This is a genomic window from Serratia sp. PL7 (genome assembly GCF_945957435.1).
In genome coordinates this window covers 110,757-168,427 of record NZ_CAMFLB010000019.1, presented here as the reverse complement: position 1 = coordinate 168,427, position 57,671 = coordinate 110,757, and the positions used below count along the sequence as shown (strand labels likewise).

The following is a 57,671-nucleotide window of genomic DNA, read 5'->3' as shown; positions in this document are numbered from 1 at the left end:
TATGTGTTTGTCATAACCAATACGATCAATGTTATAAACGTGGAGCCCGGATTGCCTTGCGCAGGAGGAGGATGTCAAATAAGGCTCTATTCCATTAAGGACGACCTAATCCTTGCCAAACTTCCTGCTAGTGCTACCTTGGATGAAGTGCGAAATGCGCTCAGAGTGCAGGGCCAAACCATGCTTGAGACTGGCCCTAGTCTTTGCCTAACCATCATTACTCAGAAATACCTGCAAGACTACCCCAGAGGCTGCAACCAAAACCCTGATGCTGGTTTACCGCCAGAGGAGCCAGATCCGCCGGTTACACCACCATTAACCTGCTATATCGGTAGCGGTACCATAAATCATCTAGTGGCCAGTACTAAGGTCAACCTAGATAGAGCCGAGACAGAGGTCTCTGTTAACTGTACCGGATCTACCAACGTGCGGGTACAAGCTTTAAATTACTACCCCAATAATGGTGGTGTGACACTTAAAGGCCCTGACACGCTTAAGTCGCTTATTTCTATTGACGGAATATCTGCTGAACAGGGGGTCTTGAAGCGTGTGGACACCTACAGAATATTTACCGTTCGCTCTGAATTACGGAGCGCAGCTAAGGAAATTGTTGGGGGGGAATATAGTGGCTCGCTGATTATTGCTGTAACTACGGAATGATGGTGTGTTTATTGATTTATGTTATTAACAATGGTCATGAAAAGTCAGGGCATTATTTAACAGAGTGTTGAGGCAGCTTCATAAATTGTATAAATGTTACCAGGGTAAACACCGCAGATATTAGTGAGATATAGGGGCGTGCAAGCAGAATAATTCCGACAGGGAGCCATACCCCTGATCTGGGTAGATGCTAATTTTCAGCAAAACACCATGCCGAAATACCCAATATTATGTCTCAAATTATAAGGAAATAAAATGAAGCCACGTATTGTTATCGCTATTCAGGATAGCAACCGTTATTTTGCACAGGGTATCCAGCATATTTTGCAGGACTATTTTCTGGCGAAAGGCTATACGTGGCGTTTTGTACCGGTGACGCCAGGGATAGCGATCGACCTGATGGTCTGTGCCAAACCCTTTGGCGGGGCGGCGAGGCTCAATGCTTGCAGGGAAAACCCGGGGGAGCGGCTAATCGGGACGATTTTTATCCTGGATACGGCGGCTGAGAATGTAAGAAACCAGCCTCAAGACGCGGTATTAAGCCGCCAGGCAAGGCCTGATGCCGTGCTGCGCTTGGTCGAGGAAATGTTTGAACAGGCAAGTCAGTCGTCTTTGATCGCCAATTCGAAAAGAGCATGTCGCAGTTTGCACCTGACCCCACGCGAGCGTGAGGTTCTGCAAGGGATCTCATGGGAATTAACCCCTGAGAAGATCGCCAACAAACTCTCACTTAGCGTCAAAACCGTCAGCACCCATAAACTCACGGCGATGCGCAAGCTGGGTTTCAGGCGCAACAGTGAATTGTATGACTGGCTACGCAATGGCGGCCTGGAATTTAACCCGCGGACTCTCTTTTGACGATAACTCAAACCGGCAACAGTGGCGTCTGGAGGGGGAAAACCTGGTGGCAAACCCCCTACGCACCGCCCCCTCAACCCAGCTCCCCCTTTCGGTGAGTGCTCCAGCATTTCCTCCTGTCTTTTACCGGGATCACAAAGATAACCGCTCAGATATTCATCATTCAGCAATAATCTTTTTTGGTTTTTTATTGGAGGTTAATGCTGGATTGGTCATGAACATTGGTTCATGACGCCAAGATTTAACCCGTAGCACAAGTTTTAATGCTGTAAATGTTGCTGAAAGGTTTTTTTTATGTTTGCTTGCTGTTTCTCACAGTCTAGGTAAATCCCTACTGGTTATATTGACGGCACCCCAAACAGTTGGCAATTTGGTACCCTCAGGGATAAGAGTGAGAGGTGTATGAGTGAAATTCACTCGCTCAAACGCCCTGCCGTGATGCGTTCCATCCGGCATTCTCGCGCTTTTTATTCCTCCTGCCTTCGGGCACTGACCGCACAGGCCGCGTAACAAAAAATATTAGGCTCTGGCGGTAATACACACACCACATCACATACGGAGCACTAGCGATGACAAGTTCCTTGGGTAAATCAGGGATTCTGAAATTCGGTATCGGCCTGATTGCGCTGACCGTTGCGGCCAGCGTGCAGGCAAAGACGCTGGTTTACTGTTCTGAGGGTTCTCCTGAAGGGTTCAACCCGCAGTTGTTCACCTCCGGCACCACCTATGATGCCAGCTCAGTGCCAATCTATAACCGTCTGGTTGAGTTCAAACTGGGCACCACCGAACTGGAACCCGGCCTGGCAGAGAAGTGGGACGTCAGCGAAGACGGTAAAACCTATACCTTCCACCTGCGCAAAGGCGTGAAGTGGCAGGACAGCAAAGATTTCAAACCTACCCGTGAACTGAATGCCGACGACGTGGTGTTCTCCTTCATGCGTCAGCTTGATCCAAACCACCCTTACCACAAGGTTTCTGGCGGCAGTTATGAATACTTCCAGGGTATGGGCATGCAGGATCTGATCAGCAAAGTCGAGAAAGTAGACGACAACACCGTTCGCTTTACGCTGACCCGTCCAGAAGCGCCATTCCTGGCTGACCTGGGCATGGACTTCGCTTCCATCCTGTCTGCTGAATATGCCGACAAGATGATGAAAGCCGGTACGCCAGAGAAAGTGGACCTGAACCCAGTGGGTACCGGGCCGTTCCAACTGCTGCAGTACCAGAAAGACTCCAAAATCCTCTACAAGGCCTTTGACGGTTTCTGGGGCACCAAGCCGAAGATCGATCGCCTGGTGTTCTCCATCACGCCAGATGCCTCTGTGCGTTACGCCAAGCTGCAGAAAAACGAGTGCCAGGTCATGCCGTACCCGAACCCGGCAGACATCGCTCGCATGAAGCAGGACAAAACCATCAACCTGATGGAACAGCCTGGCCTGAACGTCGGCTACCTGTCGTTCAACACCGAGAAGAAGCCGCTGGATAACGTGAAGGTGCGTCAGGCACTGACCATGGCGGTGAACAAGCAGGCCATCGTGGATGCGGTGTATCAGGGGGCGGGTCAACCTGCCAAGAACCTGATCCCACCAACCATGTGGGGCTATAACGACGAGGTCAAAGACTACGCTTACGATCCGGTCAAGGCCAAAGAGCTGCTGAAAGAAGCAGGCATGCCAGATGGCTTCTCCATCGATCTGTGGGCGATGCCGGTACAACGTCCGTATAACCCGAACGCACGTCGTATGGCTGAGATGATCCAGTCCGACTGGGCGAAGATTGGCGTCAATGCCAAGATCGTCACCTACGAGTGGGGCGAATACCTCAAGCGTGCCAAAGACGGTGAGCATCAGACCGTGATGATGGGCTGGACCGGTGACAATGGGGATCCAGACAACTTCTTCGCCACGCTGTTCAGCTGTGCGGCCGCCAAAGATGGTTCCAACTATTCCCGTTGGTGCTACAAGCCGTTTGAGGATCTGATCCAACCGGCCCGTGCCGAAGCGGACCACGACAAACGCGTCGCACTCTACAAGCAGGCTCAGGTAGTCATGCACGATCAGGCTCCGGCGCTGATTGTTGCCCACTCCACCGTTTACGAGCCAGTGCGTAAAGAAGTGAAGGGCTATGTGGTCGACCCGCTTGGTAAACATCACTTTGAGAACGTTTCTCTGGACTAAGCCTACCAAGGCGGGTTGAAGGACTGGGATACTTAATCTGCAGGGGCGCAATACGTTGCGCCCCTGCATTCCCGTCCCCAGAAGAATGTCGTGAAGCGTGTGAGTTTTAATAAGCCTGGCGGACGATGAGCTGCCGGGCACTTTATACAGAGAGTTCGGGATATGTTGCAGTTCATACTCCGACGTTTGGGGTTAGTTATCCCAACGTTTATCGGCATAACGTTGCTGACTTTTGCATTCGTCCATATGATCCCCGGCGATCCGGTGACCATTATGGCCGGGGAACGCGGGATCTCCGCAGAGCGCCATGCACAACTCATGGCAGAGATGGGGCTGGATAAACCGCTCTATCAACAATACTTCCATTACGTCACCAACGTGCTGCATGGCGATTTGGGGACGTCCCTCAAAAGCCGCATCTCCGTGTGGGAAGAGTTTGTGCCGCGCTTTAAGGCCACCCTGGAACTGGGCCTGTGCGCGATGCTCTTCGCGGTGATTGTCGGTATCCCGGTGGGGGTGCTGGCGGCCGTCAGGCGAGGTTCGGTGTTTGATCATACCGCCGTGGGTATCTCCCTGACCGGTTATTCAATGCCGATCTTCTGGTGGGGCATGATGCTGATCATGCTGGTTTCGGTACAGCTCAACCTCACGCCCGTATCGGGGCGAATAAGCGATACGGTCTTCCTCGATGACAGCCTGCCGCTAACCGGCTTTATGCTGATCGACACCCTCATCTGGGGTGAGCCGGGTGATTTCATCGACGCCGTGATGCATATGATCCTGCCCGCCATCGTATTGGGCACCATCCCGCTGGCGGTTATCGTGCGTATGACCCGCTCCTCCATGCTGGAAGTGCTGGGTGAAGATTATATCCGTACCGCGCGCGCCAAGGGTGTGAGCCGTATGCGGGTGATCGTGGTGCATGCGTTGCGTAACGCCTTGCTGCCGGTGGTGACGGTGATCGGCCTACAGGTCGGTACTCTGCTGGCCGGGGCGATCCTGACCGAAACCATCTTCTCCTGGCCGGGGCTTGGCCGCTGGCTGATGGATGCGTTGCAACGCCGTGATTACCCGGTTGTTCAGGGCGGCGTATTGCTGGTCGCCTGTATGATTATTCTGGTTAACCTGCTGGTAGACGTGCTCTACGGCGTGGTCAACCCGCGTATTCGCCACAAGAAATAAGGGGCGCTCTGATGTCTCAAATTACCGAGTCTGTAGTGAAAGGTGCGCCGAAGCCAATGACCCCGTTCCAGGAGTTTTGGCACTATTTCAAGCGCAACAAAGGGGCCGTGGTTGGCCTGGCTTATATCGTTATCATGCTGGTGGTTGCCGTGGGGGCCGGGTTCCTGGCTCCACATGCGCCTGCCGAACAGTTCCGTGATGCCCTGCTTAGGCCCCCGGTCTGGGAGACAGGCGGAAGCTGGAAGTTTATTCTGGGTACCGACGATGTCGGCCGTGATGTGTTGTCGCGCCTGATGTACGGTGCCAGGCTCTCGCTGTTGGTAGGCTGCCTGGTGGTGGTGCTTTCGCTGGTGATGGGCGTGGTATTCGGCCTGTTGGCCGGTTATTTCGGCGGCGTAGTCGATGCCATCATCATGCGCGTGGTCGATATCATGCTGGCACTGCCAAGCCTGCTGTTGGCGTTGGTGCTGGTGGCGGTGTTTGGGCCCTCGATCGTTAACGCCTCGCTGGCGCTGACCTTTGTTGCTTTGCCGCACTATGTTCGCTTGACTCGTGCTGCGGTGCTGGTGGAAGTGAACCGCGATTACGTGACGGCTTCCCGCGTGGCGGGGGCTGGGGCGGCGCGTCAGATGTTCGTCAATATCCTGCCAAACTGCCTGGCACCGCTGATCGTGCAGGCTTCTCTCGGTTTCTCGAACGCCATTCTGGATATGGCCGCTCTCGGCTTCCTGGGTATGGGTGCGCAACCGCCAACGCCGGAGTGGGGCACCATGCTCTCTGACGTACTGCAGTTCGCGCAAAGTGCCTGGTGGGTTGTGACCTTCCCAGGGGTGGCAATTCTGCTGACGGTTTTGGCCTTTAACCTGATGGGGGACGGCTTGCGTGATGCTCTCGACCCCAAACTCAAGCAGTAACAGAGGAAGAGAGAATGGCGTTATTAAATGTAGACAAGCTTTCGGTACACTTCGGTGACGAAGGTGCGCCGTTCCGCGCGGTAGACCGAATCAGCTACAGCGTAGAACAGGGGCAGGTGGTTGGCATCGTCGGCGAATCCGGCTCCGGTAAATCCGTCAGTTCGCTGGCGATCATGGGGTTGATCGATTTCCCTGGCAAGGTGATGGCTGACAAGCTGGAGTTCAACGGCCAGGACCTGCGGAAAATCTCGGAGAAAGAGCGCCGCCAGCTGGTGGGCTCCGAAGTAGCGATGATCTTCCAGGATCCGATGACCAGCCTGAACCCGTGCTATACCGTCGGTTTCCAGATTATGGAAGCGCTGAAGGTGCATCAGGGCGGTAACCGCCGCACCCGTCGCCAACGCGCTATCGATCTGCTCAATCAGGTAGGCATTCCCGATCCGGCCTCGCGGCTGGACGTTTACCCTCATCAGCTTTCCGGCGGGATGAGCCAGCGTGTGATGATCGCCATGGCGATCGCCTGCCGGCCCAAGCTGCTGATTGCGGATGAACCGACGACCGCGCTCGACGTGACCATCCAGGCCCAGATCATTGAGCTGCTGCTCGAGCTGCAACAGCGCGAAAATATGGCGCTGCTGCTGATCACCCACGATCTGGCGCTGGTGGCGGAAGCGGCACACCACATCATCGTGATGTATGCCGGGCAGGTAGTGGAATCCGGCAAGGCGGTAGAAATTTTCCGTTCGCCGCGCCACCCGTACACCCAGGCGCTGCTGCGCGCATTGCCAGAGTTTGCTACCGACAAGGCGCGTTTAGCTTCGTTGCCTGGCGTGGTGCCGGGCAAGTACGATCGGCCACAAGGCTGCTTGCTGAACCCGCGTTGCCCGTATGCAACCCAACACTGTCGCGAAGAAGAGCCGGAACTGCGCAGCATTCCCGGCCGTCAGGTTAAATGTCACACACCGCTGGATGATGCGGGGAGGCCGACCGTATGAGCCAGAACCACCCTTTATTGCAGGCCATTGACCTGAAAAAACACTACCCGGTCAAGAAGGGGCTGTTTGCCCCGGAACGGCTGGTAAAAGCGCTGGACGGGGTTTCCTTTACCCTTGAACGCGGTAAAACCCTGGCGGTGGTTGGGGAGTCTGGCTGTGGCAAGTCCACGCTGGGCCGCCTGCTCACCATGATCGAAATCCCTACCGGTGGTGAGCTGTACTATCAGGGGCAAGATCTGCTTAAGCCGGATGTGACGGCAGAGAAGCTGCGTCGCCAGAAGATCCAGATCGTGTTCCAGAATCCTTATGGATCGCTCAATCCCCGTAAGAAGGTGGGGCAGATCCTTGAGGAGCCGCTGTTGATCAACACCTCGTTAAGCAGCGCAGAACGGCGTGAAAAAGCGCTGGAGATGATGGCGAAAGTCGGCCTGAAAACCGAACATTATGACCGTTACCCGCATATGTTTTCCGGTGGCCAGCGGCAGCGTATCGCCATTGCGCGTGGGCTGATGCTCAACCCGGACGTGGTGATTGCCGATGAGCCTGTCTCTGCGCTGGACGTGTCCGTGCGTGCGCAGGTGCTGAACCTGATGATGGACCTGCAACAGGATCTGGGGCTGTCTTACGTGTTCATCTCCCACGATCTGTCGGTGGTGGAGCACATCGCTGATGAAGTGATGGTGATGTACCTCGGCCGCTGCGTGGAGAAGGGCAGTAAAGACGCCATCTTCAATAACCCGCGCCATCCGTACACTCAGGCACTGCTTTCTGCTACGCCGCGCCTGAACCCGGATATGCGCCGGGAGCGCATCAAGTTGACCGGTGAACTGCCAAGCCCAATGAACCCACCACCGGGCTGTGCATTCAACGCCCGTTGCCGCCGTGCCTTTGGCACCTGCACCCAGCTGCAACCGCAGCTCAAGCAGTATGGCGATCAGATGGTGGCCTGCTTTGCCGTTGACCAGGATGAAGCCGCAGGGTCTTGATATTTCCTCACCGGGCTCGCAACGTAGACACTCTGCATGCTGCGCCCGGTTACCTCTGCGACATTGCCACTCTATCTTCAATCAGACGCCGGTAGCGATACCGGCGTTTTTTATGAGTGCGGTGCAGAAACTTACTAGCCGCCAAACGCCCCTCACCGCTTACTGGGGATAAGGCACCCAATCCCCGCCATTAAGGCGAATATACGCCTTGCCCTGATACTGCATCACGATGGCATTGTCATTCTCAGAGATCACCGCCGTTTGCGGCAGGTTCTGCGTCAGTACTTGCCAGTCGACGCTTGGCGCAGTAAACACCTTGCCGTCCACCAACCGCGAGACCAACTCGGACAGCGCCAGATAGCTGCTCGGCGTTTTAATCTCCACCGGGTTGCCCTGATGCGGGGCCTGCATACCAACCAGTTTGATACCAACCGGCGTATGGGTAATGTTCAGGCTTGGGATATCACGCAGGCCGGACATCTGCATTTTGTCGCCCGTCAGCGCTGCACCGTGCTCCGGCACGATCACCACCATCACCTTGCGCCCGGATTTCTGTAGCTCATCAAGGAAAGTGTTCAACTGATCGAAGAGTTGCTGCGCTCGGGGCTGGTAATCGGCGGTCTGTTTACCCCCAATAAAGCGGTTACCATCATGCAATGGGATCAGGTTGAAGAAGGTGGCGGTGCGAGCATCGCCCCCCTTTTTCTGCTGATCGAGCCAGCGGTTGAGCAGTTGCAGATCGTTATAGATCGGTTCGCCGTCGAACGACGCCAACTCATTGCCGATCCCGGCTTGTGACATCAGCGGAGCCTGCATATCACCTTGCTCACGCAATTCTTTCAGGAAGTTACCGAACACGCCGGAGTGATCCAGCATCAGCTGTTGTTTAAAGCCCAGCTTGGCCAGGTTATCAAACAGGTAGCACTGCTGATTGGCGGGCTGATACAAATCGTGATGCGAAGGCTGGCCGCAGCTGGCGCGTAACAGGCGGATAGCGGCTGGGCCGCTGTACGCGGTGGCCGAGTTGAAGTTGGTGAACATAATATCCATCTTGGCCCACAGCGGGTGGTTGCGCAGATTGACGGCGTCCAGATCGGCCCAGGCCAGCGAACAGATGTTGATAATCAGCACGTCAAACGGCTGGGCATCGGCAGGCAAGGCGGCCGGGAAGGTGGTCGCTCGGGCTTTTTCCTGCTGGTAGAACTGCTCCAGGTAGGCCGTAAGGTTGGCATCGGTCGGTGGGCCGTTGGCCGCAGGCAGATTGCCACCTGGCGCCGTCGCCGTGGCCGGTGTCGACGGGGTATTCGTCACCGTTGCGGTGTTGGTGGCAGGCAGCAAGGACACCGCCGGACCTGCAATATTGACCACGTTCAACCATACCAATGCCGCCACGGTAAACACCGTGATGCGTATCCATTGGGCCAGGAACAGGTAGGCAATCAGCAGTACGAAGGCGGCGCCAATCATCTGCCAGTTGATAAAGCGGTTGGCCAGCTCCAGCAGGTAATCCACGCTGAAACCGGTGAGCTGCGAGCCTTGGCTAAGGATGCTGTTAATCCCCGGCAGCCAGGTGTCGTGGTAGAACAAACCGATACCGATAGGAATGGCGATCAGGTGACGCCAGCGGTGCAAACGTGGCGACGGGATCGGCATCAGTAAAAAGGCCATAAACACCAGGTTGGGCAGCGCATGGAAGTTCAGATAACCGAACCACAACAGGCCGAACTTGGCCAGGAAATAGAAGTTCCAGCCGCCAAGGCCGCGCCAGTATCGCCATAAGGTATTGTCAGGTTGCGTTATTTTATCGTCACTCATGGTTATTTTTTACGCTTGATTTGAGAGGTGGAACCTGTGCGCACCCATAGCCCTGCCGACTTTAAATAGCGCGGTGATAACAACAAATTCTGCCAAGATTGGTGCCAGTTGGGGAAACGGCGATGCAGCAGGTATCCCATAGGGATAAACACTATTGCGCACAGGATCACCAGTTGCACGATATCGTCAAGTGCGTTCATGGCTGTTCCTCCTGCCCGAGGCTCATCAGGGTGAAGGGAATGGGTTCCCGGCGTTCGGTCTGGTGTTCCGTTTCTACGGCGCGGGTTGTTGTGGCAGCGGCCGATTGCAGCTTGCTGGCGGGGAGCGAAAACTCGATATGCTGCCGCAACAGCCTGATTTTATCGGTAATATCCACATCCAGATGCCACACTACCCGATTACTGAACGCCTCACTCACTGGCAGGCGGAAGACGAATTTCAGTGCGGTATCCAGATCGTTAATCCGGCAGGTGGAAAGGAACAGGAACAGCCGATTCTGCGCCACGGTCATGATGTCGCCAAAACGCCGCAAATGGCACAGCGTCATCGACTGGCGAGCGCTCAACCCCGGTGCTGGGCGTAGGGCGACCATCACCCCTTTTCCATCTTCCGGCAACAGGGTATTTTCCATCAGTGATGTCACCGCCCGGTTGAATTCTTCTAGCGGCAGGTAGCCTTTCAGTTTCATTGGGCGCAGCCCGGCGAGCAGCTTGTCAATATCCGCCGGAATATGGCGCGACAGGCGTTGCCCCTGAATACCTTCCAACATGGTCAAAAAACTGGAAAGCGGTGCCACGTGGGGCACGATCAGATTGGCACCGCAGGCCAGCAGCAGGCGTTCGTCGCTGTAGCGCAGGCTGGCGCTCATCTCGCGCACGACAATCTTCAGCCCGTCGCCCCTGCTGCGGCGCAGGCTATGGATCTGATGGGCCAACTCGTCAATTTCGTCACTTTGATACAGGGCGAAGATCAGCGTGGCGGCGATGGTCAACATGCCACGCTGCATCAACTTGGTATTGCTCTCAAACAGTTGCCAACTGGCCGATAGCGGCGGGGCGCCCTCGAGAATGCGTTGTTCCGCCAGGCACAGACTCTCGTCATTGCGTTCCGGGGTAGGAGAGGGCTGGTTGCTGTCGTCCGCGCCTTCCCAGCCTTCCGGGCCTTCGGTCAGAGTGAACAGTTGGTTGGCATTGATGCCGTTTGCCGTGCTCCACCAGTGCACCAGATACTGGGCACTGCCTTGCAGCCCCTGCAGGCTGGCCAGGCCGTTGAGAATGCGGTGTTCGGCGGCTAGCTGGCCTTTGAGTTTACTCACGCCGCTACCGTGGCTGAGTATCACCAGTGTGCACTGCTGCTGGTGTAACCATTGGCCGAGTTGAGCGGCCCATTTGCGCAATTCATCGTTGGTAAAGGTTTGCCACAGGCTGGCGTGGGCCAACAGGATCAGTAAGCGGTTGCTGGGTTTTAGCTCACGCATCAGATCGTCGGCCAAATGCAACAGCGCCGCTTTTTTTTCTGGCAGGCTATATAAAGGGAGTTTTTTTATCGCAGAGGAAAGAGGCGTTGCCAATAAGGTGTCCGCCTGATTGCCGCTACAAATCAGTGCCAACGGGCTATTTTCTTCCTGGGCGGCGATGATCTGCCGGCAAAACAGGTTGGCATCGCTCTGGCGATCGATATTCACCCAGTAAAAGCCTGGGGATTGCATAGCCGACAATTCTTGCCAAATCCGTCGGATACCTAATGAAAAAGAGTGCGCCATAGATTTATTCTACTTTCGTTGAAAGTGGCGTAGACCAAACCCGAGCTGGTCACATTAAAAGCGTAATGTCTGAGTTAGCATAGCAAATCTAGCCATAATAGGGATATTATCCGTTAAGATTCATCTTATTGGCCCAATTTTTTCCGAACGTTGCTATAGTCATTTAACATTAGCCTATTTTATGAGGCGGCAAGATGAATAATGATGCGTTAAGAAGGCTTCGGGAGAAAGCACCAGTAGAACTTCAGGACGATTTGCAGGCCTTGAGCCGTGCCTTTTCGTTGCCCAAGTTAAACTACATCGATATTTCACGCCAGGAACGGCTAGCACAAATGATGGTCCGCTGGCCGCTGCTGGCGGAGCTGGCCAACAAGACGGGGAGTGCTTGATCCATGCCGGTCATTGCACTGCAAGGGATTCGGGGCGGTATTGGCACCACGTCAATCACTGCGGCGTTAGCTTGGGCGTTACAGCAACTGGGCGAGTCGGTACTGGCGATTGACCTGTCACCGGACAACCTGCTGCGATTACACTTTAATATGCCCTTCGAACTGAACCGGGGCTGGGCTCGTGCAGAGCTGGATGGCAGCGGTTGGCAGCAAGGGGCAATGCGTTACGGCAAAAAACTCGATTTTCTGCCGTTTGGCCGCTTAAGCGCAGCCGAACGGGTAAAAGTACTGCAGCAACAGAGTGATACCCCACAACGTTGGCATGATTTTCTGACTCAGCTGCGTGCTTCAGGGCTGTATCGCTGGATCCTGCTGGATATTCCGGCGGGTGACGGTCCCCAGATTGAACAGCAGTTGGCGCTGGCCGACCAGGTTTTCCTGTTGCTCGGCCCCGATGCCAACTGCCATGCGCGCCTGCATCAGCAACCTTTGCCTACGGGGTGCCACCTGCTGATTAATCACTACTCCTCGGCCAGCCCGTTGCAGCAAGATCTGCATCAGCTGTGGTTACAAACGCTGGCAGGTCTGTTGCCACTGGTGATCCATCGAGATGAAGCGCTGGCGGAAGCGATGGCGGTCAAGCAGCCGCTCGGAGAGTATCGACCGGAAAGCCTGGCGGCCGACGAAGTGCTGACGCTGGCCAACTGGTGTCTGCTCAACCTGCAGGACGCCGAGGTATGAGCAGGGTATTGAGCCTGCTGCTGGTGCCTCCCGTTCACCGGGCGGTGCAACAACGCTATCGTGCTTATCGCCACGCGGGGGCCCCGGCATTTACCGCTGGCCTCACGACCCTGATAGTGGCCATCGGCTGGCTGTTGCTGCGGTTTGAGTCCCCTGGCTGGCAAAAGGTGCAGGCAGGCCAAAGCTATTGGTTCCCCCATATTTCCCCCCATCGTCCACGCCCGGCAGATGCGCTGCGTTATTTGTTGCAGGGGTTTTGGCTGCTGGTGACCCACAGTGTCCCGGCCCCGATGGGGCGCTCCTACTTTGCCGGTTGGCACCGTTTGCAACTGCGTTACGCCAACTGGTTGCAAAGCTTGCCGCAGCGCTTGCAGGGGGCTGGTATGGAGGAGCGTACGGTAGAGCGCCTTAACCGGATGAATCACCGGGTGCGCCGGGTGCTGTTTATCATTGCTGGCCTATTGGCCGGGTTGCTGGCTCTGCTGTGTATTTCCCAGCCCTTTGAACTGCCCGCCCAGTTTATTTTTGTGCTGCTGCTGTGGTGTATCGCCATGGTGGTGCGGCGTATTCCTGGCCGGTTACCCGGCCTGATGCTGATTGTGCTGTCGCTGACCGTTTCCTGCCGTTATTTATGGTGGCGCTATACCTCAACGCTGAACTGGGACGATCCGCTCAGCCTGATCTGCGGCCTGCTGTTGCTGGCGGCGGAAACCTATGCCTGGGTAGTGCTGGTGCTGGGCTACTTCCAAACCGTGTGGCCGTTGAATCGCCAGCCGGTGCCGATGCCTGCCGACAGCAACGCCTGGCCGACCGTCGATCTGCTGGTGCCGACCTACAACGAAGATCTGGGCGTGGTGAAGCCCACCGTCTATGCGGCCCTGGGGATTGACTGGCCGAAAGATAAAATCAACATCTATATTCTCGACGACGGTAACCGGCCAGAGTTCAAAGCCTTTGCCGCAGAGGTCGGAGTGAAATACATCGCCCGGCCGACCCATGAGCACGCCAAAGCGGGCAATATCAACAATGCGCTCAAGTATGCTAGCGGTGATTTTGTTGCCATCTTCGACTGCGATCACGTCCCCACGCGTTCTTTCCTGCAACTGACCATGGGCTGGTTCTTTAAAGACAAGAAGCTGGCGATGTTGCAAACGCCGCACCATTTCTTCTCGCCCGATCCGTTTGAGCGCAACCTGGGGCGTTTTCGCCAGACGCCAAATGAAGGCACCCTGTTCTACGGGCTGGTACAGGACGGTAATGATATGTGGGATGCCACCTTCTTCTGCGGCTCCTGCGCCATCTTGCGCCGTACGGCATTAGATGAGATCGGCGGTATCGCGGTGGAAACGGTGACTGAAGATGCCCATACTTCGCTGCGTCTGCACCGCCTTGGCCACACCTCGGCCTATATCCGCATTCCGCAGGCTGCCGGGCTGGCAACGGAAAGCCTGTCTGCCCATATCGGCCAGCGTATTCGTTGGGCGCGCGGCATGGTGCAGATCTTCCGGTTGGATAACCCGTTACTGGGCAAAGGGCTGAAGTTTGCCCAGCGCCTGTGCTATGCCAACGCCATGCTGCACTTCCTGTCCGGTATTCCGCGCCTGATCTTCCTGACCGCGCCGCTGGCGTTTTTGTTGATGCATGCTTACATCATCTTCGCGCCAGCCTTGGCGATTGCGCTGTATGTGCTGCCCCACATGATCCACGCCAGCCTGACCAACTCACGTATTCAAGGCAAATACCGCCATTCCTTCTGGAGTGAAATCTACGAAACCGTGCTGGCCTGGTATATCGCCAGGCCAACGACCGTGGCCTTGTTCAATCCGCATAAAGGCAAGTTCAACGTCACCGCCAAAGGCGGGCTGGTTACGCAAGAGCACGTCGATTGGGTGATCACCCGGCCTTACCTGCTGTTGGTGACACTCAATCTGGCAGGCCTGGGTTTTGGCGTGTGGCGCTTTTTCTACGGCCCGCCGGACGAGATGATGACGGTGGTTATCAGCCTGATTTGGGTGATCTACAACATGACCATCCTCGGTGGAGCGGTGGCCGTGGCGGTGGAGGCCAGGCAGGTACGGCAGTCGCATCGCGTGGAGATCGCCATGCCTGCGGCGGTAGCCCGGGCCGACGGACATCTGTTCCCCTGTACGTTGCGTGATTACTCCGACGGTGGTGTAGGTATCGAAATGCGCGTGCCGGATCAGTTGCAAGAGCATGACCAGATTGCGCTGCTGCTTAAACGTGGCCAGCAGGAGTTCAGCTTCCCTTGCGTGGTGACGCGCTCCCATGGCCGCTCGGTGGGGGTCCGCTTGGTCGAACTCTCAACACGCCAACATATCGAATTTATTCAATGCACTTTTGCCCGGGCCGATACCTGGGCACTGTGGCAAGACGCATTCCCGGAAGACCGGCCGGTGGACAGCCTGCGGGACGTACTGATGCTAGGTTTTCACGGCTACCGGCGCATGGCGGACTATGCGCCGCCAACGATGCGCAAGATCCTGGTCGGCCTGACCTCGCTGGCCACCTGGATCCTGTCATTTATTCCGCATGGCGTAGGCAGAGACCGTGCTCCTACGGCCCCAGAGACTGTGGCATAGGCTGTGTATCGTAACTGCCCGTTCGCAAGCCCGGCGAACCGGCCCCAACATTGATGATGATACGATGACGAGAAAAATAAACTGGTTTACCGCGCTGGCCTTAGGCATCAGTAGCTTATCTCAGGCGGAAACGGCCCCCACACCAGCGGCCGGCGTGACTCCGCCTGCGAGCACTGTGGCAGAAGCTCCGGCCGCCGTACCTATGGGAATGGTAGCGCCGCAAGCACCCGATGCACCGGTGCGAGATGTAAAACTGCCGTTTACCGAGGTGGCACCGCCGCCCGGCACCTTTATCTTGCGTGGCACCCGCCCAGAAGGCCAGATTGAGTTTGGCGTGCGCAGTGACGAAGTGGTTTCGCAGGCGATGCTGGACCTGGAGTTTACCCCATCACCGTCGCTGATCCCGGTGGAGTCGCACGTCAAGATCTACCTCAACGATGAGCTGATGGGTGTCATCACCATCGCCAAAGAGCAGTTGGGTAAGCCCAATCGTGTCCAGTTGCCGATCGATCCACGCTATATCACCGATTTTAACCGCATTCGCCTGGTGTTTGTCGGCCACTATCAGAACATTTGTGAGAACCCGGCCAACAGCACGCTGTGGCTGGACGTCAGCAAATCCAGTTCGCTGAGCCTGCGTTACCAGACGCTGCCGGTGAAAAATGAGCTTTCCCACTTCCCGGAACCCTTCTTTGACAGCCGAGACGATCGGCGATTAACGCTGCCGATGGTGTTTGCCGGCCAACCCGATCTTGAACAGCAGCGTGCGGCGGGGATCTTGGCCTCGTGGTTCGGCACCCAGGCGCAGTGGCGCGGTCAGTCCTTCCCGACGCTGTTTAACCGCTTGCCAAGCCAGCACGCCATCGTGTTTGCCACCAATAAACAGCGCCCGGATTTCCTGAAGGATTATCCGGCGGTCAACGGGCCGACGGTGGAAATGATCAGCCACCCGGATAACCCCTATGTGAAGCTGTTGTTAGTACAGGGCCGTGATGATAAGGACCTGATCACGGCGGTGAAGGGCATCGCGCAGGGTAATATCCTGTTCCGTGGCCAGACTCTGAGTGTGGATAAGGTTGAGCAGTTGGCCGTTCGCCAGCCGTACGATGCGCCAAACTGGGTGCGTACCGATCGGGCAATGAAGTTCAGTGAATTGCAGCAATATGCCGAGCAGTTGCAGACCAACGGCGTCGAACCTGGGCCGATCTCTCTGTCGATGAACCTGCCGCCGGATCTGTTCCTGATCCACAGCACCGGCATCGATATGCAGCTGAAATACCGCTATACCTCGCCGCGTATTGAGGATGGTTCACGCTTGAGCATCAGCCTGAACAATCAGTTTGTGCAGTCCTATGCCCTGGTGCCGGAAAATGAGAAGGGCGCGCAGCTGTTGCGTTTGCCGCTGGCTCAGGGGTTGCTCGATTCCGACAAGGCGGTCAATATTCCGGCGCTGAAGTTAGGGGCGACCAACCAACTGCGCTTTGACTTCGATTACACCACGCTGTTGGCCAGCGGTGCCGAAGGGCGTTGCGAAACCTATTCCTTGGTGCCGAACCATGCGGTGATCGACGGCAACTCCACCATCGATTTCTCCGGCTATCGTCACTTTATCACCATGCCCGACCTACGTTCCTTTGCCAACGCCGGTTTCCCTTTCAGCCGTCTGGCGGATCTGTCGCAAACGCTGGTGCTGGTGAACAAACAGCCGCAGCCTGCCCAAGTGAGCGCCTTGCTCAACGCCATGGGTAACATGGGGGCGCAAACCGGTTATCCGGCGCTGGCTTTCTCGCTGTCCGATGACTGGTCACAGGCCAAGGATAAGGACGTCGATATCCTGCTGATCGGCACCATTCCTCCGGAGCTGCGTGATGACAAGAAAATCAACCTGCTGGTAGAGGCGACGCTGAGCTGGGTGAAAATGCCGATGCGCCAACTGCCGCTGCCGAGTATGGAGGTGCAGCAGGATGACGCTAAGCCAGACAGCAAAACTACCATCAGCTCGGAAGGGGCGATGGCGGCGGTGGTTGGCATGCAGTCCCCGTTCTACGATCAGCGCAGCATTGTAGCCCTGCTGGCAGACAGCCCGAGGGGTTATGAATTGTTGAATAATGCGCAGCTAGACAGCGGCAAGCGTGCGGCGATGTTTGGTTCGGTGGCCGTGATCCGTGAGTCCGGCGTCGATAGCCTGCGCGTGGGGGATGTTTACTACGTTGGTCATCTGCCGTGGTGGGAACGTATCTGGTATGCGTTGTCGACACATCCGCTGCTGCTGGGTGCGATAGCCGCGCTGGTGGTGGTGATGGTGGCCTTGTTGCTGCGGCGTGGTCTGAAGGCCTTTAGCCGTCGTCGTCTGTCACCGGAAGATCGGGATTAATTGCCATGATGGAGATCTGTCTGCGCCGTCTGCTGCCTGGCCTGATGCTGCTGTGTGCGTTCAGCACGGCAGCAAGCTGTGATTGGCCAGCCTGGCAGCAGTACCAACAGTTTTATCTCAGCGATGAAGGGCGGGTGATCGATCCCAGCAGCCCGAAGCGCATTACCACGTCCGAAGGGCAGAGCTATGGGATGTTCTTCGCGCTGGTGGCCAACGATCGGCCTGCCTTCGATAAACTGTTGGCGTGGACGGAGAACAATCTCGCCTCTGGTGACCTGAGCGCACATCTGCCCGCCTGGCTGTGGGGGCAGGACGATGCCAAGGCCTGGAAGGTGTTGGACAGCAACTCGGCTGCCGATGCGGATCTATGGATCGCTTACAATCTGCTGGAGGCGGGGCGGCTGTGGCAAAGCCGCCGCTATCAAACATTGGGCACGCTGTTGTTGCAACGGATTGGTCGCGAAGAGGTGGCGAATATCCCCGGTTTGGGGCTGATGCTGCTGCCGGGCAAGGTGGGTTTTGTGGCCGAGGATCGTTGGCGCTTGAACCCTAGCTATTTACCACCACAGTTGTTGGCCCGCTTTGCCCAATTGAACGGGCCGTGGCGAGCGATGCAGAAAACCAGCCAGCGGTTGCTGCTGGAAACGGCTCCGCAAGGATTTTCACCCGACTGGGCCGAGTGGCAATCCGGCAAAGGCTGGCAGCCCGATCCCGTCAAACCCAATATCGGCAGCTATGACGCCATCCGCGTCTATCTCTGGGCTGGGATGTTGGCGGACGACGATCCCCATAAAGCGGCGCTGGTGAAGCAGTTCCAACCGATGGTACGCCTCACCGCTCAGTCTGGTGCAGTGCCAGAGAAGGTCGATACCGCCAGCGGGAAAACCAACGGTACGGGCCCGGTAGGCTTCTCCGCTGCGCTGTTGCCGCTGCTGGCCGCACAACCCGATGCCCTGGCGGTGCAACGCCAGCGTATTCAGGATAACCCTTTGGGTAATGACGCCTATTTCAGCGCCTCATTGCTGCTGTTTGGCCAGGGATGGGATCAGCAACGTTATCGTTTCAATCGTCAGGGTGAACTTCAACCCGCCTGGGGTAGCCAATGCGCAACTTCACACTAGGCTGGCTAAGCCTGTTTCCTTTAAGCCTGGCTCTGTTGCCGCAGGCGCAGAGTGCCCAGAGCGTTGCCCCGGAGCAATGGCTGCTGGAGCAGGTGCGCATCGGCGAAGCCAGCAACAAAGATGAGCTGGTGCGTCAATCGCTGTATCGCCTTGAGCTGATGGACCCGAATAACCCCGACGTGATAGCGGCGCGTATGCGCCTGGCTCTGCGGCAGGGTAATCAGGTCTTGGCGCAACAACAGTTGGATAAGCTGAAGGGAGTGGCACCGCAATCGCCGGTGTTTCGCCAGGCAGAAATGAATATGCTGCTGACCCAGCCGGAAACTCGCCAGAAGCTGCAACAGGCGCGCCTGATGGCGACAGCAGGGCGTTTGCCGGAGGCCAAAGCTCAGTACGATGCGCTGTTCCACGGTAATCTGCCAACGCTCGATCTGGCGGTGGAGTATTGGCGTCTGGTGGCCAGATTACCCGGCCAGGAGCAGGCAGCGATACAGCAACTACAGGCGCTGGATCGGCAATATCCCGGTAACATCACGCTGCGCATGGCGCTGGCGCGGATGCTGTTCAGCCAGGATCGCGACGCTCAGGCCTATGAGCTGTTACAGCAAGTGGCTACCGATCCCGCAGGCCGCGGTTCTGCGGCGGATTTGTGGTTGGAACAGGTCAAAGCGTTGCCGGTCAGCCCGCAGAGCGTGGCGGCGTTGAACCGTTTCCTCGGCGTATTTGAAAGCGGTGAACAGGCGCTTGGCGCACAACAGGAACTTGCCCGCCAGCGAACGCTGTTGGCCGACCCTGCCTATCGCGCGCGCATGACCGGGCTGGCGCAGGTGAATAAAGGCGGCAGCCGTGCGGCAATCCCGGAACTGAAAAAAGCGCTATCGAGTGCGCCTAATGATGCCGAAGTGCTTGGTGCGCTTGGCCTGGCCTATTCTCGCGCCGGTAACCGGCAGCAGGCACTTAGCCTGTTCCAACAGGCGCAGAAGGCGGACAAGGATAACTATGATAGCGGCAAATGGCAGAGCCTGATCAAAACCACCCGCTACTGGCTGGCGATCGATGCGGGCGACAAGGCGTTAAAGGCCAATAACCTGCCGTTGGCTCAGCAAAAATACCAGCAGGCGCGGCAGATTGATAACGGCGACAGCGATGCTTTGGTCGGCCTGGGCGATGTTGCCGTAGCCCGTAAAGATGATGCTGCAGCTGAGCGCTACTATCAGCAGGCTCTGCGCCTGGATCCGGGCAGTGGCAGCGCGGTGCGGGGTTTGGTGAATATCTACCAGCGGCAGTCGCCACAAAAAGCGCTGGCCTATCTCAATAGCCTGCCTCGTGGGCAGCAGAACAAACTGCACAGCACCCTCAACGGGCTGCAACTGGACATGCTCAAACAGCAGGCTGACGAACTGGCCCAGCGCCAGCAGTGGCCAGAAGCGGCGGAAAAGTACCGGCAGGCGCACCAGAAGGATCCTGATGACGTCTGGCTGACCTATCACTATGCGCAAACGCTGCGTCAGGCCGGGCAACCGCAGCAGGCTGACGTGCTGATGCATCAACTGGCCGCGAAAAAGTCAGGCGATCCGCAGCAGGTTTACGCCTATGCGCTGTACCTGGCTGGTAGCGATCGTGACAACCAGGCGTTGGCCCAGTTGAATACATTGCCCAAAGCGCAGTGGAACGACGGGATGCGTGATATGGCCCAGCGCTTGCAGATGCAGGCCACGCTCGATCATGCCGAACGGCTCCGAACTGCCGGTGATGAACCCGCAGCAATCGCCTATCTGCGCCAGCAGCCCCCGGCAACGCGCATCGACCTGACCTTGGCAGATTGGGCGCTGGAGCGGGGAGAGTATGACGAGGCGCTGGCGGATTATCAGCGGGTACGTGCACGTGAACCGAATAATCCGGATGCGCGTTTGGGGGAGATTGAAGCCTATGTGGCACAAGGTCAGCTAAGCGAGGCCCGCCAACGGCTGCAAACGGCACCAGCGCAACCGGACGAGTCGATCAATGGCCAGCGCCGTGTTGCCAATGCCTGGACGGCAGTGGGCGAACCGCAGAAAGCGACCGATATCTTCAAGCAGCTAAAAGTGGCCGCCCAGAAAGAGCCGCCGGGGCAGGCTAAAGCCTTGGTGTATCGGGATGCTGCGAGGCTCGAGCAAAAGCAGTTGCAACCGCAACCGGCGCAGCAGGATTATCGTCAGGCGATGGTGGCCAGCGGCATTGCGCCAACGGTGCCCGAGGATGAGGATAATGACGGTTATACCCGTCTGACCCGCAATAACGCGACGGATGATTGGCTAAAACGCGGCATCCGCTCCGATGCCGCCGATCTTTATCGCCAACAGGACGTCAGGGTCACGCTCGATCACGACTACTGGCGTTCGAGCGGCACCGGTGGCATCTCGGACTATCAGGCGCATGACACCATGTTGCAGGTGGATATGCCGCTGTATGATGGCCGGGCGTTCCTGCGTACCGACACCGTCCAACTGAACGCGGGCAGTTTCTCGACCGATAATAACGGCAAGTACTTCGAAACCTTTGGCACCTGTAACACGCAGGGGTGCCGCGGTGACGAACGGCAAAAAACCACCGGCACCAGCGTGGCGGCCGGTTGGGCTAACGACCATTGGCAAACCGATATCGGCACTACCCCGATGGGATTTGAAGTGGTGGACTGGGCCGGCGGCGTGGCCTATAGCGGTGACTGGAACCATATCGGTTGGACGCTGGGTGCCTCGCGACGGCCTATTACCAGCTCGCTGTTGGCCTTCGGCGGGACGCGAGATCCGAACACCGGCACTACCTGGGGCGGCGTGCGTGCCACCGGTATCAATCTGAGCGCCAGCTACGATCGCGGTGAAGCCAACGGCGTGTGGGCCGATCTCAGTGCTCATCAGCTTACCGGCCAGAATGTCGAGGATAACCAGCGCCAGCGCTTGATGGCCGGTTATTACTATAAGGTGATAAACGAAGATAACCGCCGCGCCACCGTTGGGTTGAGCACCATGCTCTGGCACTATCAGAAAGACTTGAGCGGTTACTCCCTTGGGCAGGGGGGTTATTACAGCCCGCAGCAATATGTTTCACTGGCGGTGCCGGTGAACTATCGCCAGCGCACGGAAAACTGGTCGTGGGAAGTGGGGGGCTCGGTGTCGATCTCGCACTCGAAAACCAACGATGAAAAACGCTATCCCCTGCAAGGGCTGATCCCAGATTCCCTGCCAGACAGAGACGCGGTGGAAAGCGGTGGTTCCTCCTCCGGCGTGGGCTATACGCTGCGAGCCCTGATCGAACGCCGCCTCAGTTCCCATTGGACGCTTGGGGCCGGCATCGATATTCAACAGGCTAAAGACTATACCCCGAGCCATGCGTTGATTTATCTGCGTTACTCGCTCGCCGGTTGGCAGGGCGATCTCGATCTGCCACCACAGCCGCTAACGCCATACGCCGACTTCAAGTAACGTGATATTGGTCGATTCGTGGTGTCGCCCACAGGGTAGTTTTGTTACCCTGTGGCTATTCCGGCTAGGATAATACCGAAACCCGCGCTTTTCCTGCTGCTACCAGGCGGTTGGTAAGGTAAACAGGTGGGGCAATCGAGTATACTCAAGCCGCTTATCCAGCAAGCAATATTTCCCCTTACCCAGGCCCTCCTTGCAGGAACTGATACGGAGCTGCGGTCAGGCACAAGAGTTAGGTTTTAGCACATTCAACCCCTTCTCCCTTTAGGAGAGGGATAGGGTGAGGGGCGTCATTGATTAATCTAGGAGTGCAGGTTTTTGCGGGTCAGGCGTTCATTAACGATTAAGCAGATGGCGGCGGTGTCTGGTGTGGCACTGGTGACGATCTGTATCTTCATCGTGATCCAGCTATTCCACTTTGTGCAGCAGCGCAGAGATGACTATGCCCAGCAGTTGGAGAATATGGCCCAGGCCGTGCGTCAGCCTCTGGCAGAAGCCGTGCTGCGCATGGATGTGCCGGAAACCAAACGTGTGCTCAACGCTCTGCAGCCTGTGGGGATCCTCACCCGAGCGGATATCGTCCTGCCGAACGAGTTTCAGGCTTTGCATGCCAATTTCCCGCCGGAACGCCCGGTCCCTGCGCTAGTAGCGCGTATCTTTGAGCTGCCGGTACAGATTTCGGTGCCGCTCTATTCGCTTGAACGGGTGCCTGCCAATCCTCAGCCGCTGGCCTATCTGGTGTTGCAGGCCGATTCGTACCGCATGTATCAGTTTATCCTCAGCACGCTATCGACCATGCTGTCGACCTATCTGCTGTTGGCGTTGATCCTGTCGATCGCCGTTAGCTGGTGCATGAACCGGCTGCTGGTTTATCCGTTGCGAGCCATGGCGCGTGAACTGGAAAATATCCCTCAGGAAGATCTCCCTTATCACCAACTGATGTTGCCTGCCCAGCATCAGGACGATGAATTAGGTTTGCTGGTGCGCAATTACAACCGCAACCAGCAAGCGCTGGCCAAGGCGCATACCGCCATGAACCGCCTGAGCACCCATAACGCGATAACCGAATTACCCAATCCGGTGTTGTTTGCCGCGCTGCTTGAACAGCATATTACTGCCAGTATGCGGCCACCGCGCTTTAATCTGCTGGTGGTGGGGATCGAAACCCTGCATGAAGCCTCCGGCGTGCTGAACCCGTCAATGCGTGAAGCGCTGTTGCTGACGCTGGCAAAAAAACTGCGGCAGGTTATCGGTGTGGACTGCGTGCTGGCGCAGCTGAGCAATGCCGAGTTTGCCATCCTGGCGAAAAATATCGAGCAGCCCATTCACGCCATGCAGTTGGCCAGAAGAGTGATGGCGGCCATCAATGCGCCGCTGAACCTGCAACAGAAGATGCCGCTGCGGCCAAGCGCCAGTATCGGTATTGCCCATTATCCCAATCCTGGGGAAAGTGCGGAGCAACTGCTGCGTAGCGCCACCTCGGCCATGATGTCGGCGCATCGTGAGGGTAAAAATCAAATTCTGTTCTTCGAGCCTTGCCTGACCGAAAAAACCCAAAAGCGTCTGACGCAGGAAAGTGAGATCCTGCTGGCCATTGAACAACGTCAGTTTGCACTGTTCCTGCAACCGCAGTGGGATATGCAAACCAATCAGGTGACCGGCGCAGAAGCCCTGCTGCGCTGGCAACTGCCCGACGGCCAGATTATCCTCCCGGCGGATGTGATCCCGCTGGCGGAGGAGTTGGGCGTGATAGTACCCCTAGGGAACTGGGTGCTGGAAGAGTCATGCCGTATTCTGGCCGCGTGGCAATCCCAGGGCATCACGTTGCCGTTGGCGGTAAATATTTCGCCGATCCAGCTGCAGCATAAAGACTTTGTGCCTCAGCTGAAACGGTTGCTGGACGAGCACCAGCTCGACCCGCATAAACTGCTGCTGGAAATCACCGAGACGGTGCGTATCCACGACCTTGATGGGGCGCTGGAATTGCTACGGGAATTGCATGATTTAGGCGTATCGATCGCCTTGGATGACTTTGGTATGGGCTATGCCAGCCTGAATTACCTCAATCGTCTCAAATCCCTGCCGATCGATCTGATTAAAATCGATAAAAGCTTTATTGATGGCCTGCCGGAGGACGATGCGATGGTGCGGATTGTCAGCTCGATTTCCGAGGTGCTTCATTTGCCGGTGATGGCGGAAGGGGTGGAAACGGCGGTGCAGCGAGACTGGTTGTTACAGCACGGCATTCGAACTGGCCAGGGTTTCCTGTTTGCCAAGCCCGTGCCCCGCAAAGAGTTTGAAGCGCAGTTTGCCTCTGTTGCCAAGGCGTGAGCTGGTTTACCTGACGCTGAGTTTTTATCCCCCGCCTGGTACTTTTCGGGCGGGAGTGTCCGCCTAATTTCCCAGTCAAAAAACCGTTTCAAGCGCTACCTATTCTGAGTTAATGCAAAGAAAAGCTTACGTAACGCAGGAACTTGCACACTGACTGACGCGTTTCAGCTCTTAAATTCACACCAATATGCCTGTACAACAGCAACAATTTATTTCCATGTTGTTATGGGGGTGTTATTTTCCGCGCAAGCGATAAACAGGACGGACGATTGATTGCCCGCCTGCCGCGTTGTCTCCCCCCAAAGGATGTGCTAATGAAAACAACTATATTTAAGAGCCTCTATTTTCAGGTGTTAACAGCGATTACGCTGGGGATCCTGCTTGGCCATTTCTACCCTGACCTTGGTGCCCAGATGAAACCCCTGGGTGATGGATTTGTTAAATTAATCAAAATGATTATCGCTCCGGTGATCTTCTGTACCGTGGTGACCGGCATCGCGGGCATGGAGAGCATGAAGGCCGTGGGCCGTACCGGGGCGATTGCCCTGCTGTACTTTGAAATCGTCAGTACCATTGCGTTGCTGATCGGCCTGGTGATCGTTAACGTGGTGCAACCCGGTGCCGGGATGAACGTCGATGCGGGAACGCTGGATGCCAAAGCGGTGGCAGTCTATGCCGAGCAGGCTTCGCAGCAGGGCATCGTGCCTTTCCTGTTGGATATTATCCCGGGTAGCGTGGTCGGAGCCTTTGCCAGCGGCAACATCTTGCAGGTGCTGCTGTTTGCGGTGCTGTTTGGTTTTGCCCTGCATCGCCTGGGTGAGAAAGGCCAGGTGATCTTTAACGTCATTGACAGCTTCTCCCGCGTCATTTTTGGCATCATCAATATGATCATGCGCCTGGCGCCGCTGGGTGCCTTTGGTGCCATGGCGTTCACTATCGGCAAATACGGTGTGGGTACGCTGTTGCAACTGGGCCAGCTGATTGTCTGCTTCTATATCACCTGCGTGCTGTTTGTGGTGGTAGTACTGGGTTCGATTGCCCGTTACAACGGTTTCAACATCTTCAAATTTATTCGCTATATCAAAGAAGAACTGCTGATCGTACTGGGTACTTCGTCTTCCGAATCGGTGCTGCCACGCATGCTCGATAAAATGGAAAATCTGGGGTGCAAGAAATCGGTGGTTGGTCTGGTGATCCCGACGGGCTACTCGTTCAACCTTGACGGTACCTCTATCTATCTGACGATGGCGGCGGTATTTATCGCCCAGGCAACCAACACCCATATGGACATCATGCATCAGGTGACCCTGTTGGTGGTGCTGTTGCTCTCCTCGAAAGGGGCGGCAGGGGTGACCGGCAGTGGCTTTATCGTACTGGCAGCAACCATTTCGGCAGTAGGGCATTTACCACTGGCCGGTCTGGCGTTGATCCTCGGTATCGACCGCTTCATGTCCGAAGCCCGCGCCTTGACCAACCTGGTCGGTAACGGTGTGGCGACGGTAGTGGTGGCCAAATGGTGTAACCAACTGGACGAGAAGCAGCTGCAAGACGTGCTGAATAACAGAACAGATAAGGTTGTTACTGACAAAAAGCTGCCTTCTGCCTAAGTTTTTTCCTGCTTTCTACATCGGCTGCCATCGCAGCCGATGTCATTTTCCCTTGCTTCTTGTTCATTTTTTCTCCATAACACCCTACAGCTATTATTTTTCACTGTGATGAGTGACATCCGCCAAGGCGCGCGGTCTAACAGAATGGTACACTTTGTGCTTTCCGCCCTACGGTGAAACTCAGGGTGTGATCGTTGCTGTGCCACGCACAGTTCAGGCCGTACTCGTCAACATCGCGGCGGGACGATGCCTTATATTCCAATGAACGGAATATCCGTATTTGCATAAAAAATTGGCTAGTCATTAAGTAGGGGTTCACATGCAGGGCACCAGAATTCGTCTTTTAGTGGGTGGGCTGCTGTTGGTTGCGGCCAACGGCAGCGTGCACGCTGAAGCGCTACAACCTGATCCTGCCTGGCAGCAGGGGCAGCTGAATAACGGTTTTTCTTGGCAGATCCTTGATACACCACAGCGCCCGAGCGATCGCGTTGAGTTAAGGTTGATGGTCAATACCGGATCGCTGGTGGAGTCTGCCCAACAGATCGGTTTTGCCCATCTGCTGCCGCGTATTGCGATTACGCGCAGCGAGAGTTTTACCCAGCCGCAGCTACAGTCGCTGTGGCAACAGAGCGTGGACAGTGAACGGCCATTGCCGCCAGCCATCAGCTCTTATGATTTCACTATCTACAACCTGAGCCTGCCCAATAACCGCCCCGATCTGTTGAAAGAAGCGCTGGCCTGGCTGGCGGATACCACGGGTAAACTGGCTATTGATGAGCCAACGGTAGACGCGGTGATGAACGCCAAGATGGATCCTATCGGTATCTTCCCGCCGGATCCCAAAGACAGCTGGTGGCGTTATCGCCTGAAAGGCTCAACGTTGCTGGCACACGATCCGGGCCAACCGGTCAAACGGCCGGTCAATATCGAGCAACTGCAGAAATTTTACCAGCAGTGGTATACCCCGGACGCCATGACGTTGTACGTCGTGGGTAAAGTTGATAGCCGTAGCCTGAGTGAACAGATCAACAAGGCATTCTCGCCTCTCCAAGGCAAGCGTGAAGCGCCGGCAACCATGCCAACCCTGACTCCGCTACCGCCGCAGCCTGTCAGTCTGATCAGCGATCAGGTGAAGCAGGATACGCTGTCGATCATGTGGGATACGCCATGGCATCCGATTCGCGATTCGCAAAGCCTGAGCCGTTACTGGCGCAGTGATATGGCCCGTGAAGCCCTGTTCTGGCACATTCAGCAGGTGCTGCAAAAGAGCGAGCAGAAAAACATCAAGCTGGGCTTTGACTGCCGGGTGCAGTATCAACGCGCCCAGTGTGCGATCCATCTGAATTCACCGAATGATAATCTGAACAGCGGCCTGGCCTTTATTGCTCGCGAATTGGCTAATGTGCGTAACAACGGCCTGTCTCAGGATGAGTTCAATGCCTTGCTGGCACAGAAAACCGATCAGTTGAGCAAACTGTTTGCTACCTATGCCCGCACCGACACCGACGTGCTGATGAGCCAGCGTCTGCGTTCACAACAAAGTGGCGTGGTAGATATCGCTCCGGAGCAATACCAGAAGCTGCGTCAGGCTTTCTTGTCGTCGCTGACGCTGGAATCGCTGAATCAGGAACTGAAGCTGCAACTGTCGCAGGATGCCACCTTGGTGCTGTTACAGCCGAAGGGGGAGCCGGAGATGAATATGAAGCAGCTACAGGAAACCTATAACGGCATCATGGCACCAGCACCAGCCGTGGTGAGCGAAGAGCCAAAACCGGCGGACGCGGCTACCGCAGCACCGGAAACCAGCACTCAGTAATCATTGCCCCTCACCCCAAACCTCTCCCACAGGGAGAGGGAGCTGGTCCGGTGCTGTGGTCATGTACTGTGATAGATCTGTTCCCGACACAAAGGGGAGCTGATTTGGTGTTGTGGTCATGTACTGTGATAGATCTGTGCCCCACATAAAAGGGATCTGATTTGGTGCTGTAGTCAGGTAATTTTCTTTAGCTGATAGCTAGCTCGATCGGTCCCCTCTCCCTGTGGGAGAGGGTTAGGGTGAGGGGCCTAGTTGCGATACAGTACCTTGATGATGTGATAGCCGAACTGGGTTTTCACCGGGCCATAGGGCTTGAGCAACGGGATGCTGAACACCGCCTTATCGAAGGCTGCGACCATAGTCCCCTTGTTGAACTCACCCAGGGAGCCGCCGTTGCGCTTGGACGGGCAGCTCGAGTATTTGCGCGCCAGCGTATCAAAGCTGACGCCGCGCTTGAGTTTGGCCAACAGCTCGTTGGCCAGTGTTTCGTTATCCACCAGAATGTGCAGGGCACTAGCGGTCTTTGCCATCTTGATTTCCAATTAGTCGTGTAGAATTTGCCGCCATTATACCTGTTAAATCTGAGCGGCGCTTTCTGCTACAATCCTTCTCCCCCGCACACCAATATTGAGCAATAAAGCGCCATGCGATTAAACCCCAGCCAACAACAAGCCGTCGAATTCGTTACCGGGCCTTGCCTGGTGCTGGCCGGTGCCGGTTCCGGCAAAACGCGTGTGATCACCAATAAAATTGCCCACCTGATCCACCAATGTGGCTATCAGGCCCGGCATATTGCCGCCGTAACCTTCACCAACAAAGCGGCGCGTGAGATGAAAGAGCGTGTGGCGCAAACCATGGGGCGCAAAGAGTCACGTGGCCTGATGATCTCCACCTTCCATACGCTGGGGCTGGAAGTGATCAAACGCGAATATGCCGCGTTGGGGATGAAGTCCAACTTCTCGCTGTTTGACGATCAAGACCAACTCGCGTTGTTGAAAGAACTGACTGAGAAGTGGCTGGAAAACGACAAGACTCTGGTAGCACAGCTGATCTCGACCATTTCCAACTGGAAGAACGATCTGGTGGATCCGCAGCGGGCAATGGGGCTGGCGCGCTCCGAGCGGGACAAACTGTTCGCCCACTGCTACGGGCTGTATCACGACCACATGAGGGCCTGTAACGTCCTGGATTTTGACGATCTGATCCTGCTGCCCACCTTGTTGCTACAGCGTAATGAGGAGGTGCGTGAGCGCTGGCAGAACCGTATCCGCTACCTGCTGGTGGATGAATATCAGGACACCAACACCAGCCAGTACGAACTGGTGAAACTGCTGGTGGGTAACCGCGCACGCTTTACCGTGGTGGGGGATGACGATCAGTCGATCTACTCCTGGCGTGGAGCACGTCCACAGAACCTGGTACTGCTAAAGGAAGATTTCCCGGCGTTACAGGTGATCAAGCTGGAGCAGAACTACCGTTCCAGCGAACGTATTTTGAAGGCCGCCAATATCCTGATTGCCAACAACCCGCACGTCTTTGAAAAACGCCTGTTCTCCGAACTGGGTTACGGCGAAGAGTTGAAGGTGGTCACGGCCAACAATGAAGATCACGAGGCCGAGCGGGTGGTGGGGGAACTGATCGCCCATCACTTTGTGAAGAAAACCAACTACGGCGACTATGCGATCCTCTATCGCGGTAACCACCAGTCGCGGCTGTTTGAAAAAATGCTGATGCAGAACCGCATTCCGTACAAGATTTCTGGCGGCACGTCGTTCTTCTCGCGCCCGGAAATCAAGGATTTGCTGGCTTATCTGCGGGTTTTGACCAACCAGGATGACGACAGTGCCTTCCTGCGTATCGTCAATACGCCGAAGCGGGAAATCGGCCCGGCGACGCTGCAAAAGTTGGGGGAGTGGGCCAATCAGCGTAACAAGAGCCTGTTCCGCGCCAGCTTCGATCTTGGCCTGGGCCAGTATCTGACCGGCCGGGGGCTGGAGTCTTTGCAGCGTTTCACCCACTGGATGGAAGGGATCATCCAGATGGTGGAGCGTGAGCCGGTGGCAGCGGTGCGCGATCTGATCCGCGGCATCGACTATGAAAGCTGGCTGTTTGAAACCTCGCCCAGCCCGAAAGCGGCCGAAATGCGTATGAAAAACGTCAACACGCTGTTTGGCTGGATGACCGAGATGCTGGAAGGCAACGATCTGGACGAACCGATGACGCTGACCCAGGTGGTCACGCGCTTTACGTTGCGTGACATGATGGAGCGCGGCGAAAGCGATGAAGAGTTGGATCAGGTGCAGTTGATGACTTTGCATGCTTCCAAGGGATTGGAATTCCCCTATGTGTTCCTGGTGGGGATGGAGGAGGGATTATTGCCGCATCAGAGCAGCATTGACGAGGATAATGTCGATGAGGAGCGGCGTTTGGCCTATGTTGGGATCACTCGTGCCCAGAAAGAGCTGATTTTCACCCTGTGTCGCGAACGTCGCCAATACGGTGAGCTGGTGCGGCCGGAACCCAGCCGTTTCCTGTTGGAACTGCCGCAGGACGATCTGGCTTGGGAGACGGAACGCAAGGTGGTTAGTCCACAGGAGCGGATGGAGAAAGGCCAGAGCCATTTGGCCAGCGTGAAGGCGATGTTGGCCAAGGCCAAGGGCGGTAGCTGAGACTAGTTGCGAAGGCGTCTCAGACCGCTAACAAAAGCCTGCACTGGCTTCCTATATAGGGGCGCTGCATGTGCCCTTTTAAGACTGCTCTTCCAAAAACAGCGGCCAGTGGGCATAGCTCTGCCAGTGGCTTTCCTGATCCAACGCCTCTGCGCGCAGCGGATGTCGCTCTAACCAGCCGTGCGGCAAAATCACATGCAACTCTTCATCGTTTGCACGCAGGCGTACTGCGGGCAGGGTATCGTCACGGCGGCGGCTGGCAAAGATGATGGCCAGACGTAACAGACGACACATGCGCTGTGCCACGCGGGGCGGCACGGCGTTTTGTTGGCTCAGCAGCGCCAGATCGAGGGCATTGCTTTGGTTTTGCAGCAGGGTGGCTAACAGTTTTTTCTGTGCCGGGGTAAAGCCGGGTAAATCAAGATGGCTGACCAGATAGGCGGCGTGTTGAGGAGCCTGTTTGAAATCGACGCTCAGGCCGATTTCGTGGATCAGGCAGGCCGCATGCAGTAGCTCACGACATCGCGTATCCAATTGCCATTCATTGGTGGTCTGCAAACAGAAGTTTGCGGCCAACTGGCTGACGCGTTCGGCCTGCTCGATATCCAGCAGGTAACGGCGTTGCAGATTGCGTAACGTGCGGCTGCGGATATCCTGCTCGACCGGCAGATGCAGCATGCCATACACCAGGCCTTCGCGCAGAGCGCCACCGGCCAGCGTCATGCTTTCGATGCCTAACTCCTGGAAAATGGCCAGCAGTATCGACAGGCCGCTTGGGAACACCAAGGCACGTTCCAACGTCAGCCCTTCGATTTCCAACTCTTCCAGTTTGCCACACTGAATGGCGCGTTGTTTCAACTGCCGCAGCTTGGGCAGGGTAATACGTTCATCCATCCCCTGCGCCACCATGATTTCCTGTAGCGCTTGCACGGTACCTGAGGCGCCGACGCAAATCTGCCAGCCATGTTGACGAAGTTGTGGGGCGATTGGCCGCACCATTTCACGCGCTGCCTGTTCGGCGGCTTCGAAGTTATCCCGCTCCAGATTGCGATCGCTGAAGAAGCGTTCGAGCCAGGTGACACAGCCCATCGAAAGGCTGTACAGCTGCGCGGCCTGCGCCCCTGTACCTACGACCAACTCCGTGCTGCCACCCCCGATATCGACCACCAGACGCCGATCCGGGCCGCCTGTGGTGTGGGCAACGCCGTGGTAAATCAGGCGGGCTTCTTCTTCGCCGCTGATGACCTGAACGGGGCAGCCAAGGATAGTTTCGGCGGTTTGCAGGAATTCGGCCGCGTTATTGGCCAGGCGCAGCGTTGCGGTGGCGACGACTCGAATTTGATCGCGTGGGATATCCTGCAGGCGTTCCGAGAACAGCCGCAGACATTGCCAGCCGCGCTGCATGGCTTCCTGTGACAGGTGATTGTGCTGATCCAGCCCGGCCGCCAGGCGCACTTTGCGCTTGATGCGAGCCAGCGTCTGGATACTGCCAGCCACCTCACGTACCACCAACATATGGAAACTGTTGGAACCCAGATCGATGGCGGCATAGAGGGTGCTGGAACCTGGCATAGTCGTCTATTAGCCCGAACGTTTACGGTTGTTACGTGGCGCACCACCACGACGTGGCGCGGAAGAGTTACGGCGTGGGCCGTTGTTGCCACGTGGGCGCACCAGGCGCTTCGGTGCAGGCAGATCGCTCAGCAGTGCATCGCTGTTGTACTTGCTCACAGGAATGCTGTGGCCCGTATAGGTTTCGATAGCTGGCAGGTTAAGCGCGTACTCTTCACAGGCCAGGCTGATGGAGTGACCGCTTTCGCCCGCGCGGCCAGTACGGCCAATGCGGTGCACGTAGTCTTCGCAGTCGTCCGGCAGATCGTAGTTGAAGACGTGAGTCACCAACGGGATATGCAGGCCGCGTGCGGCGACATCGGTGGCGACCAGGATATCCAGGTTACCCTTGGTGAAGTCGTCCAGAATACGCAGGCGTTTTTTCTGCGCCACGTCGCCGGTCAGCAAGCCTACGCGGTGACCGTCGGCAGCCAGATGGCCCCAGATGTCTTCACAGCGGTGCTTGGTGTTGGCGAAGATGATGCAGCGATCCGGCCACTCTTCCTCGATCAGCGTTTGCAGCAGGCGCATTTTTTCTTCGTTGGAAGGGTAGAACAGCTCTTCCTGAATGCGGTGGCCGGTTTTCTGTTCCGGTTCAACTTCCACATATTCGGCATTGTTCATCTGCTCAAAGGCCAGCTCGCGTACGCGATAGGACAGGGTGGCAGAGAACAGCATGTTCAGGCGTTGATCGACCGCAGGCATGCGGCGGAAGAGCCAGCGGATATCTTTGATAAAGCCCAGGTCGTACATGCGGTCGGCTTCATCAAGCACCACAACCTGGATCGCACCCAGATCGATATAATTTTGTTTGGCGTAGTCGATTAAACGGCCGGTGGTCCCCACCAGGATATCTACGCCGCTTTCCAGCACTTTCAGCTGTTTGTCATAGCCATCGCCGCCGTAGGCCAGGCCAAGTTTCAACCCGGTAGACTGCGACAGAGCTTCTGCATCGGAATGGATCTGCACTGCCAGTTCACGCGTAGGCGCCATGATCAAGGCGCGCGGCTGGTTGGTCTGGCGACCTTCTTTCGCCGGGTGGGACAGCAAATAGTGAAAAGTAGACGCTAAAAATGCCAGCGTCTTTCCGGTACCGGTTTGCGCCTGACCTGCAACGTCGCGCCCACTGAGGGTGAGCGGCAATGCTAACGCCTGGATGGGCGTGCAGTTGTGAAACCCTTTTTTCTCAAGGGCTTCAAGGACTAACGGGTGCAGGGCGAAGTCGGAAAACTTCTGTTCGGTCAAGTGTGTTTTGCTCATAGTGTGGTAGAATATCAGCTAACTATTGCTTTACGAAAGCATATCCGTTGAAATAAAAGCGGTGAAATAAAATCACCTGAGTTGGTTTGATGCTACACCAACAAGGTAGACCTAATCCTGTGGAGTAGAACATGAGCGATAAAATTATTCACCTGACTGACGACAGCTTCGATTCCGATGTGCTGAAAGCCGAAGGGCCAATCCTGGTCGATTTCTGGGCTGAATGGTGTGGTCCGTGCAAGATGATTGCTCCGATCCTCGACGAGATTGCCGAAGAGTTCGCCGGCAAGTTGACCATTACCAAACTGAACATCGATCAAAACCCGGCTACCGCGCCTAAATACGGCATCCGCGGTATCCCGACGCTGTTGTTGTTCAAGAACGGTGAAGTGGCAGCGACCAAGGTCGGCGCGCTGTCCAAGGGCCAGCTCAAAGAGTTCCTGGACGCGAATCTGTAATTAGGGCGGGAAGCCCCGTGACGGGCGTCTGGAGGGGGATTTTCATTCACCGCTAGACGCCTGCCAAGAAGCGTGTTAAGTTTAACCATACTGCATTCTGAACTTGCCATAAGTATTAAATCTAAAGAGTCTGAATCTAAGCATTACTCTACGTTGAACCATCGGCACTAGCATTTTACTGTGAACCGAGCCCGTGTTTTGACGATCAAGCGGTTTTACAAAAAAATCAGTTTTAAGGCACCTTCGATCTTAAACCGTCAGCGTGTGCGCCCCAGCTAAGCCATTTCTTACTGCGGCGGCCCAGCAGCCCGGCGATCGAACGTCCAGTAACAGGCACGCATACCCTATGAATTTCACGTTGTAGCTTGAAAGGTTATGGGTATAACACGCTGCCATACCATTCACGATACTAGTTCGAGACACACCCCGAGTTTAAGAACCCCCACTATGAATCTTACCGAATTAAAGAATACGCCGGTTTCTGAGCTGATTACTCTCGGCGAAAATATGGGGCTGGAAAACCTGGCCCGCCTGCGCAAACAGGACATTATCTTCTCTATACTCAAGCAACATGCGAAAAGCGGAGAAGATATCTTCGGTGATGGCGTGCTGGAGATATTGCAGGATGGATTTGGTTTCCTCCGTTCCGGAGACAGTTCCTACCTCGCAGGCCCCGACGATATCTACGTTTCTCCCAGCCAAATCCGCCGCTTCAACCTCCGCACAGGTGACACCATTTCCGGTAAGATTCGTCCGCCAAAAGAAGGCGAGCGCTATTTTGCCCTGTTGAAAGTTAACGAAGTCAACTACGACAAACCGGAAAACGCCCGTAACAAGATCCTGTTCGAAAACCTGACGCCGCTGCACGCCAACTCACGTTTGCGTATGGAGCGCGGCAACGGCTCTACCGAAGATCTGACGGCTCGCGTACTGGATCTGGCAGCGCCAATCGGTCGTGGCCAGCGTGGCCTGATTGTGGCACCGCCGAAAGCCGGTAAAACCATGCTGCTGCAAAACATTGCGCAGAGCATCGCATACAACCATCCAGACTGCGTGCTGATGGTGCTGTTGATCGACGAACGTCCGGAAGAAGTGACCGAGATGCAACGTCTGGTAAAAGGCGAAGTCATCGCTTCTACCTTTGACGAACCCGCATCCCGCCACGTACAGGTTGCCGAAATGGTGATCGAGAAGGCCAAGCGCCTGGTCGAACACAAAAAAGACGTGATCATCCTGCTGGACTCCATCACCCGTCTGGCGCGTGCCTACAACACCGTAGTACCTGCCTCAGGCAAAGTGCTGACCGGTGGTGTGGATGCCAACGCCCTGCATCGTCCGAAGCGCTTCTTCGGTGCGGCTCGTAACGTTGAGGAAGGCGGCAGCCTGACCATCATCGCTACCGCACTGGTCGATACCGGTTCGAAGATGGACGAAGTGATCTACGAAGAGTTTAAAGGTACGGGTAACATGGAACTGCATCTGGCGCGTAAAATCGCCGAGAAGCGCGTGTTCCCAGCGATCGATTACAACCGTTCCGGTACGCGTAAAGAAGAGTTGCTCACCACCTCTGAAGAACTGCAGAAGATGTGGATCCTGCGCAAGATCATTCACCCAATGGGCGAGATCGATGCGATGGAGTTCCTCATTAACAAGTTGGCGATGACCAAAACCAACGACGAATTCTTCGACATGATGAAACGCTCATAAAGAAGTAAAATATTCGAGGAACGCCACGCCTAGTCGTGGCGTTTTTTGCTTTTGGCGGATACGATAAGTAACAGTAAAGGAAAGTAAGTTATTTTTGTGACTTATTGAGAACTTATCTTATTTACGCCTGTTTTTTGCGTTAATGCGTTGAAGCAAGACACGTTTTGGGCATTGATAAGTGTCTATGTCATAGGAAATGACTGAAAGGTCGCTTGGTCATGTGGCGCGGTTTTTTACCCATGTTAAGCTGCCTCATCTTCTTCAGAGATTTGTTAACCGTGAACTTACTCACCATGAGTACTGAAATTCTTTTTGTTTTTCTATTTTCTCTGGCTTTTATATTTGTTGCTCGCAAGGCAGCAAAACCTATTGGTTTGGTTGATAAGCCTAATTATCGCAAACGTCATCAGGGGCTGATCCCGCTGGTGGGTGGGATTTCTGTTTACGCTGGCATCTGCTTTGCCTTCCTGATCACCGACCAGACGATTGTGCACAGCAAACTCTATCTCACCTGCGCGGGTGTCCTGGTATTTGTCGGGGCGCTGGACGATCGCTTCGATATTAGCGTCAAGATCCGCGCCACCATTCAGGCGCTGGTCGGCATTGCCATGATGGTGTTTGCCGGTCTTTATCTGCGCAGCCTCGGCTATGTGTTTGGTGGCTGGGAAATGCAGTTGGGGCCGTTTGGCTATTTGGTGACGCTGTTTGCCGTTTGGGCGGCGATTAACGCCTTTAACATGGTCGACGGTATCGACGGCCTGCTCGGCGGTCTCTCTTGCGTCTCGTTCGGCGCGATGGGGATCCTGTTGTATCAAGGTGGCCATAGCGACCTTGCCTTCTGGTGCTTCGCCATGCTGGCGGCCATCGTTCCCTATATTCTGCTCAACCTCGGCATCCTTGGCCGTCGCTATAAAGTTTTTATGGGCGACGCCGGCAGTACGCTGATCGGTTTTACCGCCATCTGGCTGCTGGTGCAAAGCTCGCAAGGGCCAAATCATCCGATCAAGCCGGTCACCGCGCTGTGGATTATCGCCATCCCGCTGATGGATATGATTGCCATCATGTACCGCCGTCTGCGTAAGGGCATGAGCCCGTTCTCGCCAGACCGTCAACACATCCACCATTTGATTATGCGCGCGGGCTTTACGCCTCGTCAGGCCTTTGTGCTCATCACCTTGGCCGCAGCGCTGTTGGCGGCGATTGGCGTGATAGGCGAACGCCTGACTTTCATACCTGAATGGTTTATGTTGGCATTATTCTTGCTTGCATTCTTCTTCTATGGCTATTGCATTAAACGTGCATGGCGGGTCGCGCGCTATATCAAACGTCTCAAGCGCCGCCTGCGAAATGCAACGAACAATAAGCAAGTACCTTAACCTGAGGCTTTAGGGCAGTGATGAATCCTGAAACAACGTCTGACAAGAATACCCCGGTGGTCGATAACGAACTCGATATCCGCGGTCTATGCTGCACCCTGTGGCGCGGCAAAAAATGGATTATCGGTTTCGCGGTGTTGTTTGCTGCTGTCGCGCTGATCGTTTCCTACCTGGTGAAACAGGAGTGGAGCGCCACGGCGATCACCGATAAGCCAACGGTGAATGCGCTGGGGGGATATTACTCTCAGCAGCAGTTCCTGCGTAACCTGGATCAGCGCACGCTGCCTGCGGTTGCCAGCGATCAGCCAGGCATCGCCGATGAAGCCTATAATGAATTTATCATGCAGCTCGCCGCCTATGACACGCGTCGTGATTTCTGGCTGCAAAGCGATTACTACAAACAGCGCCAGGAAGGGGATGCCCGTGCCGATGCGGCGTTGCTTGATGACCTGATTAACAATATCCAGTTCACGCCGCGCGACGACAAAAAAGTGCTTAATGACAGCGTGAAACTGACCGCCGAAACTGCGCCAGACTCCAACCATCTGCTGCGTCAGTATGTTGCCTTTGCCAGCCACCGTGCGGCGCAGCATCTGAATGAAGAGATCCAGGGAGCCTGGGCGGCGCGTACCACCTCGATGAGTGCACAGGTCAAACGCCAGGAAGCGGTAGCCGATGCGGTGTATCAGCGTGAGCTCAAGACCGTGCAGCAGGCGCTGAAAATCGCCGAACAGCAGGGGATTAGCCGTACGCAGACCGATACGCCAGCCGAACAACTGCCAGACTCCGATCTGTTCCTGTTGGGCAAACCCATGCTGCAGGCGCGCCTGGAAGGTTTACAGGCTTCCGGCCCGGCTTACGATGTGAGTTACGATCAGAATCGGGCCATGCTGGCAACTTTGAACGTCGGCCCGACGTTGGATGCCAAATTCCAGACCTACCGCTATTTACGTACGCCGGAAGAGCCGGTGAAACGTGATAGCCCACGCCGGGTATTCTGGCTGATTATGTGGGGCGCAATCGGTGGCCTGATTGGTGCGGGCGTTGCCTTGGTACGCCGGCCACGTAGTTAATCAATAATATAATAATTTCGCTGTTGGGCACTGAGTGCCCAACTTTGCAGGTTCGCCTGCACTTCACCGACCAAAAGAGATTCGCTGTGAAAGTGTTGACTGTTTTTGGCACCAGACCGGAAGCCATCAAAATGGCACCTCTGGTACATGCTCTGGCTCAGGATGATGCCTTTGAGTCAAGAGTCTGCGTTACGGCACAGCATCGCGAGATGCTGGATCAGGTACTGCGTTTGTTTGAAATCGTACCGGATTACGACCTGAATATTATGAAACCGGGCCAGGGGCTGAGTGAAATCACCTGCCGCATTCTGGAAGGGATCAAAGGCGTACTGGAGGACTTCAAGCCGGACGTGGTGTTGGTTCACGGTGACACGACGACCACCATGGCGACCAGCCTGGCGGCGTTTTATCAGCGTATCCCGGTGGGGCATGTGGAAGCGGGTCTGCGTACCGGTAATCTCTATTCTCCGTGGCCTGAAGAGGCCAACCGCAAGTTGACGGGGCATTTGGCGATGTATCATTTCTCGCCAACCGAAAATTCACGGCAGAACCTGTTACGTGAATCGCTGCGGGACGACCATATTTTCGTCACGGGTAACACCGTGATCGATGCGTTGCTGTGGGTGCGCGACCGCATCATGCACAACCCAGAGCTGCGCAGCAGCCTTGACCAGCGTTATCCTTTCCTGGATGCCAACAAAAAGCTGATCCTGGTGACTGGGCACCGCCGCGAAAGCTTCGGCGGTGGGTTCGAGCGCATCTGTAGCGCCTTGGCCGAGATTGCCCGTCAGCATCCTGATGTGCAGGTGGTGTATCCAGTGCACCTCAATCCGAACGTCAGTGAGCCGGTTAACCGTATTTTGAAGGGGATCGATAACATCATTCTGATCGATCCGCAGGATTACCTGCCGTTTGTCTATCTGATGACGCGATCTTATCTGATCCTGACCGACTCGGGCGGCATTCAGGAAGAGGCGCCATCGCTGGGTAAACCGGTGTTGGTGATGCGTGATACCACCGAGCGGCCAGAAGCGGTAGATGCCGGCACGGTACAGCTGGTGGGAACGGACGTAGCTAAAATTGTTGATGCGGTAACCCGGTTATTGACAGACGAAGGCGAATACCACGCCATGAGCCGGGCGCATAACCCGTACGGTGACGGGCATGCCTGCCAACGTATCCTAGAAGCTTTAAAGAATCATCAGGTGACACTATGAGTTTTAACACTATTTCAGTTATTGGCCTGGGCTATATCGGTTTGCCAACGGCGGCGGCGTTTGCTTCCCGCAAGAAAAAAGTGGTGGGCGTAGATGTTAACCAGCACGCGGTAGATACCATTAACCGTGGTGCCATCCACATCGTCGAACCTGATTTGGATCGCGTGGTAAAAGAAGCGGTAGAAGGCGGTTATCTGCAGGCGGTAACTAAACCGCTGGCGGCCGATGCGTTCCTGATCGCCGTACCCACGCCGTTCAAAGGGGATCACGAACCCGATCTGGCCTATGTTGAAGCCGCTGCCAAGTCATTGGCACCGGTACTGAAAAAAGGCGACCTGGTGATCCTGGAGTCTACTTCACCGGTGGGCGCTACTGAGCAGATGGCACTGTGGCTGGCAGAGGCGCGTAGCGATCTGAGTTTCCCGCAGGATGCCGGTGAGCAGGCCGACGTGAACATTGCCTACTGCCCTGAGCGCGTGCTGCCTGGGCAGGTAATGGTTGAGCTGATCCAGAATGACCGCGTGATTGGCGGGATGACGCCAAAATGCTCCGAGCGCGCTAGCGCGCTGTACAAGATTTTCCTCGAAGGTGAGTGTGTGATCACCAACTCGCGCACCGCCGAGATGTGCAAACTGACGGAAAACAGCTTCCGCGACGTTAACATCGCGTTTGCCAACGAGCTTTCGCTGATCTGTGCCGAACAAGGCATTAACGTATGGGAACTGATCCGCCTGGCCAACCGCCACCCGCGCGTCAACATTCTGCAGCCTGGCCCAGGCGTGGGCGGGCACTGTATCGCCGTTGATCCTTGGTTCATCGTGGCGCAGAACCCGCAACAGGCTCGTCTGATCCATACTGCGCGCCTGGTTAACGACGGCAAACCGCTCTGGGTGGTCGATCAAGTCAAGGCAGCCGTGGCAGATTGCCTGGCGGCCACCAACAAGCGCGCTTCTGAAGTGAAAATTGCCTGCTTCGGTTTGGCGTTCAAACCCAATATCGACGACCTGCGTGAAAGCCCGGCGGTTGAAGTGGCTCACCTGATTGCCGATTGGCACGTGGGTGAAACCCTGGCGGTCGAGCCTAACGTTGAGCAACTGCCGAAGTCACTGGCGGGCCACGTTACGCTGAAAAAACTGCCTGAGGCCTTACAGCAGGCGGATGTGATCGTGATGCTGGTCGATCATAAAGAATTCAAGGCCATCAGGCCGGAAGAGATTAAGCAGTCCTGGATCGTGGACACCAAAGGAGTTTGGCGTTGAAACGTATTTTGGTCACCGGCGGGGCAGGATTTATCGGCTCTGCCGTAGTAAGACATATCATCGAGGGGACCCGCGACAGCGTGGTGGTGGTTGATAAGCTCACCTATGCCGGTAACCTGGAGTCGCTGGCGGGTGTGGCGGACAACGAGCGCTATGCTTTCGAGCAGGTAGATATCTGCGACCGTGCCGCACTGGACCGCGTATTTGCGCAGTACCAGCCGGATTTCGTGATGCACCTGGCGGCAGAAAGCCACGTTGACCGCTCGATCGACGGCCCGGCGGCCTTTATCGAAACCAACATCGTGGGCACTTACACCATGCTGGAGGCTGCCCGTCATTATTGGCAGGCGCTGGCGGCAGAGAAAAAGCAGGCTTTCCGTTTCCATCATATCTCTACCGATGAAGTGTACGGCGACCTGCACGGCACCGACGATCTGTTTACCGAAACCACGCCTTACGCGCCAAGCAGCCCGTATTCTGCCTCCAAGGCCTCGAGCGACCACCTGGTGCGCGCCTGGCTGCGTACCTACGGTTTCCCCACCGTCGTGACCAACTGTTCCAACAACTACGGCCCTTACCACTTCCCAGAGAAGCTGGTGCCGCTGGTGATCCTTAATGCCATCTCCGGCAAACCGCTGCCGGTCTACGGCGACGGGGCGCAGGTGCGTGACTGGCTGTTTGTGGAAGACCATGCGCGGGCGTTATATCAGGTGGTGACAGAAGGTGTGATTGGGGAAACCTATAACATCGGCGGCCACAACGAACGCAAAAATATCGAAGTGGTACAGACCATCTGCGATCTGCTGGAAGAGCTGGCACCGAACAAACCGCAGGGCGTGGCGAAATATCGCGATCTGATCACCTACGTTAAAGATCGCCCTGGTCACGATATGCGCTATGCCATCGACGCGGGCAAAATTGAACGTGAACTGGGTTGGCGCCCACAGGAAACTTTTGAAAGCGGCATCCGCAAGACGGTTTCCTGGTATCTGAACAATGAAACCTGGTGGCGCCGAGTGCAAGACGGGTCTTATGCCGGGGAACGTTTGGGCTTAAGCCAGTAATACCCTTCATCTTTCAGGCCACAGCGTTGTTGGTTGTGACTCGAAATCTATTGGGTATGTTTACTTAACGTATGGCAAAAAGAACTTTCGCGTAACGAAGGTGAGTCAGGAGTGACGATGAAAGGTATTATTCTAGCCGGCGGTTCGGGGACGCGTTTACACCCGATCACCCGCGGCGTCTCCAAGCAGTTGCTGCCTATTTACGATAAACCGATGATTTACTATCCGCTCTCGGTGCTGATGCTGGCCGGGATCCGCGATATTCTGATTATCTCTACGCCAGAAGATCTGCCCTCGTTTCGCCGTTTGCTGGGCAACGGTGAAGAGTTTGGCATCAACCTCAGCTACGCCGAACAACCGAGCCCGGATGGGCTGGCGCAGGCTTTCCTGATTGGTGAAGAGTTTATCGGCGGTGAGCCGTGCTGCCTGGTGCTGGGCGACAATATCTACTTCGGCCAGGGCTTCAGCCCGAAACTGAAGAGCGTGGTCCAGGGGCTGAAAGGCGCTACGGTATTTGGTTACCAGGTCATGGACCCAGAGCGCTTTGGCGTAGTGGAGTTTGACGATAACTTCCGCGCGCTGTCGATTGAAGAAAAGCCGCTGAAGCCAAAGTCCAATTGGGCGGTCACCGGCCTTTATTTCTATGACAACCAGGTGGTGGATTTCGCCAAGCAGGTGAAGCCTTCCGAACGTGGCGAGCTGGAGATCACCAGCATCAACCAGATGTATCTGGAACGCGGCGAATTGAGCGTCGAGCTGCTGGGGCGTGGTTTTGCCTGGCTCGATACCGGCACCCACGACAGCCTGATCGAAGCCAGTACCTTTGTGCAGACGGTAGAGAAGCGCCAAGGGTTCAAGATTGCCTGTCTGGAAGAGATCGCCTGGCGTAACGGCTGGCTGGATGATGATGGCGTAAGACGCTCGGCGCAGGCGTTAGCCAAAACCGGCTATGGCAAATACTTACTGGATTTACTGCATGTCCGTCCACGCCAATATTGAGCCTTTGGGTTGGGAAAGCGAGTATTTCCAACTCTCTAGCGCCAAACTGCATTTTGACGATGCGGCTCCCGCGCTGACGGCAACTGAACTGGATGCGTTTGCACTGGTTCAGGCCAAGATCCCGGCTCAGCGCCTGGACTTGGCCGATGGTTTGGCTGGCGTAGGGTTTCGGCTGGTAGAGGGCGAAGTGGACTTTGCCCTGGCAATTGGCACAGATTGTGCATTGAATTTACCGGCTATCCGCATCGCCCAGCCTGAAGATATTCCACTGTTGCGTTCGGTGGCGGCCAAGGTTTTTGCCGCCAGCCGTTTTCGCGCGCCTTGGTATCAGCCGCAGGACAGCGGGCGTTTTTACGCCACCTGGATTGAAAAAGCGGTGCTGGGGACGTTTGACCATCAGTGCCTGCTTGTGCTGGGCAGCGATGGGGAGCCAGAAGGGTTTGTCAGCCTGCGTGATATCGGCCAGCAAGAGGCGCGTATCGGCCTGCTGGCGGCATTCCCAGGTGTACAAGGTAAAGGGACCGGTTCTCGGCTGATGACTGCCGCGATCGCCTGGTGCCAGCAGCAACGGCTGCAGCGCCTGCGGATCGCGACTCAGATAAGTAATATTGCCGCGTTACGGCTCTATCAACGGCACGGTGCCACCCTAGAAAGCACCGCGTATTGGTTCTATAGAGGTTTACATGATCCCATTTAACGCTCCACCGGTTGTTGGCACGGAACTCGATTATATGCAGGCCGCGATGAGCAGCGGCAAACTCTGTGGTGACGGTGGTTTTACCCGTCGCTGCCAGCAGTGGATGGAACAGCATTTCGGCTGCCCGAAAGTGCTGCTGACGCCGTCTTGCACCGCGTCACTGGAAATGGCCGCCATCCTGCTGGATATCCAGCCGGGTGATGAAGTGATCATGCCGAGCTACACCTTCGTATCCACCGCTAACGCCTTTGTGCTGCGCGGGGCGGTGATGGTGTTTGTCGATCTGCGTCCAGACACTATGAACATCGATGAAACCAAGATTGAAGCGGCGATCACCGATAAAACCCGTGCCATCGTGCCGGTGCATTACGCTGGCGTGGCCTGCGAAATGGACACCATCATGGCGTTGGCGAAGAAGTACAACCTGATGGTGGTAGAAGATGCTGCGCAGGGCGTGATGTCGACCTATAAAGGCAAAGCCTTGGGGACCATCGGTCATATCGGCTGCTTCAGCTTCCATGAGACTAAAAACTACACCGCTGGCGGTGAAGGTGGCGCGACGCTGATTAACGATCCGGCCCTGATCGATCGTGCCGAAGTGATCCGTGAAAAAGGCACCAACCGCAGCCAGTTCTTCCGTGGTCAGGTGGACAAATATACCTGGCGCGATATTGGTTCCAGCTATCTGATGTCAGATCTGCAAGCCGCTTATCTGTGGGCGCAGCTGGAAGCCGCCGAGACAATCAACCAGCGCCGCCTGAAGCTGTGGCAGAACTATTACGATGCCTTGAAACCGTTGGCGGCTGCGGGGCGTATCGCCTTGCCGGTCATTCCGGCCAACTGCGTGTATAACGCCCATATGTTCTACATCAAGCTGAAAGACGTGCAGGATCGCACCGCGTTTATCGACTACCTGAAAGAAGCCGAAATCATGTCGGTATTCCATTACATCCCACTGCACGCCTGCCCGGCGGGTGAGAAGTTTGGCCGTTTCTCCGGCGAGGACCGCTTCACCACCAAAGAGAGCGAGCGCCTGGTGCGTCTGCCGCTGTTCTTTAACATGTCAGACGTCAATCAACGTACGGTGATCAATACCATCCTGAGCTTCCTCGCCTGATATGTCGCTGGCAAAAGCATCGATTTGGACCGCTGGCTCCACGCTGATCAAGATCGGCGTGGGGTTGCTGGTGGTAAAAATGTTGGCGGTGGCCTTCGGCCCCAGCGGTGTTGGGCAGGCGGGTAACTTCCGCCAGTTGATCACCGTGCTGGGCGTGCTGTCGGGTGCCGGGATTTTTAACGGTATCACCAAGTATGTGGCGGAATACCATCAGGATCCGCAGCGGTTGCGGATGGCGGTGGGTACCGCATCCAGCATTGTGCTGGGTTTCTCAACCCTGCTGGCGCTGGTGTTCCTGTTTGCTGCCGAGCCGATCAGCCGTGGGCTGTTTGGCCATGGCGACTATGTGAACGTGGTGCGGGCGGTGGCGTTTATCCAGATGGGGATTGCCTACGCCAACCTGTTCCTGGCGATCCTCAAAGGTTATCGCGATGCCATGGGTAACGCGCTGGCGGTGATCGCCGGTAGCCTGATTGGCGTGGTAGCCTTTACGCTATGCTTTAAGCTGGGCGGTTATGAAGGCGCACTGGCCGGTTTGGCTCTGGTTCCTGCCCTGGTGGTGTTGCCTGCCGGTTTCATGCTGTGGCGGCGCAAGGCGCTGCCGCTGCGCTATCTGGCGCTGGCCTGGGATAAGGCGCTGGCCAGCCATCTCGGTAAGTTTACCCTGATGGCGCTCATCACCTCCGTGACCTTGCCGGTCGCCTATGTAATGATGCGTAACCTGCTGGCAGAGCATTACGGCTGGGACGAAGTGGGGATCTGGCAAGGGGTGAGCAGTATCTCCGATGCCTACCTGCAGTTTATTACCGCTTCTTTCACCGTTTACCTGCTGCCAACGTTGTCGCGCCTGCAAGAGAAAAGCGCTATTTCGCGGGAGATCGTGCGCTCGCTGAAGTTTGTGCTGCCTGCGGTCGCCGCTGCCAGCTTTACCGTCTGGCTGCTGCGTGACTTCGCCATCTGGCTGCTGTTCTCAGAGAAATTCGTTGCCATGCGCGATCTGTTTGCCTGGCAACTGGTGGGGGACGTGCTGAAAGTCGGGGCCTACGTCTTTGGTTACCTGGTGATCGCCAAGGCGTCGCTACGTTTTTATATTCTGACAGAGGTCAGCCAGTTTGCCTTGCTGACGCTGTTCTCGCACTGGCTGATCCCACTGCACGGCGCATTAGGGGCAGCACAGGCCTATATGGCAACCTACATCGTGTATTTTGCGCTCTGTAGCTGCGTATTTATTCTTTATCGTAGACGAGTATGACCATACTAATCCACGTACTGGGATCTGATATCCCGCATCATAATCAGACGGTGTTGCGCTTCTTTAATGACGTGCTGGCCGAACGCTTGCCCGCAGAACAAGTGTGTCACTTCATGGTGGCAGCCAAAGACGTGGCCGCGTTGGGCCACTTTCCCAAACTGACCATCGAGGCTTTCCCCGGCAAAAAGAGCCTGGCAGAGGCAGTGATTGCCCGTGCCAAGGCCAACCGTGACAACCGCCTGTTCCTGCATGGCCAGTTTAACGCGGCGCTGTGGCTGGCCTTGCTGAGCGGCAAAATCAAGCCGCGCCAGGTGAGCTGGCATATCTGGGGGGCCGATCTGTATGAAAACGCCACCAGTTGGAAATACCGCCTGTTCTACGTGCTGCGCCGCATTGCCCAAGGGCGGGTGGGCCACGTGTTTGCTACCCGAGGCGACCTGATCCACTACCAGCAGCGGCACGCGCGCGTTCCGGCCTCGCTGCTGTATTTCCCGACGCGGATGGACCCTGCGTTGACAGGCATCGAGGTCGAAAAGAACCTGGCCGGGCCGATGACCATCCTGGTGGGCAACTCTGGTGATACCACCAACCGCCATATCGAGGCGTTACAGGCTATCCATCAGCAATTTGGTGACAAGGTGCGGGTGATTTTGCCGATGGGCTATCCGGCCAATAACGATGTCTATATTGCCCAGGTGCGTGCGGCGGGCCTGAAGCTGTTCTCCGAGCAGAACCTGCAACTGCTGACCCAGCAGGTGGCGTTTGACGATTATCTCAATATCCTGCGTGAATGCGATCTCGGCTACTTTATTTTCGACCGTCAGCAGGGGATCGGTACGCTGTGCCTGTTGATCCAGTTTGGCGTGCCTTTTGTCCTGAGCCGCAAGAACCCGTTCTGGCAGGACCTGGCCGAGCAGCATCTGCCGGTGCTGTTCTATGGCGATTCTCTGGATGAAGCCGTGGTGCGCGAATCACAGCGCCAGCTGGCAACGCTGGATAAGCGATCCATTGCCTTTTTCAATCCGAACTACGTGGATGGCTGGCAGCAGGCATTGGCGCTGGCGGCGGGGGAAAACCCATGACGCTGGCACAGTTTGGCGGGCTGTTTGTCGTCTATCTGATCGGGGCGCTGTTTGTGCTCACCCTGACCTATCAGGAGTTTCGGCGCGTCCGCTTCAACTTTAACGTCTTCTTTTCCTTGCTCTATCTGCTGACGTTTTACTTTGGCTTCCCGCTGACCTGCTTACTGGTGTTCCAGTTTGACGTGGCCGTGGTGCCGGTAGAGTTCCTGCTGTACGCCATTCTCTCCGCCACCGCCTTCTACGCCATTTACTACGTCAGCTACAAGACGCGGTTGCGTAAACGCACTGGTCAGCCGCATAAGCCGGTGTTCACCATGAACCGGGTTGAGACGCATATCACCTGGATATTGCTGGCGCTGGTGGCGATCGGCACCGTGGGCATCTTCTTTATGCAGAACGGCTTCCTGCTGTTCAAGCTCAATTCCTACAGCCAAATCTTCTCCAGCGATGTGTCAGGGGTGGCGCTCAAGCGCTTCTTCTACTTCTTCATCCCGGCGATGCTGGTGGTCTATTTCCTGAAGCAGGATCTGCGCGCCTGGTTCTTCTTCCTGGCGGCCACGGTGGCGTTTGGCATTCTGACCTACGTGATCGTGGGCGGTACCCGTGCCAACATCATCATCGCGTTCGCTCTATTCCTGTTTATTGGCATTGTGCGCGGCTGGATCTCGCTGTGGATGCTGGTAGCCGCCGGGGTGTTTGGCATTGTCGGCATGTTCTGGCTGGCGTTAAAACGCTATAGCCTGGATGTCAGCGGCCCGGAAGCGTTCTACACTTTCCTGTATCTGACGCGTGATACCTTCTCGCCGTGGGAGAACCTGGGACTGCTGCTGCAAAATTACGACAAGATCGATTTCCAGGGGCTGGCCCCGATCGTGCGTGATTTCTATGTCTTTATCCCTGCCTGGTTGTGGCCGGGACGGCCTGATCTGGTGCTGAATACCGCCAACTACTTTACCTGGGAAGTGCTGGACAACCATTCCGGGCTGGCGATTTCCCCGACGCTGATTGGTTCGCTGGTAGTGATGGGCGGGGTGTTGTTTATTCCGTTGGGCGCTATTGTGGTGGGCCTGATCATCAAGTGGTTCGACTGGCTGTATGAACTGGGAAAAAGCGAGCAGAACCGCTTTAAGGCGGCGATTTTGCAAGGGTTCTGTTTTGGCGCGGTGTTTAATATCATCGTGCTGGCGCGTGAGGGGGTAGATTCCTTTGTCTCACGCGTGGTGTTCTTCTGCATCATTTTTGGTGCCTGCCTGGTATTGGCAAAATTACTGTACTGGCTGTTTGATGCTGCCGGGCTTATCAAGACTCGAATTATGCGCAAGCGCGCGTTGGCTCCCGTGGCCAACTCTCTTGTGCCAAGGTAATAGTGACAATGGAAGCAAACATTTCGGTTCCCAAGTATGAGCTGCGCGGTTTCAGCCTATGGGGCTTTCGCAACATGGCGCAGTGTATGGATTTTCTGTTCGATGGTGGCAGGGTCAAGCAAGGCACCCTGGTGGCGATGAACGCCGAGAAAATCCTCAATGCGGAAACCGATCCGGCGCTGCATGCCCTGCTGGATGAGGCTGAGTACAAATATGCCGATGGCATCAGCATGGTGCGCTCCATCCGCCGCAAGTATCCTGGCGCTGAGGTGTCGCGCGTGGCCGGGGCCGATCTGTGGGAAGCCATGATGCAGCGCGCCGGGCATGAAGGCACGCCGGTGTTTCTGGTTGGCGGCAAGCCTTCTGTGCTGGCAGAGACCGAGCAGAAGCTGCGCAGCCAGTGGAATGTGAATCTGGTAGGCAGTCAGGATGGCTACTTCAAGCCGGAACAGCGGGATGCCTTGTTTGCACGCATTAGAGCAAGCGGCGCGGCTATCGTGACCGTGGCAATGGGATCGCCCAAGCAGGAAATCCTGATGCGGGATTGCCGCAAGGTGCATCCACAGGCGTTGTATATGGGGGTTGGCGGCACCTATGACGTGTTTACCGGCCATGTGAAGCGCGCGCCCAAGGTGTGGCAGAATCTGGGCCTGGAGTGGCTCTACCGCCTGCTCAGCCAGCCGAGCCGTATTCGCCGCCAGCTTCGACTACTCAAGTTCGTCGGCTATTACTACACCGGCAAGATGTGATCCTTCGGCTGGAGCAGCCTCTCCGTTGCTCCAGCGTCTGTTTTGCTCAAATAATCTCCCTATCGGCCATAACGTGGTCAAAGCTATAACCTCGGTCAATCATTCCCTCGTCATTTATTCCATAAGGTTTTAATTCGCGGTTTGCTTATAGCGGCAAAATGCGAAACCATAGCGCCCGAAAATTTCCCCAGGCTGCAGCGGCACTTCCCCGCAATTAAATTGTGCGGATGACTCCTTAAGTTCCGTTTTGCCCGGCGGGGGATGAATTACACTCAACTTGTCTAAAACAATAATGACCGGCACCGATCGGCAGGCAAAACAGCATCAAAAATATGACTGAGGATGTATGGCAAGCAAAGAAAAACCACAAGGTTTACATCGCGGGTTAGAAGCGCGACATATAGAGCTGATCGCCCTGGGTGGCACGATCGGCGTGGGTCTGTTTATGGGGTCAGCCAGTACGTTGAAATGGGCAGGGCCTTCGGTGCTGCTGGCCTATATCATCGCCGGCCTGTTTGTGTTCTTCATCATGCGTTCGATGGGGGAGATGCTGTTCCTGGAGCCGGTGGCGGGCTCTTTCGCTGTCTATGCGCACAAATACATGAACCCCTTTTTCGGCTATCTCACCGCCTGGGGCTACTGGTTTATGTGGCTTGCCGTGGGGATATCGGAAATCACGGCTATCGGCGTCTATGTGCAGTTCTGGTTCCCAGAGATACCGCAGTGGCTGCCTGCGTTGATTGCGGTTGCTATGGTCGCGTTAGCCAACCTGGCGGCGGTGCGCCTGTACGGTGAGCTGGAGTTCTGGTTTGCCATGATCAAGGTCACCACCATTATCGTGATGATCCTGGTGGGCCTGGGGGTGATCTTCTTCGGCTTTGGTAACGGCGGGCAGCCGACGGGCTTTGCCAACCTGACGGCTCACGGCGGTTTCTTTGCCGGTGGCTGGAAAGGCTTCCTGTTTGCCCTGTGTATCGTGGTGGCTTCTTACCAGGGCGTTGAGCTGGTCGGCATTACCGCCGGGGAAGCCAAAAACCCGCAGGTGACGCTCAAACGTGCGATCAACAACATCCTGTGGCGTATCCTGATTTTCTATGTCGGTGCCATCTTCGTGATTGTCACCATCTTCCCGTGGAACGGTATCGGCACCGCAGGCAGTCCGTTTGTGCTGACCTTTGCCAAGATTGGTATTGTTGCCGCAGCCGGTATCATCAACTTTGTCGTGCTGACCGCCGCGCTCTCCGGCTGCAACAGCGGCATGTATAGCGGCGGCCGGATGCTCTATGCCCTGGCCAAGAACCGCCAACTGCCTGCGGCATTGACCAGGCTTTCTGCCAGCGGTGTGCCGGTCAACTGTATTGCCATTACCATTATCTGCCTGCTGGTGGGGTCTGCGCTGAACTACGTTATCCCCAATCCTCAACAGGTGTTCGTCTATGTCTATAGCGCCAGCGTGCTGCCGGGCATGATGCCGTGGTTCGTGGTGCTGATCAGCCAGATCTATTTCCGCCGTGCCCATAAAGAAGCGATGAAGACTCACAGCTTCAAGTCATTTATGTTCCCTTACATGAACTACCTGATCATCGCTTTCCTGATTTGTGTGCTGGTTGGCATGGGGATCAATCCGGATACGCGGATTTCGTTGGTGGTGGGGATGATTTTCCTGGCTGCGGTGAGCCTGTGCTACTTTGTATTCGGGATGCATAAAGTCCATCATCAGCCTGAAAAGCGGACAGAAAGTCAGCGCTAAGCTTAAGAAAAGGGCCTTGTCGGGCCCTTTCTGCTGCAAGAGTGAGCAAAGGGTCAGCCAACTCAACATTTCTGAGAAAAAGCACTAGACAGGATGGGCATAAAACCGTAGTATCCCCACCCGCAACGGCGCTACGCGCCCGTAGCTCAGCTGGATAGAGCGCTGCCCTCCGGAGGCAGAGGTCTCAGGTTCGAATCCTGTCGGGCGCGCCATTAATTTTGTGCGCAGGAGCTGCGGTGGTATGATTACCGCGTGAAGTAAGCAGTAGATAAAGTAGTTATGGTGGCTATAGCTCAGTTGGTAGAGCCCTGGATTGTGATTCCAGTTGTCGTGGGTTCGAGCCCCATTAGCCACCCCACTTTACCTAGGGTAAAGTAAAAGAATTGAAAGCTGTTTTGTGACAGTGCGAAGGTGGCGGAATTGGTAGACGCGCTAGCTTCAGGTGTTAGTGTTCTTACGGACGTGAGGGTTCAAGTCCCTCTCTTCGCACCACACACAAAATGTCTGATAAATTTAATATTTACATAGACATAGGCTGGAAAGTTCGGTAGTATCAGCAACAAGAAATCGGCGAGTAGCGCAGCTTGGTAGCGCAACTGGTTTGGGACCAGTGGGTCGGAGGTTCGAATCCTCTCTCGCCGACCAATTTCAAAGAAACCTGCTTTTTTAAGCAGGTTTTTTTACGTCTGGAATTTGTGTAGCCCGTTCAGCGATGAGCGGGTTTTTTGCTTTTTATACTGAGTGACATTGTGGGCGTCCGATACCTGAGATATCGTGCTGGCCCCTCACCCTAACCCTCTCCCACAGGGAGAGGGGACCGATCGAGTTCGTTGATTTCTCTGCGTATTACCCTGCCTTTCTCCTTCTTACATTACTCTCCGAAGCGGTACGATCGAGTTCATTGATTCTCTGCGTAATACCCTGCCTTTCTCCTTCTTACATTACTCTCCGAAGCGGTACGATCGAGTTCGTTGATTCTCTGTGTAATACCTTGCCTTTCTCCTTCTTACATCACTTTCCGAAGTCGCACGAGCTAATCAAGGGCTCAGGGCAGCCCCCTCGCCCTTTGGGAGAGGGTTGGGGTGAGGGGAACAGACGACTTTAGAGCCGGCCTTACAAGGGAATGATCAGAAGGAAGCAGAGATAAGCGCTGGAAAAATGGCAGGGTGCAAAATGGAGGATAAACAGCGCAACGACTTCTGGAGCATATCGGCATCATGCCATTCTTGCCCCAGATAACAGTCGTTTTATTTCAGGCAGGCGTTACGTCGGCAATCAGAGATTAATCGTGCCGAATGAGAAGTCTACGTTATTGAAAACGGTGATGATTTTGTTGATCAGTTTCATAGTGGCAGTCCCCAGAGAGTCATTGATAGTGTGATTCATGTCACACAAATAGGCTACACTCGGCCGCCAAATCGATCAAGTATTTTGTGATGCATCTCACAAAAATATTAAACCGATGTTTTATTTTAGCGAGAGTCGTTTTATCGAGCGGCTTTATCTTGGCAAACCCTACGAAATTTCAACCTGTCTCCTTTTGTCCTTTATGGGCATGCCTGTTGTCGTCAGTTTGAGACATTTAACCTGATGATTTTAATCAATAAAAAAGACTTTTCATTAACCCGTCGTTTTAAGGCGACAGGATCCGTAGAGGGGCAAATCGCAGCGAGCAGGCGGGAAAAATCAGTGGGGTTAAAAGAGAGAATATTAAATCGTTTAAATTCAAAATGATGAGTTAAATTTTTGCCTAATGGCACTCGGCAATCAAAAGTTGGCACGCCAAGTGCAATATCTCTATCGTAGATGCTCATTCCACTTCTTATGTTCGCCTTAGGCCTCATAAACCCAGGAATGATGCAGAGCCGATTTTAGGGTGCCTATTGCCCACCTGAACGATGAAAGGGTTGCTTGCAACGGCTTCATCACACTCCGGGCAAAACGTTGAGTGAGGCACCACCCAGTTGTCCTAGACCTGATTGCTTCTTTTATACACTTGTCTCGCGGCAAGTGTTTTTTTTGCCCCAAGGAAAGTTTCAGGCAAAAAAAAGGGCCCAGCACGGCATGCTGAGCCCTGACAAGCCAACCGGGGAAGTTACTCGCCGTTTTGCTTGAGCGTTAACATCAGCCCTTCACGGCGCATCTGTGTGGCTTCGTCGCTGCGGTGCAGCTTATCCAACGCATCTGCCAGCCAGGCGTAGTCATACGCATCTGGCCGCTGTTGCAGTGCTGCATGGAACGCATCACTGGCTTGCTGCCATTCACCGTGCTTCATCAGTAACTGACCCAGTGTGCTGTTAAGCAACGGCGTCGCACCATGCTGCTTGATCTGTTGGCGTAACGCTTTCTCCAACTGCTCCGGGTTGCCAGACTTGATACGTGGGATCAACAACACCAACCGCTCATCGTATTGGCGCTTCAGACTATCCAGCACAATGCTTTGTGCCAGTTCATGGTCATTACACTCAATAAGATGTTCCACCATCGCGACCTGTAGCGGGATTTCGTGGCGAATTTTACGGCTTTGATCTTTCCACCAGCGCTTCAACCCTTCACTGCCTTCATCGGCCATGGCCTGATTCATCAGGCCGATATAGGCCTGCTGCTGTAAAGCTTGCAGCTCTTCTTCGCTGTGCAGGTTGATTTTGCTCATCGAAGGCAGAATTTCCAGCAGTGAGGCATACGCTCCGGTACGCAGATAAGCCTGCTCCGCCAGCCGCAGCACTTCCGGATGACGTGGTGCCTGGTTCAGCAAGCGATCGACGCCGTGCCGTGCTGCATGGGCTTCACCCTGCGCCAACTGAATACGCACGCGGGTAATGTCTACCGGCAACTGATCGGTATCGGCAGCTTCGGCGGCACGCTCCAGATACTGGTTGGTGCGGAAGCCATCGCCACGTTGCTGCGCAGCTTCTGCTGCCAGCAGGTAGTTCACCACCGGTTGCTCGGCATGATCGGCATTGCGGGTCAGCAGTTTCTCTACCTGCTTGTAATCCCCTTCCGCCAGTTTGATCAGCGCCTCTTTGGTTTGCTTACGGGCGCGGCTACGTTTGCGGCCAAGGAACCAGCCACGGGTGCGCGCGCCAGTGCGGAAGACGCGGCGCAGGATCCATTCGATGACAAACAGCACCAGGAATAGCAGTACTGCCATAATCACCAGACCGGTCACGCTGGTTTCGACGTTGTAATTGTCGGTCTGGATCAGCACATAGCCTTGGTGCCCGGCCAGCATCGGCCCCAGCACCAGGCTGGCAATCAGCACCAGAAACAGGAATAACACGCGTAACATGGCTTATCCCTCCTGGTGAGTGGCAGGGGCCTGGGCCAACAGATTACGCACCCGGGTCTGCATCAGTTTTTCCAGCATCGGCTGGCTTTTCAGCTGGCCCGGTACATCCATGGAAATCGATTGCTGGCTCAGGTTGTCCAATTCTTCCAGGAACGCCTTGGTAGCCGGATCGGTGGTATCGAAGTAGGCGCGTACCCAGGTCGATACCGTTTCCAGCGACTGTTTATACACTTCGTTCTGATGGCGAGGGATCGCCTGTGCGGCAACCAGCAGGCGCGAACGGATATTCTCACGCAGGTAGACATCCTGATTCGGCGCCAGCAGCGGTTCGGCACTGCTATCGCGACGGCGGACGGTAATAAAGTCCGCCATAAAGTTGTGCCAGCTCTTGGTCAGGTTTTGACGCCATTCGCTCAACGAACTGGACAGTTCGCCGTCGTCTTCATCCATCGGCCGTTCGTCACGGTTGTTATCCGCCAGACGCAGGTCGTCGACCTGATTGGACAGCTGGTTGACCTTCAGAATGATGCCGTCAAAATCTATCTGCGCCACGGCGGAGAGGGTGCCGACATCTTCGGTGATGGCGCGACGAATATCGATCAGGCTCGGATCGTTCATCTCTGCCAGGCTGGCGTCGGCGCTTTTCAGCAGCGCAGCCGCGGTGGTGACATCCTGATCGCTCCACAGCTTGCGGCCTGCCATTTTCACCAGAAAGTCCGCCTGTGCCAGCAGCCAGGTTTTGGCATCGCTGCCGGAAATGGTGGCAACCTTATCTTGCAGTTCATTGAGCTGACGCACCAGCGAGGTTTGCTCGCGATCGGTGGCCTCCAGCGTTTTACCCTGCTGTTGCAGCAAGCCTTCCAGCGAGCTCTTTTCCTGCTGTTGGCTCTGCTTCAGCTCTGCCAACTGTTGCTGCAAGGCCTGGTTGGCGGCGATCAATGTCTGAGCCTGCTGGTGCGTGTGATAATAGCCGCCAGCACCCAGAGCGATGACCAGCACGATGGCAATCGCACCCAAAACCGGGCCGGTGTTCTTACCTTTCCGGTGGTCAGCGGCTGGCTGCTGGGGGCTCTCAACCGCTGGGTTTGATTCTTCAACCGCGGCGGATGGAGTGTTTTGTTCCGTCATAGTGGCACATCCCATAGTCAGGTTATTGTAGCGCGCGGATCAGCGCGTCATTATCTGCGTTTTCAGCTACCCGAATCGTGCTCCAACCCAGCTCCTGGGCAAGGGTAGCAAGACGTTCACTGACGACTATCAGGCGGCAACGTAACAGCCACGAAGAGCGATAGTAATCAGGAACTAAAGTATAGAGCTGTTGTAACATTTCGCCGCTGGTCACTACCAGCGTATTGATACCGGCACGTTGCCAGTGGGCGCTTTGCTCACTGCCATCATAGTGCACCGGGCTGCGTTGATAACATTCATAATAGCTTACCATTGCACCCCGCTCAGCCAGCGTCTCGCCTAGCAGTTCGCGGCCGCCGTTACCCCGCATGATCAAGGCTCGTTTACCGGTGAGTTGTTGCAGCGCGGGCAGCAGCAACAGCATTTCGCTGATTTCACGTTCACGCGGATAGTCTACCGGTAGGCTGCTGATGCGATGCATTGCCAGTGCGGTGGTGCGGCCAATAGCATAATAGGACAACTGGCCAGGCCATTGAAGCCCGGCGCGATTGATGACCGAACTGGCATAGCTGACGGCGTGCTGCGACAGGGCAAACACCAGATCGCCCGCCTGCAACTCTGCCAGCCCCTGAGGTAAGCGGACAAGATCGTTACCGGGGGCGAAGTCGATCAGCGGCGCGTGAAAGGCAACCCGGCCAAGTGCGCGCAGGCGGCTCACCAGTTGTTCCCCGGCGGGAGAAGGGCGGGTTACCAGAATAGTCATGCAGGAGGATTTCCCTGATAAACGTCATGCAGGATCTCACGGGCACCGGCAGCCAACAGTTCTTCTGCCAGTTCTATGCCCATTTGCTCAGCCTGTGCCGACGGGCCACGGCGTTCACCGCAGACCATCTGGCTGCCGTCGGGGGCGCCTACCAGCGCACGTAACCACAGCTCATCGCCTGTCAGTTCGGCATAGCTGCCGATGGGAACCTGGCAGCCCCCTTCCAGCCGGGTGTTCATCGCCCGTTCGGCGCGGACACGGATTTCGGTTTCGCGATGGTTGAGAGGGGCCAGCAAAGCGCGGGTGACGTCATCGTCAAGGCGGCATTCGATACCGACCGCACCCTGGCCGACGGCAGGCAAGGATTCTTCGGCGCTTAACGGGCAGCGGATTCGCTGTTCCAGGCCCAGACGTTTTAACCCGGCCACGGCCAGAATAATGGCGTCGTAATCGCCGTTATCCAGCTTACCCAACCTTGTACCGACGTTGCCCCGCAGATCGCGCACGATCAGATCCGGGCGACGGCGACGCAGCTGGCATTGACGGCGCAGGCTGGAGGTACCTACCACGCTGCCTAGCGGCAGTTGATCGAGCGAGGCAAAGTTATTGGAGACGAAAGCGTCACGCGGGTCGTCACGTTCACAGATGGTGACCAGCCCCAAGCCAGCGGGGAAGTCGACGGGGACGTCTTTCATCGAGTGTACGGCAATGTCTGCCCGGCCTTCCAGCAGAGCCAGCTCAAGTTCTTTGACGAACAGGCCCTTACCGCCAACCTTGGCCAGCGGCGTATCCAGAATGATGTCGCCGCGCGTGACCATAGGCACCAGTTCCACCTGCAGGCCCGGATGGCTAGCCATCAGACGCTGCTGAACATAGTGTGCTTGCCATAGGGCAAGTGGGCTCTGACGGGTGGCAATTCGAATAATTTTGTCTAACATGCTGGTTACCGTTTTTATAATTCGCCGTCCATCCTACCACTGAGGATCAAAACTGTCAGTGCAAGAAGCCACAGGCGGAGAAAGGACAACGGAATCAAAGGGGCGTGAGGGAAAGTTGGCGGCAGTTCACACTGCGGGTAAATCATTTATAGAAGCGCTAGGGTAAGTGTGTCGCTTTACCTCCTTTACGGTCAATCAGCAAGGTGTTAGATTGATCACGTTTCCAGCAATAAGTCGTCAAAAATTCTTCTAAACTAAAGACGCAGCGGGAATACGGGTTTTTTTCAAGCATCGGGATAATCAGGCGAGACGTCTTGTACCTCTACATCGAGACACTGAAACAAAGACTGGATGCGATCAACCAACTACGTGTCGATCGTGCCCTGGCGGCCATGAAGCCCGCGTTCCAACGGGTCTACAGTCTGCTGCCTACCTTATTGCACCACCATCACCCACTGATGCCGGGCTACCTCAACGGTAACGTTCCCCATGGCATCTGTATCTACACGCCTGATGAAACCCAACAAGCTTATCTCAATGATCTAGAAGACAAATGGGGCAGCCCATTTGAAAAAATGGCCACGGGCGAACTGCCGATTACGGCGCTTTATTCCATGGGCAGCACTTCCTCGATCGGCCAGAGCTGCACCTCGGATCTGGATATCTGGGTCTGCCACCAATCCTGGCTAGACAACGAAGAGCGCAGCCGCCTGCAGCAAAAATGCAGCCTGCTGGAAAAATGGGCGGCCTCGATGGGGGTGGAAGTCAGCTTCTTCCTGATCGACGAAAACCGCTTCCGCCATAACGAAAGTGGCAGCCTGGGCGGTGAAGACTGCGGCTCGACCCAGCATATTCTGTTGCTCGATGAGTTCTACCGCACGGCCGTACGCCTGGCAGGGAAACGTATCCTGTGGAACATGGTGCCGGGCGAAGAGGAAGCGCATTACGATGAATATGTGCTTTCGCTCTATTCTCAGGGGGTATTAACCCCGAATGAGTGGCTGGATCTCGGTGGATTGAGCACGCTCTCTGCCGAAGAGTACTTCGGTGCCAGCCTGTG

Annotated in this window: 44 protein-coding genes and 4 tRNA genes (2 of these 48 cut by a window edge); 37 read left to right on the top strand and 11 right to left on the bottom strand. The window is 55.8% G+C overall.

Annotation, left to right across the window (positions count from 1 at the left end; all coding sequences use genetic code 11):
- The 7 genes from N6G83_RS41010 to dppF form a co-directional block, all read left to right on the top strand.
- On the top strand, window positions 1-660 hold the 3' portion of the coding sequence (locus N6G83_RS41010) for a hypothetical protein (protein WP_161712596.1). 126 nt of this gene lie to the left of the window's left edge; only the last 660 of its 786 coding nucleotides appear in the window; its start codon lies beyond the left edge, outside the window; its stop codon occupies window positions 658-660.
- 255 nt (window positions 661-915) lie between these two features.
- Window positions 916-1,518 carry a response regulator transcription factor gene (locus N6G83_RS41005; protein ID WP_260524152.1) on the top strand — a complete coding sequence of 201 codons (603 nt, stop codon included), beginning with the start codon at window positions 916-918 and terminating at the stop codon, window positions 1,516-1,518.
- 569 nt (window positions 1,519-2,087) lie between these two features.
- Window positions 2,088-3,695: a dipeptide ABC transporter periplasmic-binding protein DppA gene (gene dppA / locus N6G83_RS41000; protein WP_024527785.1), complete on the top strand. Its 1,608-nt coding sequence runs from the start codon at window positions 2,088-2,090 to the stop codon at window positions 3,693-3,695.
- 162 nt (window positions 3,696-3,857) lie between these two features.
- Entirely contained in the window at window positions 3,858-4,877 is a 1,020-nt protein-coding gene (gene dppB, locus N6G83_RS40995; protein ID WP_024527786.1) for a dipeptide ABC transporter permease DppB, read from the top strand.
- An 11-nt stretch (window positions 4,878-4,888) separates the two neighbouring features.
- The gene (dppC, locus tag N6G83_RS40990; RefSeq protein WP_074030054.1) at window positions 4,889-5,791 is read left to right on the top strand and encodes a dipeptide ABC transporter permease DppC; all 903 of its coding nucleotides are present in this window, start codon (window positions 4,889-4,891) and stop codon (window positions 5,789-5,791) included.
- A gap of 14 nt (window positions 5,792-5,805) precedes the next feature.
- On the top strand, window positions 5,806-6,786 hold the full coding sequence (gene dppD, locus N6G83_RS40985; RefSeq protein WP_021181581.1) for a dipeptide ABC transporter ATP-binding protein: 981 nt from the start codon (window positions 5,806-5,808) through the stop codon (window positions 6,784-6,786).
- A complete protein-coding gene (gene dppF / locus N6G83_RS40980) occupies window positions 6,783-7,772 on the top strand; it encodes a dipeptide ABC transporter ATP-binding subunit DppF (protein WP_021181580.1) in 990 nt (329 codons plus the stop codon). Before dppD ends, dppF begins: the two co-directional genes overlap by 4 nt.
- A 159-nt stretch (window positions 7,773-7,931) precedes the next feature.
- Here dppF and bcsG read toward each other — a convergent pair whose 3' ends face one another.
- Genes bcsG through bcsE form a run of 3 tightly spaced genes read right to left on the bottom strand, consistent with a single transcriptional unit; the run spans window position 7,932 to window position 11,349 of the window.
- Window positions 7,932-9,587 carry a cellulose biosynthesis protein BcsG gene (gene bcsG, locus N6G83_RS40975; protein WP_024527788.1) on the bottom strand — a complete coding sequence of 552 codons (1,656 nt, stop codon included), beginning with the start codon at window positions 9,585-9,587 and terminating at the stop codon, window positions 7,932-7,934.
- Window positions 9,588-9,589: 2 nt separating this feature from the next.
- Window positions 9,590-9,787 (bottom strand): cellulose biosynthesis protein BcsF, encoded by a 198-nt coding sequence (bcsF, locus tag N6G83_RS40970; RefSeq protein WP_211135534.1) that lies wholly within the window; start codon window positions 9,785-9,787, stop codon window positions 9,590-9,592.
- The gene (gene bcsE, locus N6G83_RS40965; protein ID WP_024527789.1) at window positions 9,784-11,349 is read right to left on the bottom strand and encodes a cellulose biosynthesis protein BcsE; all 1,566 of its coding nucleotides are present in this window, start codon (window positions 11,347-11,349) and stop codon (window positions 9,784-9,786) included. Before bcsE ends, bcsF begins: the two co-directional genes overlap by 4 nt.
- Window positions 11,350-11,543: 194 nt before the next feature.
- On the opposite strand from bcsE, the gene bcsR reads away from it, so the two are divergent.
- The 9 genes from bcsR to N6G83_RS40920 all read left to right on the top strand — a co-directional run bounded on the left by bcsR (window position 11,544) and on the right by N6G83_RS40920 (window position 27,789).
- Window positions 11,544-11,738 carry a cellulose biosynthesis protein BcsR gene (gene bcsR / locus N6G83_RS40960; protein ID WP_024527790.1) on the top strand — a complete coding sequence of 65 codons (195 nt, stop codon included), beginning with the start codon at window positions 11,544-11,546 and terminating at the stop codon, window positions 11,736-11,738.
- 3 nt (window positions 11,739-11,741) lie between these two features.
- Window positions 11,742-12,479 carry a cellulose biosynthesis protein BcsQ gene (gene bcsQ, locus N6G83_RS40955; RefSeq protein WP_024527791.1) on the top strand — a complete coding sequence of 246 codons (738 nt, stop codon included), beginning with the start codon at window positions 11,742-11,744 and terminating at the stop codon, window positions 12,477-12,479.
- Window positions 12,476-15,079, top strand: coding sequence for a UDP-forming cellulose synthase catalytic subunit (gene bcsA, locus N6G83_RS40950; protein WP_211135535.1), 2,604 nt, complete (start codon window positions 12,476-12,478; stop codon window positions 15,077-15,079). The genes bcsQ and bcsA overlap by 4 nt, the downstream gene beginning before the upstream one ends.
- Before the next feature lie 64 nt (window positions 15,080-15,143).
- Complete coding sequence (bcsB, locus tag N6G83_RS40945) at window positions 15,144-17,453, top strand: cellulose biosynthesis cyclic di-GMP-binding regulatory protein BcsB (protein ID WP_211135536.1); 2,310 nt, start codon at window positions 15,144-15,146, stop codon at window positions 17,451-17,453.
- An 8-nt stretch (window positions 17,454-17,461) separates the two neighbouring features.
- On the top strand, window positions 17,462-18,574 hold the full coding sequence (gene bcsZ, locus N6G83_RS40940; protein ID WP_211135539.1) for a cellulose synthase complex periplasmic endoglucanase BcsZ: 1,113 nt from the start codon (window positions 17,462-17,464) through the stop codon (window positions 18,572-18,574).
- A complete protein-coding gene (bcsC, locus tag N6G83_RS40935; protein WP_211135537.1) occupies window positions 18,556-22,035 on the top strand; it encodes a cellulose synthase complex outer membrane protein BcsC in 3,480 nt (1,159 codons plus the stop codon). The genes bcsZ and bcsC overlap by 19 nt, the downstream gene beginning before the upstream one ends.
- A gap of 318 nt (window positions 22,036-22,353) precedes the next feature.
- A complete protein-coding gene (gene hmsP, locus N6G83_RS40930) occupies window positions 22,354-24,366 on the top strand; it encodes a biofilm formation regulator HmsP (RefSeq protein WP_211135538.1) in 2,013 nt (670 codons plus the stop codon).
- Window positions 24,367-24,680: 314 nt separating this feature from the next.
- Complete coding sequence (locus N6G83_RS40925) at window positions 24,681-25,973, top strand: dicarboxylate/amino acid:cation symporter (protein ID WP_024527797.1); 1,293 nt, start codon at window positions 24,681-24,683, stop codon at window positions 25,971-25,973.
- Between the two features lie 319 nt (window positions 25,974-26,292).
- Entirely contained in the window at window positions 26,293-27,789 is a 1,497-nt protein-coding gene (locus tag N6G83_RS40920; protein ID WP_024527798.1) for a M16 family metallopeptidase, read from the top strand.
- A 248-nt stretch (window positions 27,790-28,037) separates the two neighbouring features.
- Here N6G83_RS40920 and ppiC read toward each other — a convergent pair whose 3' ends face one another.
- Entirely contained in the window at window positions 28,038-28,319 is a 282-nt protein-coding gene (gene ppiC, locus N6G83_RS40915) for a peptidylprolyl isomerase PpiC (RefSeq protein WP_021181563.1), read from the bottom strand.
- Window positions 28,320-28,433: 114 nt separating this feature from the next.
- Between ppiC and rep the strand changes: the two genes are divergently transcribed.
- Complete coding sequence (rep, locus tag N6G83_RS40910; protein ID WP_024527799.1) at window positions 28,434-30,458, top strand: DNA helicase Rep; 2,025 nt, start codon at window positions 28,434-28,436, stop codon at window positions 30,456-30,458.
- Between the two features lie 78 nt (window positions 30,459-30,536).
- Here rep and ppx read toward each other — a convergent pair whose 3' ends face one another.
- Both ppx and rhlB read right to left on the bottom strand, forming a co-directional pair.
- Window positions 30,537-32,030, bottom strand: coding sequence for an exopolyphosphatase (gene ppx, locus N6G83_RS40905; RefSeq protein ID WP_065684894.1), 1,494 nt, complete (start codon window positions 32,028-32,030; stop codon window positions 30,537-30,539).
- Window positions 32,031-32,039: 9 nt separating this feature from the next.
- The gene (rhlB, locus tag N6G83_RS40900) at window positions 32,040-33,329 is read right to left on the bottom strand and encodes an ATP-dependent RNA helicase RhlB (RefSeq protein WP_024484189.1); all 1,290 of its coding nucleotides are present in this window, start codon (window positions 33,327-33,329) and stop codon (window positions 32,040-32,042) included.
- A gap of 131 nt (window positions 33,330-33,460) precedes the next feature.
- Here rhlB and trxA point away from each other — a divergent pair, with 131 nt between their 5' ends.
- From trxA to N6G83_RS40805, 19 genes are all read left to right on the top strand, one after another.
- Complete coding sequence (gene trxA / locus N6G83_RS40895; RefSeq protein WP_024484188.1) at window positions 33,461-33,787, top strand: thioredoxin TrxA; 327 nt, start codon at window positions 33,461-33,463, stop codon at window positions 33,785-33,787.
- A 447-nt stretch (window positions 33,788-34,234) separates the two neighbouring features.
- Window positions 34,235-35,494, top strand: a complete 1,260-nt coding sequence (gene rho / locus N6G83_RS40890; protein WP_021181558.1) for a transcription termination factor Rho — start codon at window positions 34,235-34,237, stop codon at window positions 35,492-35,494.
- A gap of 278 nt (window positions 35,495-35,772) precedes the next feature.
- Window positions 35,773-36,870 carry a UDP-N-acetylglucosamine--undecaprenyl-phosphate N-acetylglucosaminephosphotransferase gene (gene wecA, locus N6G83_RS40885; protein WP_024527801.1) on the top strand — a complete coding sequence of 366 codons (1,098 nt, stop codon included), beginning with the start codon at window positions 35,773-35,775 and terminating at the stop codon, window positions 36,868-36,870.
- 20 nt (window positions 36,871-36,890) lie between these two features.
- Window positions 36,891-37,943: an ECA polysaccharide chain length modulation protein gene (gene wzzE, locus N6G83_RS40880; protein WP_021181556.1), complete on the top strand. Its 1,053-nt coding sequence runs from the start codon at window positions 36,891-36,893 to the stop codon at window positions 37,941-37,943.
- An 86-nt stretch (window positions 37,944-38,029) separates the two neighbouring features.
- Complete coding sequence (wecB, locus tag N6G83_RS40875; RefSeq protein ID WP_024527803.1) at window positions 38,030-39,160, top strand: non-hydrolyzing UDP-N-acetylglucosamine 2-epimerase; 1,131 nt, start codon at window positions 38,030-38,032, stop codon at window positions 39,158-39,160.
- Complete coding sequence (gene wecC, locus N6G83_RS40870) at window positions 39,157-40,419, top strand: UDP-N-acetyl-D-mannosamine dehydrogenase (protein WP_024484184.1); 1,263 nt, start codon at window positions 39,157-39,159, stop codon at window positions 40,417-40,419. The genes wecB and wecC overlap by 4 nt, the downstream gene beginning before the upstream one ends.
- On the top strand, window positions 40,416-41,483 hold the full coding sequence (gene rffG, locus N6G83_RS40865; RefSeq protein ID WP_037434473.1) for a dTDP-glucose 4,6-dehydratase: 1,068 nt from the start codon (window positions 40,416-40,418) through the stop codon (window positions 41,481-41,483). The genes wecC and rffG overlap by 4 nt, the downstream gene beginning before the upstream one ends.
- A 117-nt stretch (window positions 41,484-41,600) precedes the next feature.
- Window positions 41,601-42,482 carry a glucose-1-phosphate thymidylyltransferase RfbA gene (gene rfbA / locus N6G83_RS40860; RefSeq protein ID WP_024527805.1) on the top strand — a complete coding sequence of 294 codons (882 nt, stop codon included), beginning with the start codon at window positions 41,601-41,603 and terminating at the stop codon, window positions 42,480-42,482.
- On the top strand, window positions 42,460-43,179 hold the full coding sequence (gene rffC / locus N6G83_RS40855; protein WP_065684893.1) for a dTDP-4-amino-4,6-dideoxy-D-galactose acyltransferase: 720 nt from the start codon (window positions 42,460-42,462) through the stop codon (window positions 43,177-43,179). Before rfbA ends, rffC begins: the two co-directional genes overlap by 23 nt.
- The gene (rffA, locus tag N6G83_RS40850) at window positions 43,166-44,296 is read left to right on the top strand and encodes a dTDP-4-amino-4,6-dideoxygalactose transaminase (protein ID WP_260524151.1); all 1,131 of its coding nucleotides are present in this window, start codon (window positions 43,166-43,168) and stop codon (window positions 44,294-44,296) included. The genes rffC and rffA overlap by 14 nt, the downstream gene beginning before the upstream one ends.
- 1 nt (window position 44,297) lies before the next feature.
- Window positions 44,298-45,548: a lipid III flippase WzxE gene (wzxE, locus tag N6G83_RS40845; protein WP_059199111.1), complete on the top strand. Its 1,251-nt coding sequence runs from the start codon at window positions 44,298-44,300 to the stop codon at window positions 45,546-45,548.
- Window positions 45,545-46,630 carry a TDP-N-acetylfucosamine:lipid II N-acetylfucosaminyltransferase gene (locus N6G83_RS40840; protein ID WP_211135628.1) on the top strand — a complete coding sequence of 362 codons (1,086 nt, stop codon included), beginning with the start codon at window positions 45,545-45,547 and terminating at the stop codon, window positions 46,628-46,630. The genes wzxE and N6G83_RS40840 overlap by 4 nt, the downstream gene beginning before the upstream one ends.
- Window positions 46,627-47,994, top strand: coding sequence for an ECA oligosaccharide polymerase (gene wzyE / locus N6G83_RS40835; protein ID WP_024527809.1), 1,368 nt, complete (start codon window positions 46,627-46,629; stop codon window positions 47,992-47,994). Before N6G83_RS40840 ends, wzyE begins: the two co-directional genes overlap by 4 nt.
- A gap of 8 nt (window positions 47,995-48,002) precedes the next feature.
- Window positions 48,003-48,743, top strand: coding sequence for a lipopolysaccharide N-acetylmannosaminouronosyltransferase (gene wecG / locus N6G83_RS40830; protein ID WP_211135627.1), 741 nt, complete (start codon window positions 48,003-48,005; stop codon window positions 48,741-48,743).
- Between the two features lie 346 nt (window positions 48,744-49,089).
- Window positions 49,090-50,493: a bifunctional threonine/serine APC transporter ThrP gene (gene thrP, locus N6G83_RS40825; protein ID WP_211135626.1), complete on the top strand. Its 1,404-nt coding sequence runs from the start codon at window positions 49,090-49,092 to the stop codon at window positions 50,491-50,493.
- A 135-nt stretch (window positions 50,494-50,628) separates the two neighbouring features.
- Window positions 50,629-50,705, top strand: a tRNA-Arg gene (locus tag N6G83_RS40820).
- 70 nt (window positions 50,706-50,775) lie between these two features.
- Window positions 50,776-50,851, top strand: a tRNA-His gene (locus tag N6G83_RS40815).
- A 47-nt stretch (window positions 50,852-50,898) separates the two neighbouring features.
- Window positions 50,899-50,985 (top strand) — tRNA-Leu (locus N6G83_RS40810).
- 76 nt (window positions 50,986-51,061) lie between these two features.
- Window positions 51,062-51,138, top strand: a tRNA-Pro gene (locus N6G83_RS40805).
- Window positions 51,139-52,061: 923 nt separating this feature from the next.
- Here the strand turns inward: N6G83_RS40805 and N6G83_RS40800 are convergent.
- The 5 genes from N6G83_RS40800 to hemC all read right to left on the bottom strand — a co-directional run bounded on the left by N6G83_RS40800 (window position 52,062) and on the right by hemC (window position 56,611).
- Window positions 52,062-52,307, bottom strand: a complete 246-nt coding sequence (locus N6G83_RS40800; RefSeq protein ID WP_211135625.1) for a hypothetical protein — start codon at window positions 52,305-52,307, stop codon at window positions 52,062-52,064.
- Between the two features lie 281 nt (window positions 52,308-52,588).
- Entirely contained in the window at window positions 52,589-53,782 is a 1,194-nt protein-coding gene (gene hemY, locus N6G83_RS40795) for a protoheme IX biogenesis protein HemY (protein WP_199061528.1), read from the bottom strand.
- Between the two features lie 3 nt (window positions 53,783-53,785).
- Complete coding sequence (gene hemX, locus N6G83_RS40790) at window positions 53,786-54,910, bottom strand: uroporphyrinogen-III C-methyltransferase (RefSeq protein ID WP_211135624.1); 1,125 nt, start codon at window positions 54,908-54,910, stop codon at window positions 53,786-53,788.
- A 22-nt stretch (window positions 54,911-54,932) separates the two neighbouring features.
- Window positions 54,933-55,673: a uroporphyrinogen-III synthase gene (hemD, locus tag N6G83_RS40785; protein WP_074030098.1), complete on the bottom strand. Its 741-nt coding sequence runs from the start codon at window positions 55,671-55,673 to the stop codon at window positions 54,933-54,935.
- Window positions 55,670-56,611, bottom strand: coding sequence for a hydroxymethylbilane synthase (gene hemC / locus N6G83_RS40780; protein WP_021807759.1), 942 nt, complete (start codon window positions 56,609-56,611; stop codon window positions 55,670-55,672). The genes hemD and hemC overlap by 4 nt, the downstream gene beginning before the upstream one ends.
- Before the next feature lie 314 nt (window positions 56,612-56,925).
- On the opposite strand from hemC, the gene N6G83_RS40775 reads away from it, so the two are divergent.
- Window positions 56,926-57,671: the beginning of a class I adenylate cyclase gene (locus N6G83_RS40775; protein ID WP_024529532.1), read on the top strand. The gene runs 1,813 nt beyond the window's last position; 746 of the gene's 2,559 nt are visible here — the first part of the coding sequence; it begins with the start codon at window positions 56,926-56,928; its stop codon lies beyond the right edge, outside the window.

Coding starts and splice junctions, on each gene's coding strand:
- rhlB (WP_024484189.1), bottom strand. CDS start 33,329: ATGAGCAAAACACACTTGACCGAACAGAAGTTTTCCGACTTCGCCCTG.
- N6G83_RS40925 (WP_024527797.1), top strand. CDS start 24,681: ATGAAAACAACTATATTTAAGAGCCTCTATTTTCAGGTGTTAACAGCG.
- bcsA (WP_211135535.1), top strand. CDS start 12,476: ATGAGCAGGGTATTGAGCCTGCTGCTGGTGCCTCCCGTTCACCGGGCG.
- bcsC (WP_211135537.1), top strand. CDS start 18,556: ATGCGCAACTTCACACTAGGCTGGCTAAGCCTGTTTCCTTTAAGCCTG.
- N6G83_RS41005 (WP_260524152.1), top strand. CDS start 916: ATGAAGCCACGTATTGTTATCGCTATTCAGGATAGCAACCGTTATTTT.
- bcsG (WP_024527788.1), bottom strand. CDS start 9,587: ATGAGTGACGATAAAATAACGCAACCTGACAATACCTTATGGCGATAC.
- dppF (WP_021181580.1), top strand. CDS start 6,783: ATGAGCCAGAACCACCCTTTATTGCAGGCCATTGACCTGAAAAAACAC.
- bcsB (WP_211135536.1), top strand. CDS start 15,144: ATGACGAGAAAAATAAACTGGTTTACCGCGCTGGCCTTAGGCATCAGT.
- wzxE (WP_059199111.1), top strand. CDS start 44,298: ATGTCGCTGGCAAAAGCATCGATTTGGACCGCTGGCTCCACGCTGATC.
- wecG (WP_211135627.1), top strand. CDS start 48,003: ATGGAAGCAAACATTTCGGTTCCCAAGTATGAGCTGCGCGGTTTCAGC.
- rep (WP_024527799.1), top strand. CDS start 28,434: ATGCGATTAAACCCCAGCCAACAACAAGCCGTCGAATTCGTTACCGGG.
- ppiC (WP_021181563.1), bottom strand. CDS start 28,319: ATGGCAAAGACCGCTAGTGCCCTGCACATTCTGGTGGATAACGAAACA.
- N6G83_RS40800 (WP_211135625.1), bottom strand. CDS start 52,307: ATGAGCATCTACGATAGAGATATTGCACTTGGCGTGCCAACTTTTGAT.
- wzyE (WP_024527809.1), top strand. CDS start 46,627: ATGACGCTGGCACAGTTTGGCGGGCTGTTTGTCGTCTATCTGATCGGG.
- rffC (WP_065684893.1), top strand. CDS start 42,460: ATGTCCGTCCACGCCAATATTGAGCCTTTGGGTTGGGAAAGCGAGTAT.
- bcsQ (WP_024527791.1), top strand. CDS start 11,742: ATGCCGGTCATTGCACTGCAAGGGATTCGGGGCGGTATTGGCACCACG.
- hemC (WP_021807759.1), bottom strand. CDS start 56,611: ATGTTAGACAAAATTATTCGAATTGCCACCCGTCAGAGCCCACTTGCC.
- hemY (WP_199061528.1), bottom strand. CDS start 53,782: ATGTTACGCGTGTTATTCCTGTTTCTGGTGCTGATTGCCAGCCTGGTG.
- bcsR (WP_024527790.1), top strand. CDS start 11,544: ATGAATAATGATGCGTTAAGAAGGCTTCGGGAGAAAGCACCAGTAGAA.
- hemX (WP_211135624.1), bottom strand. CDS start 54,910: ATGACGGAACAAAACACTCCATCCGCCGCGGTTGAAGAATCAAACCCA.
- bcsF (WP_211135534.1), bottom strand. CDS start 9,787: ATGAACGCACTTGACGATATCGTGCAACTGGTGATCCTGTGCGCAATA.
- rfbA (WP_024527805.1), top strand. CDS start 41,601: ATGAAAGGTATTATTCTAGCCGGCGGTTCGGGGACGCGTTTACACCCG.
- thrP (WP_211135626.1), top strand. CDS start 49,090: ATGGCAAGCAAAGAAAAACCACAAGGTTTACATCGCGGGTTAGAAGCG.
- dppA (WP_024527785.1), top strand. CDS start 2,088: ATGACAAGTTCCTTGGGTAAATCAGGGATTCTGAAATTCGGTATCGGC.
- bcsZ (WP_211135539.1), top strand. CDS start 17,462: ATGGAGATCTGTCTGCGCCGTCTGCTGCCTGGCCTGATGCTGCTGTGT.
- dppC (WP_074030054.1), top strand. CDS start 4,889: ATGTCTCAAATTACCGAGTCTGTAGTGAAAGGTGCGCCGAAGCCAATG.
- rffA (WP_260524151.1), top strand. CDS start 43,166: ATGATCCCATTTAACGCTCCACCGGTTGTTGGCACGGAACTCGATTAT.
- dppD (WP_021181581.1), top strand. CDS start 5,806: ATGGCGTTATTAAATGTAGACAAGCTTTCGGTACACTTCGGTGACGAA.
- ppx (WP_065684894.1), bottom strand. CDS start 32,030: ATGCCAGGTTCCAGCACCCTCTATGCCGCCATCGATCTGGGTTCCAAC.
- trxA (WP_024484188.1), top strand. CDS start 33,461: ATGAGCGATAAAATTATTCACCTGACTGACGACAGCTTCGATTCCGAT.
- rho (WP_021181558.1), top strand. CDS start 34,235: ATGAATCTTACCGAATTAAAGAATACGCCGGTTTCTGAGCTGATTACT.
- dppB (WP_024527786.1), top strand. CDS start 3,858: ATGTTGCAGTTCATACTCCGACGTTTGGGGTTAGTTATCCCAACGTTT.
- wecC (WP_024484184.1), top strand. CDS start 39,157: ATGAGTTTTAACACTATTTCAGTTATTGGCCTGGGCTATATCGGTTTG.
- N6G83_RS40920 (WP_024527798.1), top strand. CDS start 26,293: ATGCAGGGCACCAGAATTCGTCTTTTAGTGGGTGGGCTGCTGTTGGTT.
- hemD (WP_074030098.1), bottom strand. CDS start 55,673: ATGACTATTCTGGTAACCCGCCCTTCTCCCGCCGGGGAACAACTGGTG.
- N6G83_RS40840 (WP_211135628.1), top strand. CDS start 45,545: ATGACCATACTAATCCACGTACTGGGATCTGATATCCCGCATCATAAT.
- wzzE (WP_021181556.1), top strand. CDS start 36,891: ATGAATCCTGAAACAACGTCTGACAAGAATACCCCGGTGGTCGATAAC.
- bcsE (WP_024527789.1), bottom strand. CDS start 11,349: ATGGCGCACTCTTTTTCATTAGGTATCCGACGGATTTGGCAAGAATTG.